Origin of the sequence: Roseovarius tolerans (assembly GCF_900109855.1) — a bacterium.
Classification (GTDB): Bacteria; Pseudomonadota; Alphaproteobacteria; order Rhodobacterales; family Rhodobacteraceae; genus Roseovarius; species Roseovarius tolerans.
Genome location: NZ_FOBO01000019.1, coordinates 1 through 57671, shown reverse-complemented (window position 1 = coordinate 57671; position 57671 = coordinate 1). Strand labels below are relative to the sequence as shown.

General features: G+C 64.2%; 51 protein-coding genes (1 of these 51 running past the window's edge). 30 read left to right on the top strand and 21 right to left on the bottom strand.

What is annotated here, in order from left to right; all coding sequences use genetic code 11:
- The 5 genes from BMX04_RS16095 to BMX04_RS16075 form a co-directional block, all read right to left on the bottom strand.
- A protein-coding gene (locus BMX04_RS16095) for an acetate/propionate family kinase (RefSeq protein WP_074787910.1) crosses the window boundary here: on the bottom strand, positions 1-589 show its 5' portion. Its footprint begins 587 nt before the window's first position; the window shows 589 of its 1176 coding nt (coding positions 1-589); its start codon is at positions 587-589; its stop codon lies beyond the left edge, outside the window.
- The gene (locus BMX04_RS16090) at positions 589-2007 is read right to left on the bottom strand and encodes a bifunctional enoyl-CoA hydratase/phosphate acetyltransferase (RefSeq protein ID WP_074787909.1); all 1419 of its coding nucleotides are present in this window, start codon (positions 2005-2007) and stop codon (positions 589-591) included. The genes BMX04_RS16095 and BMX04_RS16090 overlap by 1 nt, the downstream gene beginning before the upstream one ends.
- Entirely contained in the window at positions 1994-2752 is a 759-nt protein-coding gene (gene fabI, locus BMX04_RS16085) for an enoyl-ACP reductase FabI (protein ID WP_074787918.1), read from the bottom strand. The genes BMX04_RS16090 and fabI overlap by 14 nt, the downstream gene beginning before the upstream one ends.
- 12 nt (positions 2753-2764) lie before the next feature.
- Positions 2765-4480 carry a PHA/PHB synthase family protein gene (locus tag BMX04_RS16080; RefSeq protein ID WP_074787908.1) on the bottom strand — a complete coding sequence of 572 codons (1716 nt, stop codon included), beginning with the start codon at positions 4478-4480 and terminating at the stop codon, positions 2765-2767.
- A gap of 139 nt (positions 4481-4619) precedes the next feature.
- Positions 4620-5090 carry an Lrp/AsnC family transcriptional regulator gene (locus BMX04_RS16075; RefSeq protein ID WP_074787917.1) on the bottom strand — a complete coding sequence of 157 codons (471 nt, stop codon included), beginning with the start codon at positions 5088-5090 and terminating at the stop codon, positions 4620-4622.
- Positions 5091-5200: 110 nt separating this feature from the next.
- Between BMX04_RS16075 and BMX04_RS16070 the strand changes: the two genes are divergently transcribed.
- Positions 5201-7564, top strand: coding sequence for a 1-deoxy-D-xylulose-5-phosphate synthase N-terminal domain-containing protein (locus BMX04_RS16070; protein ID WP_074787907.1), 2364 nt, complete (start codon positions 5201-5203; stop codon positions 7562-7564).
- Between the two features lie 15 nt (positions 7565-7579).
- On the opposite strand, the gene BMX04_RS16065 is transcribed toward BMX04_RS16070, so the two are convergent.
- The gene (locus BMX04_RS16065; protein ID WP_074787906.1) at positions 7580-7993 is read right to left on the bottom strand and encodes an RrF2 family transcriptional regulator; all 414 of its coding nucleotides are present in this window, start codon (positions 7991-7993) and stop codon (positions 7580-7582) included.
- Between the two features lie 127 nt (positions 7994-8120).
- Between BMX04_RS16065 and BMX04_RS16060 the strand changes: the two genes are divergently transcribed.
- Genes BMX04_RS16060 through BMX04_RS16045 form a run of 4 tightly spaced genes read left to right on the top strand, consistent with a single transcriptional unit; the run spans position 8121 to position 11217 of the window.
- Complete coding sequence (locus BMX04_RS16060; RefSeq protein ID WP_074787905.1) at positions 8121-8801, top strand: 5-formyltetrahydrofolate cyclo-ligase; 681 nt, start codon at positions 8121-8123, stop codon at positions 8799-8801.
- Positions 8798-10006 (top strand): NnrS family protein, encoded by a 1209-nt coding sequence (locus tag BMX04_RS16055; RefSeq protein ID WP_074787904.1) that lies wholly within the window; start codon positions 8798-8800, stop codon positions 10004-10006. Before BMX04_RS16060 ends, BMX04_RS16055 begins: the two co-directional genes overlap by 4 nt.
- Positions 10007-10008: 2 nt before the next feature.
- Positions 10009-10677: an NnrU family protein gene (locus BMX04_RS16050; protein ID WP_175477389.1), complete on the top strand. Its 669-nt coding sequence runs from the start codon at positions 10009-10011 to the stop codon at positions 10675-10677.
- 54 nt (positions 10678-10731) lie between these two features.
- Positions 10732-11217: a flavodoxin family protein gene (locus BMX04_RS16045; protein WP_074787903.1), complete on the top strand. Its 486-nt coding sequence runs from the start codon at positions 10732-10734 to the stop codon at positions 11215-11217.
- A gap of 25 nt (positions 11218-11242) precedes the next feature.
- On the opposite strand, the gene BMX04_RS16040 is transcribed toward BMX04_RS16045, so the two are convergent.
- Together BMX04_RS16040 and BMX04_RS16035 are read right to left on the bottom strand one after the other, a co-directional pair.
- A complete protein-coding gene (locus tag BMX04_RS16040; protein ID WP_074787902.1) occupies positions 11243-12163 on the bottom strand; it encodes a response regulator transcription factor in 921 nt (306 codons plus the stop codon).
- Positions 12153-15497, bottom strand: a complete 3345-nt coding sequence (locus tag BMX04_RS16035; protein ID WP_074787901.1) for a hybrid sensor histidine kinase/response regulator — start codon at positions 15495-15497, stop codon at positions 12153-12155. The genes BMX04_RS16040 and BMX04_RS16035 overlap by 11 nt, the downstream gene beginning before the upstream one ends.
- A gap of 267 nt (positions 15498-15764) precedes the next feature.
- Between BMX04_RS16035 and urtA the strand changes: the two genes are divergently transcribed.
- From urtA to BMX04_RS16000, 7 genes are all read left to right on the top strand, one after another.
- Positions 15765-17036, top strand: coding sequence for an urea ABC transporter substrate-binding protein (urtA, locus tag BMX04_RS16030; protein WP_074787900.1), 1272 nt, complete (start codon positions 15765-15767; stop codon positions 17034-17036).
- Positions 17037-17162: 126 nt separating this feature from the next.
- Entirely contained in the window at positions 17163-18089 is a 927-nt protein-coding gene (gene urtB / locus BMX04_RS16025) for an urea ABC transporter permease subunit UrtB (protein ID WP_050663875.1), read from the top strand.
- Between the two features lie 22 nt (positions 18090-18111).
- Positions 18112-19245 carry an urea ABC transporter permease subunit UrtC gene (gene urtC / locus BMX04_RS16020; RefSeq protein WP_175477388.1) on the top strand — a complete coding sequence of 378 codons (1134 nt, stop codon included), beginning with the start codon at positions 18112-18114 and terminating at the stop codon, positions 19243-19245.
- An 8-nt stretch (positions 19246-19253) separates the two neighbouring features.
- On the top strand, positions 19254-20006 hold the full coding sequence (gene urtD, locus BMX04_RS16015) for an urea ABC transporter ATP-binding protein UrtD (RefSeq protein WP_074787898.1): 753 nt from the start codon (positions 19254-19256) through the stop codon (positions 20004-20006).
- A 13-nt stretch (positions 20007-20019) separates the two neighbouring features.
- The gene (gene urtE, locus BMX04_RS16010) at positions 20020-20709 is read left to right on the top strand and encodes an urea ABC transporter ATP-binding subunit UrtE (protein WP_083398213.1); all 690 of its coding nucleotides are present in this window, start codon (positions 20020-20022) and stop codon (positions 20707-20709) included.
- Positions 20710-20730: 21 nt separating this feature from the next.
- Positions 20731-21960, top strand: a complete 1230-nt coding sequence (gene fmdA, locus BMX04_RS16005; RefSeq protein WP_074787896.1) for a formamidase — start codon at positions 20731-20733, stop codon at positions 21958-21960.
- 57 nt (positions 21961-22017) lie between these two features.
- Complete coding sequence (locus tag BMX04_RS16000; RefSeq protein WP_074787895.1) at positions 22018-22353, top strand: FmdB family zinc ribbon protein; 336 nt, start codon at positions 22018-22020, stop codon at positions 22351-22353.
- Between the two features lie 43 nt (positions 22354-22396).
- Here the strand turns inward: BMX04_RS16000 and mdoH are convergent, their stop codons facing one another.
- From mdoH to BMX04_RS15965, 7 genes are all read right to left on the bottom strand, one after another.
- Positions 22397-24280, bottom strand: coding sequence for a glucans biosynthesis glucosyltransferase MdoH (gene mdoH, locus BMX04_RS15995; RefSeq protein WP_074787894.1), 1884 nt, complete (start codon positions 24278-24280; stop codon positions 22397-22399).
- Entirely contained in the window at positions 24268-25773 is a 1506-nt protein-coding gene (locus tag BMX04_RS15990) for an OpgD/OpgG family glucan biosynthesis protein (protein WP_074787893.1), read from the bottom strand. The genes mdoH and BMX04_RS15990 overlap by 13 nt, the downstream gene beginning before the upstream one ends.
- The gene (locus tag BMX04_RS15985; RefSeq protein WP_074787892.1) at positions 25770-26999 is read right to left on the bottom strand and encodes an OpgC family protein; all 1230 of its coding nucleotides are present in this window, start codon (positions 26997-26999) and stop codon (positions 25770-25772) included. Before BMX04_RS15985 ends, BMX04_RS15990 begins: the two co-directional genes overlap by 4 nt.
- 36 nt (positions 27000-27035) lie before the next feature.
- Positions 27036-28412 (bottom strand): tetratricopeptide repeat protein, encoded by a 1377-nt coding sequence (locus BMX04_RS15980; protein ID WP_074787891.1) that lies wholly within the window; start codon positions 28410-28412, stop codon positions 27036-27038.
- Positions 28413-28621: 209 nt separating this feature from the next.
- Positions 28622-29092 (bottom strand): DUF302 domain-containing protein, encoded by a 471-nt coding sequence (locus BMX04_RS15975; protein WP_074787890.1) that lies wholly within the window; start codon positions 29090-29092, stop codon positions 28622-28624.
- 78 nt (positions 29093-29170) lie between these two features.
- A complete protein-coding gene (locus BMX04_RS15970) occupies positions 29171-30346 on the bottom strand; it encodes a CaiB/BaiF CoA transferase family protein (protein WP_074787889.1) in 1176 nt (391 codons plus the stop codon).
- Positions 30347-30356: 10 nt separating this feature from the next.
- Complete coding sequence (locus BMX04_RS15965) at positions 30357-31985, bottom strand: thiamine pyrophosphate-binding protein (protein ID WP_074787888.1); 1629 nt, start codon at positions 31983-31985, stop codon at positions 30357-30359.
- Positions 31986-32195: 210 nt separating this feature from the next.
- On the opposite strand from BMX04_RS15965, the gene BMX04_RS15960 reads away from it, so the two are divergent.
- The 6 genes from BMX04_RS15960 to BMX04_RS15935 all read left to right on the top strand — a co-directional run bounded on the left by BMX04_RS15960 (position 32196) and on the right by BMX04_RS15935 (position 36004).
- Positions 32196-32807 carry a ribonuclease D gene (locus BMX04_RS15960; protein WP_050663886.1) on the top strand — a complete coding sequence of 204 codons (612 nt, stop codon included), beginning with the start codon at positions 32196-32198 and terminating at the stop codon, positions 32805-32807.
- 2 nt (positions 32808-32809) lie between these two features.
- Entirely contained in the window at positions 32810-33424 is a 615-nt protein-coding gene (gene lptC / locus BMX04_RS15955; protein WP_074787887.1) for an LPS export ABC transporter periplasmic protein LptC, read from the top strand.
- Positions 33425-33465: 41 nt separating this feature from the next.
- A complete protein-coding gene (gene lptA, locus BMX04_RS15950; protein WP_074787915.1) occupies positions 33466-33927 on the top strand; it encodes a lipopolysaccharide transport periplasmic protein LptA in 462 nt (153 codons plus the stop codon).
- Positions 33924-34688, top strand: coding sequence for an LPS export ABC transporter ATP-binding protein (lptB, locus tag BMX04_RS15945; RefSeq protein ID WP_074787886.1), 765 nt, complete (start codon positions 33924-33926; stop codon positions 34686-34688). Before lptA ends, lptB begins: the two co-directional genes overlap by 4 nt.
- A gap of 242 nt (positions 34689-34930) precedes the next feature.
- Positions 34931-35494 (top strand): ribosome hibernation-promoting factor, HPF/YfiA family, encoded by a 564-nt coding sequence (hpf, locus tag BMX04_RS15940; protein WP_050663889.1) that lies wholly within the window; start codon positions 34931-34933, stop codon positions 35492-35494.
- 45 nt (positions 35495-35539) lie between these two features.
- Complete coding sequence (locus BMX04_RS15935) at positions 35540-36004, top strand: PTS sugar transporter subunit IIA (RefSeq protein ID WP_050663890.1); 465 nt, start codon at positions 35540-35542, stop codon at positions 36002-36004.
- 258 nt (positions 36005-36262) lie between these two features.
- Here the strand turns inward: BMX04_RS15935 and BMX04_RS15930 are convergent, their stop codons facing one another.
- The 5 genes from BMX04_RS15930 to BMX04_RS15910 form a co-directional block, all read right to left on the bottom strand.
- Positions 36263-37690: a sulfotransferase family 2 domain-containing protein gene (locus tag BMX04_RS15930; RefSeq protein ID WP_074787885.1), complete on the bottom strand. Its 1428-nt coding sequence runs from the start codon at positions 37688-37690 to the stop codon at positions 36263-36265.
- 6 nt (positions 37691-37696) lie between these two features.
- Positions 37697-39397, bottom strand: coding sequence for a DUF5927 domain-containing protein (locus BMX04_RS15925; RefSeq protein WP_074787884.1), 1701 nt, complete (start codon positions 39395-39397; stop codon positions 37697-37699).
- A gap of 19 nt (positions 39398-39416) precedes the next feature.
- On the bottom strand, positions 39417-40403 hold the full coding sequence (locus BMX04_RS15920) for a glycosyltransferase family 2 protein (RefSeq protein WP_074787914.1): 987 nt from the start codon (positions 40401-40403) through the stop codon (positions 39417-39419).
- A gap of 140 nt (positions 40404-40543) precedes the next feature.
- Positions 40544-41095, bottom strand: a complete 552-nt coding sequence (locus BMX04_RS15915) for an ActR/PrrA/RegA family redox response regulator transcription factor (protein WP_074787883.1) — start codon at positions 41093-41095, stop codon at positions 40544-40546.
- 71 nt (positions 41096-41166) lie between these two features.
- Positions 41167-41793, bottom strand: a complete 627-nt coding sequence (locus BMX04_RS15910) for an SCO family protein (protein ID WP_074787882.1) — start codon at positions 41791-41793, stop codon at positions 41167-41169.
- A gap of 89 nt (positions 41794-41882) precedes the next feature.
- Between BMX04_RS15910 and regB the strand changes: the two genes are divergently transcribed.
- From regB to hslU, 11 genes are all read left to right on the top strand, one after another.
- Positions 41883-43268, top strand: a complete 1386-nt coding sequence (gene regB / locus BMX04_RS15905) for a sensor histidine kinase RegB (protein WP_074787881.1) — start codon at positions 41883-41885, stop codon at positions 43266-43268.
- Positions 43269-43338: 70 nt separating this feature from the next.
- Positions 43339-44859: a PAS-domain containing protein gene (locus BMX04_RS15900; RefSeq protein ID WP_074787880.1), complete on the top strand. Its 1521-nt coding sequence runs from the start codon at positions 43339-43341 to the stop codon at positions 44857-44859.
- Positions 44860-44899: 40 nt separating this feature from the next.
- Positions 44900-45376, top strand: coding sequence for a tRNA (adenosine(37)-N6)-threonylcarbamoyltransferase complex ATPase subunit type 1 TsaE (gene tsaE, locus BMX04_RS15895; protein WP_074787879.1), 477 nt, complete (start codon positions 44900-44902; stop codon positions 45374-45376).
- Complete coding sequence (locus BMX04_RS15890) at positions 45369-46379, top strand: aminoglycoside phosphotransferase family protein (protein WP_074787878.1); 1011 nt, start codon at positions 45369-45371, stop codon at positions 46377-46379. Before tsaE ends, BMX04_RS15890 begins: the two co-directional genes overlap by 8 nt.
- The gene (locus BMX04_RS15885) at positions 46376-47059 is read left to right on the top strand and encodes a nucleotidyltransferase family protein (protein WP_074787877.1); all 684 of its coding nucleotides are present in this window, start codon (positions 46376-46378) and stop codon (positions 47057-47059) included. The genes BMX04_RS15890 and BMX04_RS15885 overlap by 4 nt, the downstream gene beginning before the upstream one ends.
- Positions 47052-49991: a double-strand break repair protein AddB gene (addB, locus tag BMX04_RS15880; protein WP_074787876.1), complete on the top strand. Its 2940-nt coding sequence runs from the start codon at positions 47052-47054 to the stop codon at positions 49989-49991. The genes BMX04_RS15885 and addB overlap by 8 nt, the downstream gene beginning before the upstream one ends.
- Positions 49988-53344 (top strand): double-strand break repair helicase AddA, encoded by a 3357-nt coding sequence (addA, locus tag BMX04_RS15875; RefSeq protein ID WP_074787875.1) that lies wholly within the window; start codon positions 49988-49990, stop codon positions 53342-53344. The genes addB and addA overlap by 4 nt, the downstream gene beginning before the upstream one ends.
- 60 nt (positions 53345-53404) lie before the next feature.
- Positions 53405-53725, top strand: a complete 321-nt coding sequence (gene trxA, locus BMX04_RS15870) for a thioredoxin (RefSeq protein WP_050663646.1) — start codon at positions 53405-53407, stop codon at positions 53723-53725.
- 81 nt (positions 53726-53806) lie between these two features.
- Entirely contained in the window at positions 53807-54955 is a 1149-nt protein-coding gene (locus BMX04_RS15865) for an amidohydrolase (RefSeq protein ID WP_074787874.1), read from the top strand.
- A 63-nt stretch (positions 54956-55018) separates the two neighbouring features.
- The gene (gene hslV / locus BMX04_RS15860) at positions 55019-55573 is read left to right on the top strand and encodes an ATP-dependent protease subunit HslV (RefSeq protein WP_050663644.1); all 555 of its coding nucleotides are present in this window, start codon (positions 55019-55021) and stop codon (positions 55571-55573) included.
- Positions 55570-56877 (top strand): ATP-dependent protease ATPase subunit HslU, encoded by a 1308-nt coding sequence (gene hslU, locus BMX04_RS15855; protein WP_074787873.1) that lies wholly within the window; start codon positions 55570-55572, stop codon positions 56875-56877. The genes hslV and hslU overlap by 4 nt, the downstream gene beginning before the upstream one ends.
- 37 nt (positions 56878-56914) lie before the next feature.
- Here hslU and BMX04_RS15850 read toward each other — a convergent pair whose 3' ends face one another.
- Positions 56915-57286 carry a hypothetical protein gene (locus BMX04_RS15850; RefSeq protein WP_139194584.1) on the bottom strand — a complete coding sequence of 124 codons (372 nt, stop codon included), beginning with the start codon at positions 57284-57286 and terminating at the stop codon, positions 56915-56917.
- A 116-nt stretch (positions 57287-57402) separates the two neighbouring features.
- Here BMX04_RS15850 and BMX04_RS15845 point away from each other — a divergent pair.
- Positions 57403-57671 (top strand): transposase (locus tag BMX04_RS15845; protein ID WP_074787871.1); only part of this gene is annotated, 269 nt, incomplete at its 3' end.

Below are 57671 nucleotides of genomic sequence, written 5' to 3'. Positions count from 1 at the left end.
CCAGCCGCTCACCCAGCACATCGGGCAGGCGCCCGGCGATATAGGCATAGGACAACCCGTGAAAGCCGTAGCGCAGGATGCCCTCGTCGCTCAGCGCGCGCGGCAGCGCATAAAGCTGCGCCACGCGCGCGTGGCTCTGGTGAAAGGCGGTGTCGAAACAGGCGATCTGCCTCGTACCGGGCCAGTGCCGGGCCACCGCCTCGATCCCGGCGAGATTGAAGGGCTGATGCCCCGGGGCCAGCGGGCAGAGCCTGCGCAGCTTTGCCATCACCGCATCGGTGATCTGCGTCGGCGCCGCGAACTCGCGCCCGCCATGCACCACGCGATGCCCGGCGGCGACCACTTCCATCGGCCCCAAAGCGTCGCTCAGCACCGTCAGCAGCCAGTCGATCAGCGCCTCTGTCCCAGCATCCTCCGCAAAATCTGGATGCATCTCCTGCACCTCTCCTGCGCGATGCAGGATGAGACGCGGCGCGCGGCCGACGCCGTCGATCAGGCCATGCGCGATCCGGGCCTGCCCATCCTCGCCATGCAGGGCGAACTTGATCGTCGACGACCCAGTATTGAGGATCAGCAGGGCGCGCCGCATCAGCTGGCCTCGACCGGCTCCGCCGCGGCCGCCAGCAACCGCGCCAGTGCCGCCGAGGCGAGCCGTGCCGCCGCGCTGTCCGAGCGGCTGGTCAGCATGATCGGCACCCGCGCGCCAAGCGCCACGCCCGCCGCCTCGGCCCCCGCCAGATGGATCAACTGCTTGGCGATCATGTTGCCGCTTTCGAGGTTTGGCGCGACGAGGATATCAGCGCGCCCCGCCACCTCCGATTCGATTCCCTTGGCCGCCACCGCCTCGGGCGAGATGGCGTTGTCAAAGGCCAATGGCCCATCGACCAGCCCGCCGGTGATCTGGCCCCGGTCATGCATCTTGCAGATCGACGCCGCCAGCAGGGTCGAGGGCAGTTTCGCCGTCACTGTCTCGACCGCCGACAATAGCGCAGCGCGCGGCATCTCGATGCCGAGCGCGATGGCCAGATCAAGTGCGTTCTGCACGATATCGGCGAGCGCGGGCAGATCGGGGGCAATATTGATCGCCGCATCGGTGATGAACAGCATGCGCTCGTGATCCGGCACGTCGAGGGCAAAGACATGGCTGAGACGGCGCTCTGTCCGCAACCCCTGGGCATGGTCCAGGACCGCCTCCAGCAACTCGTCGGTATGCAGCTTGCCCTTCATCAACGCCTTGGCGCGGCCCTCATGCACCAGCGCCACGGCGGCACGGGCGGCGGCATGGCTGTGCGGCGCGTCGATGATCGTTTCGGCATCCAGCGTGACACCCGCCTCCGCAGCAGTGGCGAGGATCTTCGCACTCGGTCCAACCCAGAGCGGCGCGATCAGCCCCGCCGCCTCGGCCTGCAACGCGCCGGTCAGGCTCAGCGCATCGCAGGGATGCACCACCGCCGTGGGCAAAGGCGGCAGGGCGCGTGCCCGATCCACCAGCGCCCGGAACCGCGCACCGGGATTGTGCAGGCGCACCATCGGCAGGGCGGTGACCGCGCGGCTGACCTTTTGGCGGGGCGCAAGCACCTCGGCCTGCCCCTCGATCACCACCTGCCCATGCTGATTGCGGCACTGGCAATCGAGCGTCACATGCCCACTCCCAGGGTCGATCTGCGCCACGCTCACCCGCACGGTGATGCTGTCCCCGATGGCGACGGGCCGCCGGAAATGCAGCGATTGATCGGTATAGATCGTGCCCGGCCCCGGCAGGCGCGTGCCCAGCACCGCCGAGATCAGCGCACCGCCCCACATGCCATGCGCGATGACATGGTGAAACGGAGTGCCATCGGCATAGGCGGCATCGAGATGCGCGGGGTTCACATCGCCCGACATCACCGCGAAAAGCTCAATATCCTCCTGCGCCAAGACGCGCACCATCTCGGCGCTCTCACCGATGCGCAACTCGTCCAGCGTGCGGTTCTCGATCATCTCGGGCGTGGTGTCACATCCGGACATGGCGTCCTCCGTCGATATGGGTGATGGTGCCGGTGACACCCGATGCGCCCTCCGAGGCGAGAAAAGCCGCGACCGCGCCAACCTCGTCTATCGTGACCAGCCGCCGTTCGGGGGCACGGCTGCGGGCGTCTTCCATCAGCTCATCGAACTCCTCGATCCCCGAGGCGGCGCGGGTCGCAATCGGCCCGGGCGAGAGCACGTTGGCCCGGATCGCCTGCGGCCCCAGTTCCGCCGCGACATTGCAGGTCACGGCCTCCAGCGCGGCCTTGACCGGCCCCATGATGTTGTAATGATCGACCACTTTCTCGGCCCCGTAGTAACTGACGGTGAGCAGGCTACCACCGCCCCGCATCAAAGGCTCGGCCTTTCGCACCAGACGCAGGAAAGAGTGGCACGAAATGTCCATCGCCTGCCCGAAGCCTGCCGCCGAGCAATCCACCACCCGCCCGTGCAAATCATCCTTCGGGCAGAAGGCCACGGAATGCAGCAGGAAATCAAGCCGCCCCCAAAGCGCGGTGATCTGATCGAACACCGCATCAAGCTGCGCGGGCTGTGTGAGATCGAGCGGCATGAGCGCCTCGGCCCCGACCGCCTTTGCCACCGGCTCCACATGCGGCAGCGCGCGGTCGTTCATATAGGTCAGCGCCAGCCGCGCGCCCTCGCGCGCGAAGGCCGTGGCACAGCCCGCCGCGATGGAGTGATCATTGGCGACCCCGACCACGAGACCGACCTTGTCCTTGAGCATCATGGCCTGTCCTTACCTCTGAAACACATAGCTGCCGGGCGCATCGCAAATCGCCTCATACCCAGCCTTGGGCCGTCCCATCGGCGGCGGCGCGACAGGGTCGCCAGACCGCGCCCGAAGCCATTCGGCCCAGCCGTCCCACCATGACCCCTCTTGCGGGTCCACGGCGGCAACCCATGCCTCGGGGTCCTGATAACGCTCGCTATGCGGGTGGATGGCGATGCGGTAATGGCGGTGGCGGTGCCCCGGCTCCGAGATGATCCCGGCATTATGTCCGCCGCTGGTCAGGGCAAAGGTGACATCGGCATCGGTCAGATGATGGATCTTGTAGACCGATTTCCACGGCGCCACATGATCGGTCTCGGTACCCACGGCAAAGATCGGCAGGTCGAGATCGGTCAGCGACAGGGCCTTTCCGTCGATCCGGTACTTGCCATGCGACAGCCGGTTTTCCAGAAACAGCCCGCGCAGGTATTCCGAATGCATCCGGTAGGGCATGCGCGTGGAGTCGGCATTCCATGTCATCATGTCATTCGGCTCGGTCTGCTCGCCCATCAGCTTTTCATGGATCATCCGCGACCACACCAGATCGTTGGAGCGCAGCATGGTAAAGGCCCCTGCCATCTGATCCCCGGTCAGATAGCCCTGATGCCACATGAGATCCTCCAGCAGGGCCACCTGTGCCTCCGACACGAAAAGTGCCAGTTCTCCGGCCTCCGAGAAATCGACCTGCGCCGCCAGCAATGTCATTGAGGCCAGCCGGGTGTCGCCTGCACGCGCCATCGCCGCCGCCTGTATCGACAGCAGCGTGCCACCAAGGCAATAGCCCGCAGCGTGTATACGCTCCGCCCCGGTGATCGCGCCAATGGCTTCAAGCGCCATGCGCGGCCCCTGATCCAGATAATCCTGCATCCCCAGATCGCGATCCTCGGCCCCGGGATTGCGCCATGAGATCACGAAAACCGTATGCCCCTGCGCCACCAGCCAGCGCACCAGCGAATTATGCGCCGAGAGATCGAGAATGTAGTATTTCATGATCCATGCTGGCACGATCAGGATCGGCTCGGGATGCACCGTGTCGGTGGTCGGGCTGTATTGGATCAGTTCCGCCAGATGGCTGCGCGCCACCACCTTTCCGGGCGTCGCCGCAATCTCTTTGCCCAGCCTCAGATCGGACGGCGTCTCCTTGGGAGCCGCGACATCGGCAACCGTGTTCATCAGCCCCTGCATGACGCTGCCCCCCTGCGTGTCGCGCGCACGGGCCAGCACCTCGGGGTTGAGATGGAGAAAATTGCTCGGTGCAAGCGTATCGAGCGCCTGCCGCACGGCAAAACTCAGCGCCGCCTCGTTGGCGGGGGTCATGCCGCGCACATCGGTGGTCGCGGTCTGCCACCACTCCTCGGTCAGCAGGAACCCGTCGCGCAGCGTCGAAAACGGCGGGTTGTTCCAGTGATCGGAGGCGAACCGGCGATCCTGAGGCATTGAGTCCGCCGTCTCGGCTTTGAGCGCGCGCTTTGCCAGGATCGCGGGGGCTTGCATGGCCTTTTCCGCCAGCTTGGCCTGCTTTCCCGGTGCGGTGCCCAGATGCACCGACCAATCCGCCATCGCCTGCCACAGCGCCGACGGTGCCATGCCACCGGTCATCTGCGCGATCATCATGCGCGACATGCGGTCGGCGAAATCATGGTAATCGGTATGGTCATCCGGAGATGGTTGCCCTGCGGTCATGGTGGCCCTCACATTTCTTTCGGCGCCCTTGCCTCGCAGCTTTATGTAACAGGGACAATGCAGTCGCAGAAAAACGGGCCGGAACGGCGAAACAGGGCCATGCACCATGGCATCTGCACAAAAATCCACCGCTCTGCGGTCAAGGCGTTCGTGATCCGGTCTGCTTGACCCGGCGCAACGGGATCGAGCTTTCGATCTCGGCGACCCCCTTGACCCGTGTCAGGCTGCCGACAAGGAACTGTTCGAACTCGGACATCGACCGTGTGACCACGCGCAGCAGGTAATCGCGGCTGCCGGTCATCAGCCAGCAATCGACGACCTCGGGAAAGGCGAGGATCGCTTTCTCAAAGGCCTGCAACGCGTCGTCGATCTGCCGGTCGAGCTTGACCGAGACAAAGACCGACACGTCGAAGCCGAGCGCGCTCTCGTCGATCATGGCGCTGTAGCCGGTGACGATCTCGCGCTCTTCCAGACGCCTCAGGCGGCGCGCGACCGGTGTCGGGCTCAGCCCGACGGCATCGCCAAGTGCCTGAACCGATATCCGCCCATTTTTCGTGATGATGCGCAGGATTCGTTTATCAAATTCGTCTATATTAGGGGAGTCCACCATGTAAATCACAATATGCACTGGAATAACGCGCAACAAGTGCGTTTTGACAACGCATTCGCGGATTACCCGTCCCGACTTTCATGTAGGACAGACCCAACCGGAGGACCTGCATGACAACCACCCATCTCAAGACCGTCGAACAACGCCTGCTCTGGCTCTCGCACTGGATGATCCACCACGCCAACCACATCCGCCCCAAGGTGGACGGGATCAAGGTGGGCGGGCATCAAGCCAGTTCCGCCTCGATGGTGTCGATCATGACGGCGCTCTATTTCTCGGCCCTGCGCCCCGAAGACCGCGTCGCGGTCAAGCCGCATGCCTCGCCGATCTTTCACGCCATGCAATATTTGATGGGCAACCAGACCCGCGACAAGATGGAGAACTTTCGCGGCTATGGCGGGGTGCAAAGCTATCCCAGCCGGACCAAGGATGTGGATGACGTGGATTTCTCCACCGGGTCGGTGGGCCTTGGCGTGGGGATCACCGCGCTTGCCGCAATGGTGCAGGATTACATCACGGCCAAGGACTGGGGCACCGATGCCCCTGCCGGTCGCATGGTGGCCCTCGTCGGCGATGCCGAGATGGACGAGGGCAATGTCTACGAGGTGTTGCAGGAAGGCTGGAAGAACAACCTGCGCAACACCTGGTGGATCATCGACTACAATCGCCAATCGCTCGACGGGATCGTGCGCGAGGGGCTGTTCGGACGGATCGAAAAGATCTTCGACGCCTTCGGATGGGATGTGGTGCGGGTGAAATACGGCACTCTGCAACGCACCGCCTTTGCAGAGCCGGGCGGCGAGGCGCTGCGCGCATGGATCGACGCCTGCCCCAATGCCGAATATTCCGCGCTCACCTATATGGGCGGCGCGGTCTGGCGCGAACGGCTGATGAATGATCTGGGCGATCAGGGCGACGTGACCGCGCTGATCGAGCGGCGCAGCGACCGCGAACTGGCCGACCTCATGGAGAATCTCGGCGGCAACTGCGTGGAAACCATGGCCGAGACCTTTGCCGCCATCGACCACGACCGCCCGACCTGCTTTCTCGCCTACACGATCAAGGGCTGGGGCACCCCAATTGCCGGGCACAAGGACAATCACGGCGGACTGATGACCAAGGCCCAGATGGCCGACTGGCAGGCCCATATGAGCGTGCCCGAGGGGCAGGAATGGGAGCCGCTGGCGACCATCGAGGACGTGGACGGCTTCAAGACATTCCTCGCGCAGGTGCCGTTCTTTGCCCAGGGGCCGCGCCGCCATGCCGATGCGCGCCTGACCGTGCCCGCCATCGCGCTCGACAGCAGCCGGGACATCTCGACCCAGATGGCATTCGGCAAGATCCTCGACGATCTGGCACGCGGCGACAGCGATCTTGCCACCCGCATCCTCACCACTTCACCGGATGTCACCGGCACCACCGGCCTCGGGCCATGGGTGAACCGGCGCAATCTCTTCTCGCGGACCGAGCAGAAGGACGCGTTCATCGAGCATCGCATTCCCTCGACCGCGAAATGGAATTTCTCGCCCGAGGGCCAGCATATCGAACTGGGCATCGCCGAGATGAACCTGATGCTGCTTCTTGGGGCGGCAGGTCTGGCGCACAGTCTCTGGGGCAAGCGGCTCATCCCCATCGGCACCCTCTACGATCCCTTCGTCAGCCGTGGCCTCGATGCGCTCAACTACGCCTGTTATCAGAATGCACGCTTCCTGCTGGTGGGGACGCCCTCCGGCGTGACCCTCGCGCCAGAGGGCGGCGCGCATCAATCCCTGGCCACCCCCCTCATCGGGATGAGCCAGGACGGGCTTGCCGCGTTCGAGCCCGCCTTTGCCGACGAATTGGCGGTGATCATGGCATGGGCCTTCGACTACATGCAACGCGAGGGCGAGAGCGACCCGGACGAGCGCACATGGCTGCGCGATGAAACCGGCGGGTCGGTCTATCTGCGGCTGACCACCAAGCCGCTGGAACAACCCGGCAAGCGCGCCGATGACGCGTTTCGTCAGGGCGCCATCGACGGGGCTTATTGGCTGCGCCCACCGGGGCCGGGCTGCGAGGTGGTGATCGCCTATCAGGGGGCCGTCGCGGATGAGGCGATCGCCGCCGCCGGGATGATCGCCGGGCATCGCCGAGACGTGGCCGTGCTCGCCGTCACCTCCGCCGACCGGCTCAACGCCGGGTGGACCGCCGCACAGCGCCAGCGCACGCGCGGCAACGCCAAGGCCCAGAGCCATGTCGAGCAGCTATTTGCCACGCTGCCGCTGCATTGCACCCTTGTCACCGTGATCGACGGGCATCCGGCCACGCTCGGCTGGCTCGGCTCGGTCGCGGGACATCGGACCGTCCCACTCGGGGTAGAGCATTTCGGCCAGACCGGCACCATCGGGGATCTTTATCGCCATTACGGGATCGACGCGCGCGCCATCGCCGACCGGGTCGCCGCGCTCACGCCCGGGCGACGGATCATGGCGTGACCGGCACGCCGTGCCTCAGACGGTGTCGGGACGATAGGTGCAATCGGCCAACGTGCTCCGGTTGAGATCGGCGATGAACGCGGCCTCGGCATGGGCCAGCCGGGATTTGAGCCGACAACCCGGCATCAGGGTGCAGGCGTGCCCACCCGGCGCGAAACACTCGACAACGGCCTGATCCGCTTCAAGCAGGGCCACGACATCGCCGATACGGATCGTCTCGGGGGGCCGTGCCAGCATGGCGCCACCGCCGCCACCACGCCGGGTCTCCAGCAGTCCAGCGGCGGCCAGCACCGAGACGACCTTGGCCAGATGATGCCGCGACACCCCGAATTCCGCCGCAAGATCGGTGGTGGAAAAGGCGCGCTCCGGCGCGCCCGCAAGGCGCATCAGCACACGCAGCCCGTAATCGGTGAAAGAGGTGAGGCGCAAGGTCGCGTTCCCTGATTGTGTTTGCAAATCCTAGTATAGCAGTATAATCGGTATTTGAAATACTTATTCATGCAAAAGGCCTCGCCGCCATGACGACCCGCACCCCAACCCCTACGTGGCCCAGCGCATGAGCACGCATCGGACATATGTCTCGCCCCCCTGCCTCGCCGCCGAGATGGACCCCGCCTATTCCGACCCGAATGCGGATGCGCCGAAGGATGTGGCCCGCTGGCGGCGTGACACGCGGGGGCAGCTGCGCACGGCCCGCGACACCCTGCGCGTGGCCGAGCGGGATACCATATCCCACGCGCTGCAAACACATCTGCGCACCCTGCTGACCCAGCGTTTCGGCAGCGTTCGCGGCCGCATCATCTCGTTCTACTGGCCCATCAAGGCAGAGCCGGACCTGCGCCCGCTGATGGCCGCCCTGCACGAGGAGGGCGCGGTGATTGCGCTGCCGCTGGTCGAGCAAAAGGCCGCGCCACTGGTCTTTCGTCACTGGACACCCCAGACACGCATGCAGCGCGGCGACTGGAATATCCCGGTGCCGCCCCCCGAGGCCGACCGGCTGACGCCCGCGATCACGCTCGCCCCGCTGGTCGGTTGGGATGACGATGGCTATCGCCTCGGATATGGCGGCGGCTATTTCGACCGGACGCTGGCCGCAGTGTCGCCGCGTCCGTTCACCATCGGCATCGGGTATCAGGCGGCACGGCTGACCACGATCCATCCGCAACCCCATGACATCCCGCTCGATCTCATCCTGACCGAAGCCGGTATTGCAACAGAAAGGACAGCGCCGCAATGACCGCAACAACCTCCTCGCAGATGCGGGCCTGGACCGGTCCGGCCATCCTTACCTATGGGTTCCGTCCGTTCTTCTTCGGAGCGGCGGTCTGGGCGGCGCTGGCCATGGCCCTCTGGGTGCCGATGCTGTCGGGGCATCTGGTGCTGCCCACGGCGTTCGATCCGGTCAGCTGGCACGCCCATGAATTCCTGTTCGGCTATCTCGGCGCGGTAATCGCCGGATTTCTCCTGACCGCGGTGCCGAACTGGACCGGCCGTCTGCCAATCGTAGGCTGGCGCCTCGGGGCGCTGGCCCTGCTCTGGGGCGGCGGGCGACTGGCGGTCGCTCTCTCGGCCGAGGTGCCCCCGGCGCTCGTGGCCGGGATTGATCTGGCCTTTCCCGTCGTTCTGGGCCTCGCCATCCTGCGCGAGATCGTGGCAGGCAAGAACTGGCGCAACCTGCTGGTGCTGATGATGCTCGCGGGCTTTACCACGGGCAACGCACTCTTCCACTGGGAGGCCGCGCAGGGCACTTACGCGGCACAAGGCTACGGGCTGCGGCTGGGCCTTGGGGCCGCGATCCTGATGATCGCGGTGATCGGCGGGCGGATCGTGCCCTCCTTTACCCGCAACTGGCTGGTCAAACGCGGCGCAGGGCGGCTGCCTGCGCCACCGATGCAACGGTTTGACAAACTCGCCCTTCTGGCCCTGCTGGCCGCCCTTCTGCTTTGGGTCGCACTGCCGCTTGGTCTGCCGACCGGCATGGCCCTGCTGGCCGCCGGGGCGCTGCAACTCTGGCGGCTGGCGCGCTGGGCGGGCGACCGCACCGCGCGCGAACCGCTCGTGCTCGTGCTGCATGTCGCCTATGCCTTCCTGCCTTTCGGCGCGCTCGCGCTGGGGGTCGAGGCGATCTGGCCCGGCACTCTGGGCGGTACGGCGGCGCAGCATCTCTGGATGGCAGGCGCGCTTGGCCTGATGACGCTGGCGGTGATGACCCGCGCAACGCTGGGCCATACCGGACAGCCCCTGACCGCCGGGCCGGGCACGGTCGCGCTCTATATCGCCCTCGTTGCATCGGTTCTGCTGCGGCTCGCCGCCGGGCTCTGGCCTGCCTCGGCCCCGTTGCTCTACGCCGCCTCGGGGCTGGCATGGATCGCGGCCTTTGGTGGCTTTGCGCTGCTCTATGGCCCGGCCCTGCTGCGCGCCCCAGCGGCCAAGGCAGGCTGACCATGTTGACGGGCTGGCTTGAATTCGCGGCGGCGTTCCTCGTGTTCTTCCTGTCGCATTCGCTGCCGGTGCGCCCGCCGCTGAAGCCGTGGTTGCAGGCGCGGCTGGGGCGGGTCGGGTTCACGCTATTCTATTCATTCCTGTCGCTCGCCGTTCTGGTCTGGCTCATTGGCGCGGCGGGCCGTGCGCCGTTTGTGCCGCTCTGGGGATGGTTCCCCTGGCAGAACCACGTGACGCTGGCGCTCATGCTGCCGGTCTGTCTTTTGCTGGCCACGGCACTCGCACGGCCAAACCCGTTCTCCTTCGGCGGCGCGGGCAATGCGCGCTTCGATCCGGCCCGGCCCGGCATCGTTCGGCTGACACGCCACCCCCTGCTCGTGGCACTCGCGCTCTGGGCCGGGGCGCATCTCGTACCCAATGGCGATCTTGCCCATGCGCTTCTCTTCGGCACCTTCGCCACCTTCGCCACGCTCGGGGGCCGGATCATCGACCGGCGCAAGCGCCGTGACATGGGCGCAGATTGGGACCGGCTGATCGCGGCAATGCAGGCCGCGCCACCGCGCCCCGCATCATGGCTGGCGACTGCAATCCGCGCCGTGCTGGGGCTCCTGCTCTATGCCACGTTGATCTGGCTCCACCCGCATCTTTTCGGGGTCAGCCCGCTGCCGTAACCCAGCACGCCGAGGCCTGTGGTCAAGCGCCTGCATCGCCGTTACCTTGCGATTATGGCAAAGCTGCTCATCGTCTATCACTCGCGCACCGGCGGCAGCCAGCAGATGGCAGAGGCCGCGTATCACACCGCCAAGGCCGAGGCCGAGACCTCGCTCCTGCCCGCCGATCAGGCCGGGCCGGAGGATCTGCTGGCGGCGGATGGCTATCTCTTCTGCGCCCCGGAAAACCTCGCCGCGCTGTCTGGCGTGATGAAGGATTTCTTCGACAGGTGCTATTATCCGGTGCTGGGCCGCATCGAGGGGCGCGCCTATGCGCAGATGGTCTGCGCCGGGTCGGATGGCGAAAACGCCGCCCGCCAGACCGCCCGCATCGCCCAAGGCTGGCGGTTGCGCGCAGTTCAGGACCCGCTGATCATCTGCACCCATGCCCAGAGCCCCGAGGCGATCCTTGCCCCAAAGACGATCCCCGAGGCGGATCTGGCGCAGTGCCGCGACATCGGTCAGGCGCTCGCCGCCGGTCTTGAGATGGGCATGTTCTGAGAGAGCCTTCAAGCGTCCGACAGGCTTACATCCCGTGCAGCGCCCGGTCCGCCATCACGGCGGCAGAGGTGCGGTTATCGACCCCCATCTTGTGAAAGACCTGTTCGAGATGCTTGTTCACCGTGCGCGCGCTCAGCGACAGGATTTCGGCGATATCGCGATTGGTCTTGCCGTGCGACAGCCACAGCAGCACCTGCGCCTCGCGCGCTGTCAGGGCGAACACCTTGGCCAGACGCTCATCCTCGCTGATCTCCGGCTCGTCTTCCTTGAGGCGCACCACGATCTCACCCTGAAACTGGCCCAGATAAACGAGTTTCAGCCGCCCCTCGACATAGGGTATCGCGGTCGACATGGGCTGCGAGCCAAGCCGCTCCAGCCAGGCCTGAACCGGCCCGGACGCAACCCCGCCTGCCGCCAGTGGCGTCTCCGAGAGCCGCTCCACCGCCTTGGGCGTGCCCCAGCTGATCCGGCCATCCATGGCAAAGGTCACCACCGTCTGACCGGCATAATGCAACGCCGCGCGCGCCGATTGAATCGCGCGCGCGTTCAGAACATGCGTGGTGATCCGTGCCAGCAATTCCTCGACCACGACCGGCTTGGTGATATAGTCCACGCCCCCGGCCTGAAGCCCCTTCAGAATATGCTCTGACTCCGACATCCCGGTCATGAAGATCACCGGCGCCGCCATCGCGCCCGGCGCGATCTTGAGCCTGCGACAAGTCTCGAACCCGTCCAGACCGGGCATCATCGCATCCAGAAGGATGACATCGGGCTGCACCCTTTGGGCCAGATCAATGCCATCCTCGCCAGAGCGGGCGACCAGAACGGTCATGCCGTTCTCCTCCAGCGCGCGGGACACCAGCCCGAGCGTTTCCGGCGCATCGTCGATCACCAGCGCGATGAAACGGCTGGCCGAGACGGGATTGGACAGGGTGTCAGCGTGCATCTTGCATCATCTCCTTCAACAGGCGGGCCGCCCCCGGCAGATCGAACGCATCAAGATGGCGACGCAGCCGCGCGACCTGCCCGGTCTCGGCCTTGTGCCCGCCCGTCGCCGTATCGAGTTCCCGATTGAGTCCGGCGGCATGACCGATCTCGGCCAGCCGGATCATCCGCTCCAGCGCGTCCCCCGGAATGCCACTGGCCCTTGCGATCTCCTCTGCGTCGTCGGTGGTCAGGTCGACCTTCATCAGCCCGGCCATGCGGACCAGAAAATCGCTCAGCGAATAGGGTTTGACGATGAACGCATCATAAAGCTGGCTGCGGTCGATGGATTGCCGCGCCTCCAGCGCATGCCCCGTCACCATCATGATCGGCGTCGATAGATGCGCGCTCCGGTCGCGCAGGGCCTGCGCCAGATCCCAGCCGGTCATGCCCGGCATGTCAATATCCAGAATGAACAGGTCCGGCGTCACATCCTCCAGCGCGGCCAGCGCGGATTCGGCATCGGGCATCGCCTGCACGAGAAACCCCAGAGGCCGCAGCGTGGTTTCCAGCAGACGCAGGTGGTCGTGATCGTCATCCACCACCATCACCGTCTTGCGCGGCCCGACATAGCCCGCGGCCATGATCCGCTCTTTCATGGTCCAGGCCGCACTCGGAATCGCGCTCTCGCGCAGCGAGGGCAGCATCAGGCGCACCGAAAAGGTCGTGCCCGCGCCCGGCTCGCTTTTCACGGTGATTTCACCGCCCAGGATCTCGACCAGCAACCGCGTGATCGTCAGCCCCAGCCCCGACCCCGCCGAGGTCTTTTGCGCAAATCTCTCGAACGGCTTCCAGATCCGGTCGATATTCTCCTCCTCGATCCCGATGCCGGTATCGCTCACCTCGAGAAGCGCCACCTCGTTGCGATAATGCAGATGCAGCGTGACCGTGCCCGACGGCGTGTAGTTAATGGCGTTGGACAGCAGATTGATGATGATCTGGCGCAGCCGCTTTTCGTCGAACTCGATCCATTCCGGCGGGTTGCCGGAGGTCTGGATCGCGAAATCGAGCCCTTTTTCGCGGGCCTGTCGCTGAAACACCGCCGCGATCTGACGCAAGAGCGCGGGCAGGTTGATCCGGTCGCGGTAAATCTCCAGCCGGCCCGCCTCGATCTTGGAGATATCGAGCAGGTTCTCGATCAGCGCCGCCAGATGCTCTGATCCGCGCCGGATCGCCAGCACCGCCTCACGCCGACCGGCCGGAATGTCGCGGTCCTGCTCCATCAGCTGCGCATAGCCGTAAATCGCGTTCAGCGGCGTGCGCAACTCGTGACTGATCCCGGCCATGTAGCGGGTCTTGGCAAGGTTGGCCGCCTCGGCTTTTTCCTTGGCTGACTGCAACTCCGCGTCGGTGCGTTCATGCGCGCGGATTTCCTGCAACAGCCGCTGGGTCTGCACCTCGGCCTCGTCCCTCGCCTTGTTGTGGCTTTCGCGGATCAGGATGAAGGTCCAGACGATGATGCCGTTGACCACCAGCACGGTGCAGAAAATCACGGTCAGCACCGCATCAAGCTGCGCAGTCTCCGCCTTCGACCGGATCAGCAACAGCACCCCGGCAAAGACCGAACTCGGCACAGCGGTGGCGATGAAGAACACCGACAGCCGCGAGATCAGAACCGAAAAGACCCGGCGCGGCAGGATGCGCCGCAGGGTCGACACCCACATCACCGCGTAGGTCGCGTGCGGCTTGCAACTGTCCCGGCACGACGCATCGAGCGTGCAGCACAGCGAACAGATCGGCCCCGCGTAGAACGGACAGTCGGTCATGTCCTCCGGGTCGAAACGATATTCGCACACGCAACAGGTCTGGGTGCCTTCGGGCGTTGTCGGCCCGGGCGCGGTGACCGGGCGGGCGATATAGTACTTGCCCCCCGTCCCCCACGCGATGACCGGTGCCACGACAAATGCCGTGGCCAGCGCGATCAGTGACGAAAACGGCTGAAGCGTCTCGCCCGTGCCGCCCGCCAGAACAAGGATCGATACCAGCACCGCGATCAGCATCGCCCCGGTGCCGACCGGGTTGATGTCATAAAGATGCGCGCGACGGAACTCGATCCCCTTGGGACTGAGCCCGAGGGGCTTGTTCACCACCAGATCCGCAGTCAGCGCCCCGATCCACGCAAGCGCCACGTGAGAGTAAAGCCCGAGGATCGATTCGATCACATGAAACACCCCCAGTTCCATCAGCATCAGGGCGATGGACACGTTGAACACCAGCCAGATCACCCGCCCGGGATGCGAATGCGTCAGCCGCGAAAAGAAATTGGACCACGCGATAGAGCCTGCATAGGCATTGGTCACATTGATCTTGAGCTGCGACAGGATGACGAACGCCCCGGTCAGGACGAGGGCGAGAAACGGCACCGTGATCACCTGATCGAAGGCGGTGAAATACATCTTGGTCGGGTCGGTGGCATCGCGCGGCGGCACCGCCGCACCGATGGCCAATGTCAGCAGGAAAGACCCCAGAAGCATCTTGATCACGCCCAGAACGGTCCATCCCGGCCCCGCCGCCAATAGCGCGATCCACCAGCGCCGCCGCTCGGCTTTGGTCTTGGGTTCACGCAGAAAGCGCAGGAAATCCACCTGCTCGCCGATCTGTGCGATCAGCGACAGAACCACCCCCATCGCCGCCCCGATCATCATCAGGGTCGGCCCTTCGGCGCCGCGTTCACCGGTGAACCCGGTCCAGCTTTCAAGATCGACGCCGGAATAGGCCAAGAGCGCGAAGGGCAGGATATGCAGGATGATCCAGAACGGCTGCGTCACGGTCTGAAACGCCGAGATCTTGGAAAACCCGTTGATCACCAGCGGGATCACCACCACCGCCGACAGCAGATAGCCAAGCCCGAGCGGTACCCCGAAACAGAACTCGAGCGCAAAGGCGAGGATCGCGGCCTCGAGCGCGAAAAAGATGAAGGTGAAGGTGGCATAGATCAGCGAGGTGATCGTCGAGCCGATATAGCCAAACCCCGCACCACGCGTCAAAAGGTCGATATCCACCCCGTAGCGCGCACCGTAATAGCTGATCGGCAGGCAGGTCAGGAACAGGATCAGCCCCGCCAGCATGATCGCGAGAATCGCGGCATCGAAGCCGTAGATCAGTGTCAGCGCACCGCCGATCGCCTCGAGCGCCAGAAACGAGATCGAGCCGAGCGCGGTATTGGCCACGCGCGCGTAACTCCAGCGCCGCGCGCGCCGCGCGGTGTAACGGAGGGCGAAATCCTCCATGGTTTCATTGGCGACCCAACGATTGTATTTCCGTCGGCCGCCCGTGGCACTGAACGATATGGCCATGGGCCTCCAGGGTCCTGAAGAGCGGCCACGAGGCCGCGGAAATCTTGTGGCGCGAACCGCGCGGATCAAAAAGCACGAGCACGACGCAAACACGCACGACACCGCCGCATCGGCACAGCGCCGGAAACAGGGGCCATTGTGCAGGGTAAAAACGCCCAACCATATACGTCATTCAACGTATACTGCATTGCAGCATTTCCTGCCAGCTTGCTTGTCAGAGGCACAATCGTGCCGTCTCAACGACAGTTGCACTGATAAGGAGGCACTATGACCGATACGAAAAAATCACCCGAAATCAGCAACCTGAGCCGTCGCACCGTGTTGGCGGGCGGGGCGGCTCTTTCGGCATCGCTGTTCACACCCAAGATGCTGCGTGCGCAAGATTTTCCCACCGATGTGGTCAACACCACCGGGCTTGCGGTCACCGACACGACCGTGACCTGCGGTATCCTGCACTCGATCACCGGCACCATGGCGATCTCTGAAACCGGCTCTGTTCAGGCCGAAAAGCTGGCCATCGAGCAGATCAACGCCCAGGGCGGCATCCTCGGACGCAAGATCGAGTTCATCCAGGAAGACGGCGCATCCGACTGGCCGACCTTCGCCGAGAAGGCCAAGAAACTCCTGGTGCAGGACAAGGTCGCATCGGTCATGGGCTGCTGGACCTCGGCCAGCCGCAAGGCGGTTCTGCCGGTATTCGAGCAGTATAACGGCTTTCTCTACTATCCCACCTTCTACGAGGGTCTCGAGCAGAGCCCCAACGTCATCTATACTGGGCAGGAAGCCACCCAGCAGATCATCGCCGGTCTCGACTGGGTCAACCAGACCAAGGGGGCCAAGACCTTCTACCTGCTGGGCTCGGATTACATCTGGCCGCGCACCTCGAACAAGATCGCCCGCAAGCACATCGAGAACTTCATGGACGGCTGCAAGGTCGTGGGCGAAGAGTATTACCCGCTCGGCCACACGCAGTTCAACTCGGTGATCAACAAGATCCGCCTGCGCAAGCCCGACGTGATCTACGCCATCGTCGTGGGTGGCTCGAACGTGGCCTTCTACAAGCAGCTGACCGCAGCGGGCATCGACCCGACCGAGGAAAGCCCGATTGTCCTGACCATTTCCGTGACCGAGGACGAAATCCGCGGCATCGGTGGCGAGAATATCGACGGGGCCTATGCCTGCATGAAGTATTTCCAGAGCCTCGAAAACGAGAACAACCAGGCGTTCGTCAAGGCATTCAAGGACATGTGGGGCGACGAGATCGTCATCGGTGACGTCACGCAGGCGGCCTATCTCGGGCCCTGGCTGTGGAAGGCCGCCGTGGAACAGGCAGGCTCCTTCGACGTCGACAAGGTCCGCGAGGCCAGCCCCGGCATCGAGCTCACTTCCGCGCCCGAGGGTTACGTCAAGGTGCATGAGAACCATCACCTGTGGTCCAAGACACGGGTCGGCCGCGCCAAGGCGGATGGTCAATACGAGGTCGTGTTCGAGACCGCCGATCTGGTCGAGCCCGATCCGTTCCCCGAAGGCTACCAGTAAGGGCTGTCCGCTATCCGCCCGCACCAGACCTGGGCCGGATAGCGCGCCCCTCCTGCGCCGCGTTGGTCCCACGCGGCGCAGCCCCCTGACCCTTCTCCCGCTGCCATCAGAAACGGAAGACATGCCATGTTTGCAGACTATTCCACCAGCGACCTGATCGCGATCTTTGCCATGCAGGGCTTTGCCGGTCTCATCCTGTTCTCGGTCTTCGTGCTGATGGCGCTCGGTCTCGCGATCATCTTTGGCCAGATGGGCGTCATCAACATGGCGCATGGCGAATTCATGATTCTCGGTGCCTATGTCACCTACCTGATGTCGAACCTCTTCTCCGCTTACATGCCCGCCCTCTTCAGCATGTATTTCTTCGTCGCGATGGCGGTCGCCTTTGTCGCGGCGGGCGCGCTCGGGATGCTGGTGGAATGGGCCCTGATCCGGCATCTCTACAAACGCCCGCTCGACACGCTGCTGGCCACATGGGGGCTCAGCCTGATCCTGCAACAGACCTACCGCACAGTCTTCGGCGCGCGCGAGGTGGGGGTGTCGATCCCCGACTGGATGATGGGCTCGCTGCCGATCACCGACCTGATCGAGGTGCCGATCAACGGCATTTTCGTGATGGTGCTCGCCATCAGCATTTCCGTCGGCGTCTACGTGATGATGTATCGCTCGGGCTGGGGCAAGCAGGTGCGCGCAATCAACAACAACCGCCAGATGGCCGATGCCGTGGGCATCAACACCGCCTGGACGGACCGGATGACCTTCGCCATCGGATGCGGCGTGGCGGGCGTGGCGGGTTCAGCCTTCACGATGATCGGCTCCACCGGGCCGACTTCCGGCCAGCTTTACATCGTCGACACCTTCCTCGTGGTGGTCTTCGGCGGCGCGGGCAGCCTTCTGGGCACCATCGCCAGCGCATTCTCGATCAGCCAGGCCCAGTCGATCATGGAATTCTTCCTGTCCGGCTCGATGGCCAAGGTTCTCACCCTGCTGACCGTGGTCGGCATCCTTATGCTGCGCCCGCAGGGCCTCTTCTCCCTGAAACTGCGCAAGTAAGCCGGAGGCAACGATGCACCCCATGCCGATCAAACACTCCTTCATGACCCGGCGCGATCTTGTCGGCTATGCGATCCTCGCGGCAATCATCTTCATCGTGTTTCCCGCACTGCTCGAACCCTTCCGCCTGAACCTCTTCGGCAAGTATCTGACCTACGCCTTCGTCGCCATCGGCCTCGTGCTGTGCTGGGGCGTGGGCGGCATTCTCAGCCTTGGTCAGGGCGTCTTCTTCGGGCTTGGCGGCTACTGTATGGCGATGTTCCTCAAGCTCGAGGCCTCCTCGCCCGAAAACACCGCGATCCAGTCCACCCCCGGCATTCCGGATTTCATGGACTGGAACCAGATCACCGCCCTGCCCTGGTGGTGGGAGCCGTTCAACTCGCTGGCCTTCACACTCGTGGCGGTGATCGTGGTGCCGGTCGTGTTTTCCTTCATCATCGGTGTCGCGATGTTCCGCCGCCGGGTCGGCGGGGTCTATTTCGCGATCATCACCCAGGCTATCGCGGCGATCCTGACGATCCTGATCATCGGGCAGCAGGGCTTTACCGGCGGCGTCAACGGCATCACCGACCTGCGCACCCTCAACGGCTGGGACATCCGCACCGACGAGGCCAAGACCCTGCTCTACTTCGTCAATGGCGGGTTGCTGTTCGTGGTTCTGCTGATCGCGCAATTCGTCCGCAAATCCAAGCTGGGCCGCCTCCTGATCGCAATGCGCGATCAAGAGGACCGGGTGCGGTTCTCGGGCTATGACGTGGCCAATTTCAAGATCTTCATCTTCTGCCTCGGCGGGGCCTTCGCCGCCATCGGCGGGGCGATGTTCACGCTTCAGGTGGGTTTCATGTCGCCCAGCTTCGTGGGCATCGTGCCCTCGATCGAGATGGTGATCTATGCGGCCGTCGGCGGGCGGCTGTCGATCCTCGGGGCGGTCTACGGCACGCTTCTGGTGAACTACGCCAAGACCAGCTTTTCCGAGAGCTTTCCGGAATTGTGGCTGTTCGGCCTGGGCGCGCTCTTCATCGCCGTGGTCATGGCCTTTCCCAACGGTCTGGCCGGCCTCTGGTCCGAGCATGTCGAGCCGCGCCTGATGCGCCTCTGGCCCGGTGCGGCGAATGACACCGCCGCATCCACGGCCGAAAAAACCCCCGCGGAATGAGGTGAGCCATGCTGGACTACAACAACAAGAACTTCGTTCTGATGGTCGAAGACCTCACCGTGTCCTTCGACGGGTTCAAGGCGGTCAACGACCTCAGCTTCTATGTCGAACCCAATGAATGCCGGGTCATCATCGGGCCCAACGGCGCGGGCAAGACCACGGTGCTCGACCTGATCTGCGGGCGCACCCGCGCCACCTCGGGCTCGATCACATTCAAGGGCCAGAACCTCTTGAAAATGCGCGAGGACCAGATCGTGCATGCCGGGGTGGGCCGCAAGTTCCAGACCCCCTCGGTCTACGAAGACCTGAGCGTCTTCGCCAATCTCGAAATCAGCTATCCAAAGGGGCACGGGGTCTTCGGTGCCCTGTTCTTCCGGCGCGACGCCGCCGTGCGCGAGCGGATCACGGAAATCGCCGAGATGGTCTTTCTTACCGAACATCTCGGCCAGAAGGCGGCCTTCCTCAGCCACGGCCAGAAACAATGGCTCGAAATCGGCATGCTGCTGATCCAGGACCCCGAACTCCTGATGCTCGACGAGCCGGTCGCAGGCATGTCCGTGGCCGAGCGCCGCAAGACGGCCGATCTGCTCAACCGCATCATCGCCGACCGGTCGGTGATCGTGATCGAGCACGACATGGGCTTTGTCGCCGATATCGCCACCCGCGTGACCGTCCTGCACCAGGGGCAGGTCCTGTCGGAAGGGTCGATGGAGCATGTGCAAAACGACCCCAAGGTCGTCGAAGTCTACCTCGGACACTGAAAAGGAGAGCACCATGTTAAACGTCAAGGAACTCCGCTCGGCCTACGGCGAGAGCGAGGTGCTGCACGGGCTCGATCTCGACGTCGCCCCGGGCGAGATCATCGCGATCATGGGGCGCAACGGCATGGGCAAGACCACGCTGATGAAGACACTCATGGGGATCATGCCGACCAGATCCGGCACCGTGACCGTCGAGGGCAAGACCGTCACCGACCTCAAGCCGCATCAGCGCGTGGCCAACGGCATCGCCTATGTGCCGCAGGGCCGGATGATCTTTTCCTCGATGACGGTGCAGGAAAATGTCGAAACCGGGCTGACCGTGACCGGCGAGAGCACCGTGCCCCCGGATATCTACGAACTCTTCCCCGTGCTGCTCGACATGAAATCGCGGCGCGGCGGCAACCTGTCGGGTGGCCAGCAACAGCAGCTGGCCATCGCCCGCGCGCTCGCCTCGCGTCCCAAGGTGCTGCTTCTGGATGAACCGACCGAGGGCATCCAGCCGTCGATCATCCGCGAGATGGCGCGCACCCTGCGCCAGATCCGCGATGAAAAGGGCCTGTCCATCGTGGTCTCCGAACAGGTCCTGACCTTCGCGCTCGACGTCGCTGACCGGGTGGTCGTGCTGGAAAACGGCACCTTCGTCCATGACAGCCCGCGCGAGGGCATCGACGAGGCGAAAGTCTCGAAATTCCTATCCGTTTGACCAAAGCAAAGAGAGGACAACATGGCAGATACGCTTATCTCGGTCGATCTTTCCGAAAGCCCGCACACCAACGAGGCGGTGCACAACCGCTGGCATCCCGACATTCCCATCGCCGTCTGGGTCGAGCCGGGGGACGATTTCAAGATCGAAACCTATGACTGGACCGGCGGCCAGATCAAGAATGACGACGATGCCGCCGACGTGCGCGATGTTGAGTTGGAACAGGTGCATTACCTCTCTGGCCCGATCGGCGTGAAAGGGGCCGAACCGGGCGATCTGCTCAAGGTCCACATCCTCGATATCGGCGCCAAGGAAGAGATGAACTGGGGCTTCAACGGCTTTTTCTCCAAGCAGAACGGCGGCGGCTTCCTGACCGATCACTTCCCCGAGGCGCAGAAATCCATCTGGGATTTTCATGGCATGTTCACCTCGTCGCGCCACGTGCCGGGGGTGAAATACGCAGGGCTCATTCACCCGGGCCTGATCGGCTGCCTGCCGGACCGCAAGATGCTGGACATGTGGAACAGCCGCGAAAAGGCACTGGTCGACACCGATCCCGGGCGCGTGCCCCCCTTGGCCGCCCTGCCCGACACGCAGTCCGCGCATATGGGAAAACTCACCGGCGATGAAAAGATGAAAGCCGCGTCCGAGGCCGCGCGCACCGTGCCGCCCCGCGAGCATGGCGGCAATTGCGACATCAAGGATCTGTCGCGCGGGGCGACCTGCTTTTTCCCGGTTTACGTAGACGGGGCGGGGCTTTCGATGGGCGACCTGCACTTCAGTCAGGGCGACGGCGAAATCACCTTCTGCGGTGCCATCGAGATGGCCGGCTGGCTGCATATCCAGGTCGAACTGATCAAGGGCGGGATGGAGAAATACGGCATCAAGAACCCGATCTTCAAACCCTCCCCGATCACGCCGAAATACGACGATTACCTGATCTTCGAGGGTATCTCCGTCGATGAGAGCGGGCATCAGCACTATCTCGACGTGCATGTCGCCTATCGCCAGGCCTGTCTCAACGCGATCGAGTATCTCAAGAAGTTCGGCTATACCGGCGCGCAGGCCTACGCCATCCTCGGCACCGCCCCGGTGCAGGGCCATATCTCGGGCGTGGTGGATATTCCCAACGCCTGCGCGACGCTCTGGCTTCCGAACGAGATTTTCGAGTTCGACATCATGCCGGGCTCTGACGGGCCGACCAAACATCTCGACGGCTCGGTCGATATCCCGCTCGCCCCGGATCTCTGATCACGCGTTCGGGCGGGTCGCACACGATCCGCCCGGCCCCCAAACCCGGAGACAGACATGCCCTATTACGACTATAACTGCCCCGATTGCGGTCCGTTCAACGGCTTTGCCGCCATGGCGGATTTTGATCGACCCTGCGCCTGCCCGACCTGCGCCGCATCCTCACCCCGCGTGCTGTTGCGCGCCCCGGCCTTCGCCAACATGGACGGCGCACGGCGCACGGCCATCGCCACCAATGAACGTGCGCAACATGCCCCGAAATCAACGAAATCCCACGGTCCCGGCTGCTCGTGCTGCGGGTCGGCGTCAAAGAAATTGCCCAGTCGCACACTGCACCGCCCCGATGGCTCCAAGAGCTTCCCGGCGGCACGGCCCTGGATGATCTCGCACTAACCCGACAGGCCACACCGCCCGCCGTCGGACGATGAAACAGTCCCTATTCCGCCGCAATCGGCGTCGTGTCCGCTGCGCGGAACAGCGCCCGGTGGGCGCGGGCATCCTGAAGGATCGGCGGCGTGTCGATCATCTCGGGCGTGGCCATGACATGACGCAGCCCGCGCCACTCGCCCAGACTCAGCCCCGACAGCATCGACAGCGGCACGGCGGCAATCAGGCTGATCGCGATCGGCAACAGCCAGAGCGATACCGTGCCCGCCGCCATGCCGATGACAAGCAGCGCGCCGCTCACCGTCTCCAGCAGGTGGAATTTCAGGACCGTGCCGGGGCTGTAATCCCCACCCTTGCGCGCTTGCGGTGACCAGATCGGACGCATGCCGATAACCGAGCGCAGCACCGCCACAAGCTGTTGCACCATCATGATCGGCGCGAACAGGATCGACAGCAGGATTTCCACCACCAGCGACACGGTGAACCGCAGCGCCCCGCCAAAGCTGCGGATCGGCACATCCGCCAGCCCAAGCGCCACCGCGCCCATCAGCTTCGGCGCCAGCAACATGCCATACATGAACAGCAGGATCAGAACCGAACTGACCCGGCTCATTTCCGGCCAGACCGGGTAGAGCGGGTTCTCCAGCGAGAAATAGGTGATCACGCTGTTATGCCCGTTGCCAAGTAGCGCCCAGATCACCAGCAATCCGAACCACGCAGGCGACAGAAGATAGCTCATCGCGCCGTGAAAGAGGTGAAAGCGCGACACGGCGTGAAAGCCGCGCGTCGCCAGCAGGCTCAGATGTTGCAGATTGCCATGGCACCAGCGCCGGTCGCGCAGCGCATAGTCGATCAGGGTCGCGGGTGGCTCCTCGTAACTGCCCTTGACCGAGGGCATGAAGCGCACGGCCCACCCGGCCCGGCGCAACAGTCCCGCCTCGACGAAATCATGGCTCAGGATCAGACCGCCCTGCCCGGTCAGCGACGGCATCTCCGGCAGCCCTGCACAATCGGCAAAGGCGCGGGTGCGCAGGATGGCATTATGACCCCAGTAATTGCCCTCGGACCCGGTCCAGCCCGCCAGCCCCTCGGACAGCAGCGTGCCGTAAACGGCGGCAGAAAACTGCTGCATCCGCCCAAAGAGCGTGTCCGACCCCACCACCATCGGGGCCGATTGAATCAGCCCCGCCGTGGGATCGGCCGACATCTCGTCCGACAGCGCGACAATCGCCTCGGCGCTCATCAGGCTATCGGCATCGAGCACCAGCATCGCGTCATGCGCCGCGCCCCAGTTTTCCAGCCATTGCCCGATATTGCCCACCTTACGCCCGGTATTCTGCACCCGGCGGCGATACCAGACCGCGCAATCGGGCGGCAGCGCCGCCCGCAGCGTGGCAAAGGCGCGCTGTTCGGCCATGGCGACGGCGGCATCCTGCGTGTCCGACAGGATGAACAGCTCAAAGCGGTGCGCGGCCCCCGCCGCGTGCAGCGCCGACATCATGGCACAGGCATTGCCGAACACCTCTGACGTGTCTTCGTTATAAATCGGCACCAACAGCGCCACGTTCAGCGGCGCAGGCGTGGCACGCGCCTGAGCGCGCTTTTGCATCAGGTGACAGGCCAGCCCCAGCGTCGCCGTGCCCACCGCCAGCGCGATCCAGAAGAACGTGACCATCACTAGCGCCAGCAGCACCCATTCCAGCCACCACATGCCCCCGACCGACAGCCAGTCACCAAAGGCAAGGCCCAGCGCGCCAGTGGTCAGCGTGGCAGGCAGAAAGGTGGCCGCCCGCCGCCACCAGTAATTCAGATTGGGTCGCCAGGCGGGCGCGTTGGGGTCGTGATGCACCCGGTTCAGGCTCTGGATCGGGTGATCCAGAGCGGCAGGCGGCGGCATATGTGCCGCACCGGGAAAGGGGGTCAGGCGGTCCATCGGTAGAGCCACACTTCCGACACGCCGCGCCCCTCGTGGAACAGCTGCGCCCGGATTTCAGCCGCCGTCACCTCGCCGGGGTCAAACGAAAAGGCAAGGCGCGGACCGCCGGTTTCGGGGTTGCGCTGTACCTGCCCTTCCGAGGTTTCCAGCCGGTTGGAATAGACGTAGAGCACGAGATCGTCATACGCCTCGGGCAGCGCGTCATGCGGGGCAAAATCGACCGTCACCACCTGACGCATGTCATTGGGAAAGCCGCGCCCGACCCGGGTCTCGATCACCCGCGCCACCGGCTTTTTCTCCTCAATGCCGCCGGTCCATGTCATGCCGTAGCTGAAACTGTGCTCGGCCCCCTCGGCCAGCGGCTCGCGCGGACGCCAATAGGCGACGATATTGTCGTAGATCTCCTTGTCAGTCGGGATCTCCACCAGCGTGACCGCGCCGCGCCCCCACCCCTCGCCCGGGGTGATCCACAGGCTCGGGCGCTCATGGTAATGCGCCTCAAGATCGTGGAAATCCGAATAGGCGCGCGACCGCTGCGACAGGCCAAAGCCCTGCGGGTTGCTGTCCACGAAGCTCGAAATTTGCAGATCGCGCGGATTGCCCAGGGGCCGCCAGAGCATTTCACCATTGCCGTTGAGAATACTCAGCCCGTCGCTGTCATGCACAGCCGCACGGAAATCGTCGAACCGGTGCCGGTTCGTCGCGTCGAAATAGAACATCGAGGTCAGCGGCGCGATGCCCACATTCTCCAGCGCCACGCGCGGCAGCAGCGTGCAGCGCACCTCCACCTCGGTCTCCGCCCCCTCGGGGCGCATCGTGAAATGGTAAATCCCGGTCACCGACGGGCTCTCCATCAGCGCATGCACCGTGTGCGTGCTGACACCGGGGGCGGGTTTTTCGATCCAGAACCGGGTGAAATCGGGAAACTCCTCACCCTCCGGCCCGCCGGTATCTACCGCAAGGCCTCGCGCCGACAGGCCATAAACCAGATCGCGCGCGATCACGCGGAAATAGCTGGCCCCCTGAAACACCGCGTATTCCTGAAAAATCCCCGGCTTTTCCAGTTCCGCCCGCAGGCGCAGGCCGGAATAGCCCAGATGCCCGTCAAGCGGCAGATCGGGGGCCTTGTCGGTCTTGTCGAACAGCGAAAAATCGAACGGCAAGGTGCGCGTCATGCCATCTTCGACAAGGTTCACCTCGACCGTGTGTGGGAAATAGAGCCCCGGCAGAAAAAGATCGAGTTCAAGCGTGCTATCGGCCTCGGACCAGATCGCATCCTTGCTGCGAAACCAGATCGAGCGGTATTCGTCATAGCTCATGTCCTGCCACGCCTGCGGCACGGTCGGACGCTTGGCATAGGGCTTTGCTGCCACTTCGCGCGCGAGATCAAGCAGCATCGCTTCGGAAAACGGCTGCGCCGCCTGCGCGCTGGCTAGGCGAGGTAAGAGCGCAAAGGCGCTCAGCGATTTCAGAACGTCACGCCGGATCATTTTGCGCCTCGCCAGGGATGTGATTTGAACCACGCCACCGAATAGGCCACGAGGATCAACGATGCGAACCCAACGCAGTTGGCCAGCACCATGTTCCATGTCGTGCGCCCGATCTGATCCATCACGAACCCCGAGAGCCGCGCAAAGACCATCGAAAACACGAAAACCGCCAGCGATTGCTGCCCGACCTTGAGGATCATCTTGAGCAGCCCACCCCAGGCGCGCGACAAAAGCCCCGTGCCGACGGTTTTCAGCCGCGCACCACCATCGCCCGCCGCCACCCAGCACAGATAGGCGAGGCTCAGGAAATGCACGTAGCGCAGAATGCCGAAATCGGACTTGTTGAACAGGCCGGTGTTGTCGATGCGCCAGCCGCGCGCCCAGTCAAAGCCGAACTCCCGCATGCCGATATGCGACAGCGGCACATTGGCGATCACGATCACCAGCGCCAGCCCGATCAAGACCTTGTTCACCGGCGGTTTCGGAATCCAGCCGCGCATCAGGGCAAAGCCGCTGAAAAACACCAACTGCCAGCCGAACGGGTTGAAGTACCATTTGCGGTCCGACCAAGGCTCTGCCGGGAAACCGAGATGCAGGTGCGTAAGGCCCAGCGTATCGAGCACCGCGCGTTGCGCGAAGAGCCAGATCAGCGCCATCGCCGCGAACGTCGCCCAGACACTGATCCGGCTCAGCGCCATCATCAGCGGCATCATCACGAGGATGACCATATACATCGGCAGGATGTCGAAATAGTTGGGCACATAGGTCAGGCTGAACAGCCCCACCAGTTGCGGCCCCGGATCGGCAAAGAACTTCCACAGGTTCAGCGTGCCGATATAGGTCTTGTCGAAGGTGCCGAAATGATCGAACGCCGCCAGCAGCGTGGCGATGGCAAAGAACATGCCGATATGCGCCCAGTAAACCTGCCAGACGCGATAGCCGACGCGCCCGGTGCCCAGCGCCCATCCCGCCCGGTCAAACGTGCGGCCAAACGCGATGGCCGAGGCCATGCCGGAGCAGAACACGAAGATCTCGGTCGCATCCGAAAAGCCCCAGCGTGCCGGAATCCAGCTGGTAAAGAAATTGCTCGGGGTATGGGCGCAGAGGATGATGAACATCGCCAGCCCGCGAAAAAAATCCAGCCGGATATCGCGGGTCGTGGCAGCCGGGGCCGCCGTCTCTTTGGCGCGGCTCTGTAGCATGGCCGGATCGGCAACACTCGTCATCGCGGTGTCGGCTCCTTTTGAAATGTCGTACCGGAGTTACTCGGCGGGCAGGCGATCGGCCTCGTCCCAATTCCCGCGCGAAGCGTTGATCAGGTCGAGGCGCGTGCTTGCATAGCTGTCGAGACGCCCGGCGCGCTGCGTTGCGCGTTCCTGAAGGATGGTTTCGGCCTCGTCGAGAAAGCCAGCCCGGATCGCGCAATCAATGGTGAGCCGCTCAAAGACATCACGTTGGGCATGGCTGCCCCCGGCCAGTTGCATGGAACGTCTCGCCCTTCCAAGGTTGAGGAACGCGGTCTTGTAATCGCCTTCCCCAAAGGCCTCAAGCCCCGTCGCGGCCGACAGCCCCGGATTGGCCATGCGCGCCATCAGGTCACCTGCATTGGTCTTCTTCGCGTCACGATGCATGCGCGCCATCATCTGCTTGATCGCCGTCTCGCGATTGTCGCCCACCAGCGCCAGCATGTAATGCAGATCGGCGAAAATGAGGCAGGCATCCTCAGAGCGCCGCTCTGAGATATCAGCCAGTTCCTCCCAGCGGTCGCCCACGTCATGGCCTTCCAGCTCCAGCCGCATCAGCAGCGAGGTGCCGTTGGAGATATCGCGGAAATCGTCGGTCTTGTCTTGGCGAATCTCGTGGTCATAAAGGGCAAAAACAGAGTCTATCTCGCCCTGATCGAGATGCATCAGCGCCTTGTGCCACCAGACGTGGTAGCGAAAGTTGTTGCAATGCGCCCAGGCCCCTTCGCGCCCCTCCAGCCAGTCGAGCCCGGCGCGCGCATTACAGGTCATGTCAAAGACATGCGCCACCGCGTGCAGCCCCCAGGCATCATCGGGCGAAACGCTCAGCCCCATGCGCCCGGCGGTTTCCGCGCGGGCGTAATCGCCGGTTTCTTCAAGCGAAAAGGCGTGGCAGCCGAACAGGTAACCGCGCGCCGGGTTCTGCGCGTCATAGGCTGGCAAAAGCGCCTCGAGCGAGGCGCGCATGCCATGCCGGTCGCCAAGGATGAACCGGGTGGCATGGCCGATCTTCATCGCCAGCGCATCCTCGGGCCAACGCGCCAGCACCGCTTCCATCTCGCGCACCATCTCGGACGGACGCCCGTCGAGCCATGCACCAAGGCCGCGCACATAGCCCATCTCGCGCGCCGTCGGATTGCCCTCGCGCGCACAGGCAAGCGCCGCCTGATAGGCCTGCTGCGCGGTCTCGGTCATCTCGGACTTGCCCAGCATCAGGCAAAACAGCCCCTTGGTGGCATGCGCCATCGCGAATTCCGGCGCCTCGCTCAGCACCGTGCCAAGATGATCGGGCGTTGTCGCGGCATGGGCAAGAAACGCCAGCACCATCTGGTCCCATGCCGCAAGGGCCACAGGCGATGATACGGAAGTCTCGTACCCGAATTGATCATTACGCATAGCCCGGCATCCTTTTCGGCAATCATTCAGACTCCAGCTAGCCCGCTATGTATGACACCCGCAACAAAAGCGGGACGGACCTCACCAACACGTTATCTCGAGTTTAACTCATATGATGGGAACAGGGCAGGGTTGCTGCCGCATAAGGCGAACGATATCGGCGTCTTTCTGCCCAAAGGCGGAACGGGCCGCCGCCCGTCGCCCAAGGATCACTCGGCTATGGCCGATTTCGCGACAGTTTCGAAAATCCCATCCAGTTCCGACGCAAGATCACGCAATTTTTCGCCGCCCTCGTCGAAATAGGGCGAGAAAACCGCCGTCGGCGTCTTGTAGCTCAGGCTCGCAGTGCCGTCGGCGTCTTCGGTCACATACATCCGAATCGGGGCCTCGATCCCGGCGGCGATGCTCGCCTCCAGCATGCGGCGGGCATAGTCGTTGCGGTAGAGGCCAAAGACCCGATTGCCCGCGATGCTGTGCCCCTGCATCTTCGCCCCATCAGACGCACTCGCCTGCGTCACGATGGCAACGGGGGCATCGCTCACCGCGTCACGTACCGCCTGCACAAGGTCGGCAAAGCTCTTGGCCGTGTCGTGGATCACCCAGCCCTCACGCGGTTCCAACGCCTGCGCGGGCGCGGCAAGGATAGTGAGAACTGCGAGAAGTTTCAGAAATCGTTGCATGAATACACCTCCGGGTTGATACCCCGAGGGCTACGCGGAACCACACGCCGCAGCAAATCACGTGCCCGCGATTCGAGGTTACAGATCGTCCCTTAGCCGCTTCAGAACGGCGTCGGTATCCGCACCCGTCGCAGGCGGCGCAGACCGATAGCTGACCGGCGTGCGCGAGAATTTGAGCGGATTGCCAATCAGCCGCACCTCGCCCGTCGCGGTCTGTGGCGCGGGCAGGGTGATGGTCATCCCCCGCGCCTGCGCCTGATCGCTTTCCAGCGCCTGCTCGATCGTGTTGACCGGCCCCACAGGCACCTTGCGCGCCTCCAGCCCGTGGATCACGTCCTGCATCGTGCGCTCCGCCAGTGCCTCCGAGATCATCGGCACAAGCGTGTCGCGATGCGCCAATCGCGCCGTGTTAGTGACGAAACGCGGGTCGATGGCCCAGTCAGGCTGCCCCAGATAGTCACAAAACCGCGCATATTGGCTGTCATTGCCCACCGCGACGATCACATACCCATCCGAGGTGGCAAAGACCTGATAGGGCACGATATTGGGATGCGCGTTGCCCGCACGGGTGGGCGCGGTGCCCGAGGTCAGGTAGTTCAGCCCCTGATTGACCAGCCAGGACATCGTCGTATCCACCAGCGCAAGGTCGATATGCTGCCCCTCTCCGGTCGCATCGCGGTGCCGCAACGCCGCCAGAATGCCGGTCGCGGCATAGAGCCCGCAAACCACATCAGCCACGCCGACGCCCACCTTCATCGGCTCTTCGCCCGCCTCGCCGGTGATCGACATGATGCCGCCAAATCCCTGCGCCATCAGGTCATACCCCGGCTTGTCGCGGTTCGGCCCGGTCTGACCAAAGCCCGAGATCGAGCAATAGACAAGGCCCGGATAGGCGGCACAAAGCGTCTCGTGATCGAGGCCATACTTACGCAGGCCTGAGGGTTTGAAATTCTCGATCACCACATCGGCGCGCCCCGCCAGATCGTGCAGCATGCGCTGCACTTGCCGGTCAGTCAGGTCCACCGCCACCGATTGCTTGTTGCGATTGGAGGACATGAAATAGGCCGACAGGTCCGTCGCCTGCCCCTCGGCATCCACCGCAAAGGGCGGCCCCCATTGCCGCGTATCATCCCCGCCAAGGCTCTCGATCTTGATCACCTCGGCCCCCAGATCGCCCAAGAGCTGCGTGCAGGTCGGCCCCGCCAGAATACGGCTGAGGTCGAGAACAACGAGACCATCGAGCGGGCCGGGCATGGGCATCTCCTCAGATACGGTTGTCATAAGAGCCGCGGTCGATTTCCGCGGCGATGACGGTAAATGTGTCGGCCTGTTGCGCCGCCTCCAATGCCGCGCGCAACTCGGCCCGGTTCGTCACCCGCACGCCATTGCCACCAAAGGCCCGGCCGATGGCTGCGAAATCGTGATGGCCAAAATCGACCGCCAAATTAACCATCTGCCGCTCGCGCTGCTTCTTCTCGATCAGCGCAAGGCTCGCATCGACAAAGACGACGAAAATCACCGGCAGGTTCAGCTCCGCCACGGTCGACAACTCTCCCGCCACCATCAGGAACCCGGCATCGCCCGAGAAACTGACAACGGTGGCCTCGGGCGTGGCGATCTTGGCCCCCATCGCCAGCGGCACGGCGCAACCCATGGTGCAAAGGGCCGTGGATTGCAGCACCGAGCGGGGGTGATGCGTCACCCACATCTGCGACAGCATGATGCGATGCGCGCCACTATCGACGGTCGCGATAGTATCCTCGGGCAGCACCACGCGCGCCTCGGCGATGACGGCCGCAGCGCCCCAGTCATCATCCGTCGGAAAGGCCCGCGCCAGCGCGTCACGCGCCGCCGTCACCTCACCGCCGGGCCATGTGGTGCGGGGCGTCACCCCCTCGGCAATCGCCGCCAGCGACGGCCCGCAGGCCCCCACGATATTCATCGTCGCCTGATGCATATATTGATCATTGGGCACGGCGGCGATGTCGATCACCCTGACCTGCGCCGGGTCCCAGATCTCGCGCCAGCCGGGCCGCATCTCGATCGGGTCATAGCCGACGCAAAGGATCAGGTCGGCCCGCTCCACGAGCGGCACAAGGAGGCCATCGGCCAAAGGCGACAGGCCCGCCCCGCCAAGACAAAGCGGATGCGTCTCGGGCACGATCCCCTTGGCCTTGTAGCTGGTGATCACCGGTATGTTCAGGCGTTCCGCGACCTCCAGTATCACCGCCCCCGCCTCCTCGTTGACGGCATCGAGCCCCACGATCATCACAGGCCGCTCTGCACCAGCCAGCCAATCGCGCGCCTTCTCCGGCGCCGCAGGCACCATCGGCACCGCATCCGGGCGGCGGCGCAGTCGTGGCAGCGTCACGCGCATGTCAGCGACGGAAATCGGCACGTCGATATGCACCGGCCCGGGCCGCCCCTCGGTGGCGATGCCCACCGCCTTGTCGGCGATGACGTCGGCCCCCTGAGCCGTCAGCCGAAACGTCGCCTTGGTGATCGGCGCCAGCACCGCCTCGTGATCAAGGATCTGATGGCTATAGGTCAGCGCCTCATCGGCATCGACACAACCCGAGATGACGATCAGCGGCACCCGATCCTGATGCGCGTTGGCGACGGCGTTGACGCCGTTCAAAACCCCCGGCCCCAGCGTGGCAATCAGAATGCCCGGCGCGCCGGTGCGGTGCCAGACCCCCTCGGCCATGAAGGCAGCGGCGTTTTCGTGCCGCGCCAGCGTAACCTCGATCCCAGCCCGCGCCAGCGCATCCATCACCGTCAGAACCTCACCGCCGGGCATGCCAAACGCATGGCGACAGCCCGCCTCATAGAGCCTGCGGGCAAGGTAATCGGCGGCGCGATTTTCGGTCTGGTCGGGGGTGGTCACGGGCATGGGTTCTGTCTCCTCTTGCGGCACTTTGTGGCCGAGCACCGGGCCAACCGCAAGCCGCTTTGCCCCTCTCGCGGTCGGCCTGGGCTGGAATTCCCCCCATGGGCGGCTTAAATCCGGGTTGAGGCAAGCGTCGAAACGGCCTAAGCAAATCGGGATTTCGATCCCGTATGACAGTCAGCCCGCGCACCGCCCGGGACACAAGGATATCCGATGGCGAACCACCTTTATCAGAACGACCTGCCCGACGGGCTGGAACTTGGCCCCGTCGTGGCGATCGACTGCGAGACGATGGGCCTCAACCCGCATCGTGACCGGCTGTGTGTTGTGCAATTGTCGGACGGGGATGGCAACGCACATCTGGTGCAGGTGGCCCAGGGGCAGACCAGCGCGCCCAACCTCGAGAGGCTGCTGCGCAACCCCGATGTGCTCAAGCTCTTTCACTTCGGGCGGTTCGACATCGCGGCGATGTACAATGCCTTCGGCGCGCTGGCCGAACCGGTCTATTGCACCAAAATCGCCTCAAAACTCATCCGCACCTATACCGACCGGCACGGGCTGAAATACCTGCTTCAGGAACTGCTGGGCGTCGATATCTCCAAGCAGCAGCAGACCTCCGATTGGGGGGCAGAGGCGCTCACCGAGGCGCAGCTCGAGTACGCCGCCTCGGATGTGCTCTACCTGCACCGCCTGCGCAAGGAACTCGACAAGCGGCTGGCCCGCGAGGGGCGCACCGACATGGCGCAGGCCTGTTTCGAGTTCCTGCCGATGCGCGCGCGGCTCGATCTGGCCGGCTGGCCCGAAATCGACATATTCGCCCATTGAGCATGGCGCGCGCGGACAACACCTATTCGCGGGTCGTGGCGGGGATGAAGGTCCTGCTGCCGCTGATCGCGCTGGGCTTGTTATCGACGCTGTTCCTGATCTCGCGCACCGTCGATCCCTCGAAATCGGTGCCGGTGGCACAGGCCGACGTGGAAAAACGCGCGCAGGACATGGGGGCCTCCAACCCGAGCTTTGCCGGGGTCACCGATACCGGCGACGAAATCCTCTTCAGCGCCGGTATCGCGCGGCCTGGCCGCGATGTCGACGGCCCGATCACGGCAGATGCCGTCACCGCGCAAATCCGGCTCGCGGCGGGCACCACTGTCGACATCACCGCCCGCGCCGCCGAATTCGATCAGCGCGCGATGCAGACGCAACTGCGCGGCGATGTGCAGATCACTACCTCGACAGGCTACGTGATCGACACCGACCGCCTCGACATGAACCTCGACGCGCTGAACGCGACGACCCCCGACACCGTCACCGCGACCGGACCGCTGGGCGATCTGACGGCGGGGCAGATGGTGCTGCGAAACGCGAACGGGAACGGGGCGGCGGAATTGCTTTTCACCGAGGGGGTGAAGCTGATATACCAACCGCCAGATGTGGGGGACTGAGGCCAGTGGGTAAGATCAAACTTTTCGCCGCGGCGGTCGTGATGGCCTGCCTTCCGGGTCTGGCTCTGGCGCAGGGCGCGCAGGTGGCCTTCGGCAACACCCAGCAGGATCGCAGCCTTCCGGTCGAGGTGACGTCGGACAACCTGAACGTCAACCAGAACGACAGCACCGCGATTTTCACCGGCAACGTGGTCATCGCACAGGGCGCAATGCGTCTCGCGGCCCCCCGGGTCCTTGTGGTCTACCTCGCGGATCAGACCGGGATCGAACGGCTCGAGGCCACCGGCGGTGTCACGCTGGTCAGCGGCGAGGATGCCGCCGAGGCCGCCCGTGCGGATTACAACATCTCCACCGGGATGATCGAGTTGCGCGGCGATGTCCTGCTCGTGCAGGGCCAGAGCGCGATCACCGGCGAGACGATGCTGGTCGATACCGGGGCCGGCACTGCGCGGGTCCAGGGCCGGGTCAAGACCGTGCTGCAACCGGGCAATGACGATCAATGACCAAGCCCGACCTTGTCCTTGCGCATGAAAGCGATGGTGGCGGCCTGCGGGTCGAACATCTGCGCAAGAGCTACAAGAAACGGGTGGTGATTCGCGATGTGTCGCTCTCGCTTGGCCAGGGCGAAGTGGTGGCGCTGCTGGGCCCCAACGGCTCGGGCAAGACCACCACCTTCTACGCCATTGCCGGGCTGATCTATCCCGAGGGCGGCCATATCTATATCGACGGGCGCGATGTCAGCGCGTTGCCGATGTATCGCCGCGCCAAGCTGGGCATCGGCTATCTACCACAGGAAATGTCGATCTTTCGGGGCCTCTCGGTCGAGGACAACATCATGGCGATCCTCGACATCGCCGAGAATAAACGACAGCGGCGGCGCGAGCGGCTGGAACAGCTGCTCTCGGAATTCTCGATCGAACATCTGCGCCGTGCCCCAGCAATGGCCCTGTCCGGCGGCGAGCGGCGGCGCGTGGAAATCGCCCGCTGCCTTGCGGCGAATCCGAAATACCTGCTTCTCGACGAACCCTTTGCCGGGGTCGATCCGATTTCGGTGGGCGATATCCGGCATCTTGTGACCGATCTCAAGAAACGCGGCATCGGCGTGCTGATCACCGACCACAACGTGCGCGAGACGCTCGAAATCGTCGACCGTGCCTATATCCTGCATGACGGCAAGGTTCTGATGTCGGGCAGTCCTCGGGACGTGGTCGAGAACGAGAATGTCCGCCGCGTCTATCTCGGTGACAGCTTCCGCATTTCGTGATCGGCCCCGCGTCGGCAAATCCGCTCTGCCCTGTCGCAAATGCGATTGACAAGACGCCGGGAAAGCGCGTCAATTGGGGGATGACATGTTGTATTATCGCGCTGTTCCCCGAATGGCCCCGGCGTCGCGGGCCTGTCTCGGGACAATCGAAACACATGTCGTTTATCAGCATCCGAGGCTAGGAAAGTTCGCGGCGCAGGCGCGCCGTGCCCGGACCGGGTCTGTCAAGTGAAGGAGAGAAGATGCGTTATCAAATCAGTGGAAAGCAGATCGATATCGGCGAGGCACTTCAAACGCATGTCAAGGACGAGCTGGGCGCGGCGGTGGCCAAATACGCCGAACGTCCGACCGACGCGCATGTCATCTTTTCCAAGAACGCGAGCGAATTCGCCTGCGAGGCGATCGTGCATCTTTCCACCGGATTGACCGCGCAGGCCAGCGCCAAGGCGCATGAAATATACGGTGCCTTCGACGCCTGCTGCGAGAAAATGGAAAAACAACTCCGACGTTACAAGCGCCGCCTGAAAGACCACCATCGCGAGCGTGCAGAGCCGGTTGAACTCTTCGGGGCTTCCTCTTATATCCTCGCGGCGAACGGCGAGGAGGTAGAATCGGAACCTGAAAGCCTGCAACCGATCATCGTGGCCGAGATGGAGACGCAAATCCCCTCTCTTTCGGTCGGCGAGGCGGTCATGCAGATGGAGCTTGCAGGGGCACCGGTTCTTGTCTTCCGCAAAGAGGGAAAAGAGACGGTCAATGTCGTATACCGCCGCGAAGACGGCAATATCGGCTGGATTGACCCGTAATATAAGGTGACGGGCGGCAGTGCGCCTGTCAGTGCGGCTCGACAAATGGACTTACCTATGATCCTCAAGCCAGAGGCCGTGCGCTTCCTGTCCGGTGCCACCAGCAAGAAACGCCTGATGCAAGAGCTTGGGTTCATTGTCGAATCGGCCTACGGCGTGCCGCATGGCACCGCTGTCGAGGCGCTCTTGGAACGCGAGAGCCTGGGGCCCACCGGGGTGGGAAATGGCGTCGCCCTGCCCCATGCCCGAATCGACGGCCTCGATCACGTCGTTGGCGTGCTGACACTGCTGGAAAAGCCGATTGATTTCGACGCGGTGGATCGCCAGCCGGTTGACCTCGCCTTTGCGCTCTTCGCGCCCATCGACGCGGGGGTCGAGCATCTCAAGGCGCTTGCCCTCGTCTCGCGCACCCTGCGCGACACTTCGCTCTGCGCCAAGCTGCGGGCCAACACCGATCCGATGACGCTCTATACCATCGTCACCGAGGCGCAGGCGGCACAGGCCGCGTGAGCACCGCCGGGTCAAAGTAGATCGTTTGACTTAGAGCGGATATCGCACCCTGTCAGAGGTGCTGCTTGATCGCAGGGCGGGGACTGGCGATGCAACCGTTGTTGCCCGCACTTTATCCCAGCCAAGTCATCCTGAACTCAACACGTTGCGCTCCCTATCATATCGCCAGGCCGCGGGACGGCCCGGCGATCGCGCGGCACCTTCGGTGCGTTTCGCGCGGGAGGCGGCAACGACAGCAAAAGACCAATCCCGACCCCCCTACCGCCAGGCCCCGAACCCGAACAGCACATAATCCCGCTGATACACGGTCCGCGCCAACTCCTCGAGTCCATCGTCATAGATATCGGCAAGGGCAAACGGCGCTTGTGGTGCCCCCTCTGGCGGCGCGGGCGGTTTCGCATAGCCCACCTGCCGCGCGAGCGCGGCAAGATAGCCCGGCATCTCGTCCTCACGCAAAATCATGTCGGGCGCACCGAATTGCGCCATCCCTTCGACGGCTGCGGCTTGCGTGCACCAATGGGCATCGACCCGGATCGCCGTCTGACCCGCCAGATTGGCCTTGAGAAACTCCAGGAACGCCAAAAACGCCGTCTTGTGCGCCGCAAGATCATAACCCTCGTCGGGCAGGTTGCCGGGGATCGGCAGCTTGTGGAAATTGCGCAGGGTGCGGCGGATATCGCGGTAACATCCCGGCCCCTTGATCAGGATCTTGTCGCAGAATGCCGCGTGCGCGCGCTCCACCGGATGACGCAGCACGGTGAACCGCCGATGCCCCGGCTTGCGCCGCATCCACTGGCGCAGCGCCTTTTGATTGAGCTTGGTGGGCAGCGTCTCCTCACTAACCTGATCGAGCGCGGCAAGCCACGCGCGCACCTCATGCTCCGGCCCCGACCGGATCGGCATATAGATCAGCGGTGCACGCACGGCGCTGACGAAACCGGGCACGGCGGTCCCCCGTCGCGGCTCGAAATTCGGGGTGCGGGTCAGGTTGTAGGGGTCGCGCCCGGCCAGCGCGTGCTCCATCTCCTTGAAGTTCGACACCTTGTTTTCCAGCGGTTCCGGGTTCTGCGGCTTGAGCGAGGCGTCGAGCGCCTCCAGCCGCGCCTCACAGCCCAGATACCGCGCCAGACCGTTCATAACCTCAAGGCTCTGCAAATCCTCGTAGGCCACATAGAACGCCGTCTGCCCGGTTGCCTGTAGCCGGTTCAGCAGGAACACCTGAAACGCCTGCAACGTCGCCACATGCGTCTCGAACTCGCCTGGATCAAAGGCAATCGGCGCATCGCGGCGGCGTTTCACATTGGTCAGCTTCCACTGCCCGGTGGCCTGCGCGATCTTCCACGACACGTAGCTGTCGACTGGGTTGCGCGTCAGGATGATCTTGGCGCAGCGCGGATCGTCTAGCGCATGATCCAGAACGCGCGGATCATGGTCGTGAAAGAACCGAAAGCCGCCGATGCCCTGCGACTGCCCCTTGATCGCACCAATGAGACGCGTCGGTTCCTCGTCTCGCTCGGCCTGTGTCAGCCCCAGCAACTCGGTCTTGTTGGGATAGCCAATGAAATGCGGGTTGAACGCCTCGCCATGGCATTCGATCCCGTCAAACGCGTTCAGATTGCTTTCCAGAAAATTGGAGCCGGTGCGCATTTCCGCGAACACGACGAAATAGTCAAACGGGCCTGTCATTCACTCTTACCGCACCAGATAGGGTTTGCGCGCATCCTGCTGCGGACTGTGGGTGCCCTGCTCAACCGGGAAATCGCCCATCAGATAGGGATGCATCCCCTGATTCTTGAGGTTCTGCAGGAACTGCCCGAACCCGGTCAGATCGGACATCCGCGGCACCTCGGCCAGACCGCGCAGGTTCTGTTGCCCGATCTCGTCGATGATGGTCTGCAAAGGCTCCATCGGGGCCTCGATGAATTCCGCCATGGTCCAGATCCGCACACGCGCCTTGATCCAGGATGACCGCAACACCTTGAGATGCTGGCTCTCGACCTGCTGCAAAAGCGCCGCCTCGCGCCGGATATCGGCAAAATTGCCGTTCGACTTGAAGAGCGGCACTGCCCAGGCCCCCGAAATCACCGAGACCTGCGCATTCGGGTCCTTGGCGATATACCACTCTATATCCTCGATCATGTCGCGCGGCCCGAACTGGAAACACTGCCGCTCGCCGCGGGTATTCCAGATCAGGCTGGCCAGAAAGGCGCGCGGATTGTAATCGCGCAGCGCCGCACTGTCCGAAAGCGCCCCGTTCATCACCGTCTGACCATCCGAGAACTCGGCCCGCTCCGGCGCAAAAAGATGGCCATGCACCCGCATCCCGGTCATCCGCGCCAGCCACGGCTCGAAATTCTCAAAGAGATCGCTGAACCCCTGAAACACCGAATAGGGCGCGCAGGTCAGCCCGTTTTCGCGGGTCTCCACCGGAAAGCGGCTCTGCATGTATAGACCGGGCCGCCCGCGCGTACGCCGCTCCACCGCCTTGGCGAAAATACGGTCGATCTTGCCGGGGTTGGGCTCGGTGCGCTTCATCGCCCCCGCCGGATCGGTCAGAAACGCCTCGTAGAGACGGTCGGCAAAGGGCCAGATCTTGCGCGCCAAAAAACAATCCGAGCGCCGCAAAAGCTGCAGGTGATCGTCGTAAAAGATATGCGGCTTGCCCTGGTAGTCGAATTTCGACAGCGTCAGCGACCGGCTCTCAATCTGGCGCGAATATTGCCGGGCGAGGGTCTGGAAATAGCTCTCGTCCGGAATCCACACCTTGGAGAAATAGCGGTCATAGACCCGCCGGTAGGGATCATCCAGAATGGCCGACAGCGTCTGCCGCGTCAGACACCACCACTGGCTGCCCATATGCGGCACGATGCCGTTGGGAATGTGCCGCTTGAACCCGACAAGGCGTTGCAGTGCCACGTATTTGTCAAAGAGATAGCGATGGTTCCGCCATGAGAACGGAAACCGCAGGGTAAAGCGTTCCTGATCCAGCCCCCCGATGGTCCAGGGCACATCCGCCGTCGTCGCGCTCTCGATGAAATCGGTATTCGGGCGCACAGCAAGATAGTCGATCAACTCCTGCACCGGGCGCAGCGGCAGGCAGGACCCCGAGGCCAGATAGACATGGCGCACGGTCTGGAACTCGCGCAGCATGATCTCTGCGGCACCCTGCGTGGCCGCGACCAGCCCCCAGGTGCCCCATTCACAGCGATGCCGGGGCGCAAAGCGGACATCCTCGATATCCGACAGGGCTTTTACAAAGGCATTATAGGTCTTGCGCGGCACCGCCTTGTCGACATGGATCACCAGCGGACAGCCCGACGCCGCCCAATGCCGCGCCACCTGTTCGGCCCGGCCAAAGGCGGTGTGGACCAGCATGATAATCCCGACGCTCATGCGTGTACTGCCCTGTTGCTCATGCCCAGTTCCCCTTGGACATCAGCCCGAGGATTTCTAGTTGCCGCCAGTTTATATATTTTTCCGACCATTTGCACCAAAGTTCGGGATTGTGCTGCACGATCTCGGCATAGGCCTTGTATTCGACGCTGGCGGAATAGTGCTGGCGGCGGGTCAGTTCCTCGGCGGCCTTGGCGGTAAAGGTATCCAGAAACTTGGCATGGAGCAGGATGCCGCTCGCCTTTTCGCCACCCCATTCATCATAGGTCAGGTTCAAACCACGCGGCAGCACCATATGGGTCGAGCTTTCATAGGCATAGCGCCGATGCCACTTGATCAGCGGCGTCTTGTTGAGCGCAGGCGCCTTTTTCGGATTGTCGGGAAAGAACACGCGCGCACGCGGCCCGCCCTGAATCCACAGATTGCCGAATTTCTTGTTCTTTTCGATCATGTAGTTGCCGGGATCGAACCAAGCGGCGATCTCCAGCGGGTTCTGGCCGGCGCGGTAGGGCACGACGTCGATCCGCCCCTTGGGATACATGTCCAGCAGCATCGCGCCAAAGGATTTGACCTGCGAGGTATCCAGCCAATCGGTCAGCGCGCGAATGGGTCGGGTGTCACAGAACGGGTAGACAAAGAACTCATCGGGATCGACCACCAGCGTCCAGTGCCCGTGCCCGTATTTCGATTGCAGCCAGTTGAGCCAGTCGATGCCGAAGCGCGCGCGCTTGTAGCTCGCCTTGGTGGACCACAGCGATACATCATCCTGCTGCGCCAGATAATCCGCACCGCCATCGGTGCTGTCATTATCCACGATCAGGAAATGCGAAATCCCCAGATCGCGGTAATAGCGCAGGAAATAAGGCAGGCGGACATGCTCGTCCCGCATGGTCGAAAAGAGCAGCACATCGCCGGGACGAATACGGTCGGTGCGGTCGACAACGGACCGCATCGAGAAATGCTTGCGAAAGGCACGCACCTTGGCCCGTTTGCGCCGAAGCCGCATCCGGTATGATTGCCACGCCCCCACGAGATTGGACCTCCGTTCGTCTTTTTAGATCGCCACAGACTATCTAACGGCTGTTAATACAACCTTTTTTAGGGACAATAGCGATTAAATTCCGAAATCGTTGCCGGAATCAACGGTCAGCGCGGCGAGCGTTTCGCCAGGATCCGTTGCAGTGTGCGCCGGTGCATGTTCAGCCGCCGCGCCGTCTCGCTGACATTGCGGTCACACAGCTCATAGACCCGCTGAATATGCTCCCAGCGCACCCGGTCGGCGCTCATCGGGTTTTCCGGCGGCGGCGGCAAATCGGCCCCGTTGGCCAGAAGCGCGTTGGTGATATCCGTGGCATCGGCGGGTTTCGACAGGTAATCCGTCGCCCCGATCTTGACTGCGGCGACAGCGGTGGCAATCGCGCCGTATCCGGTCAGCACCACGATCCGGCTGTCGGGCCGCTTTTCGCGGATCACCTCGACCACGTCGAGCCCGTTGCCATCCTCAAGTCGCAGATCGCACACCGCATAGGCAGGGGGCCGGTTCGTGGCGATGGCGCGCCCGGCGGCCACTGATCCAGCGGTCTCGACCTCGAAGCCGCGTTTTTCCATGGCTTTGGCCAGACGGCGCAGAAACGCCTCGTCATCGTCCACGAGAAGCAGCGTCTTGTCGTCACCGATGTCCTGCATGTCCTCGGCCATGCCGCTCCTCCTGTTTACGCGCCGTTGCCAGATGTTCTAGCCCGCGCCCGGCCCCCCGTCAAAACAAACACTTAGCTGGCCTCGATAAAACACTGCACACGGTCGGCCATCTGCTCCGGGGTGGTATCGCGGCGAAAGAACTCGACAAAGCCGTGTTCGGGCAGCGACAAGTAGGTCATCGTCGAATGATCGACGAGGTAAAACTCGTCGTCACCCTCGTCACGCGCCTGAAAGAACGTGCGGTACACCTTGGACGCCTCGCGCACCTGCTCTTCGCTCCCCGTGAGGCCCAGCATGCGCGGATGCAGATAATCGGTGAACTCCGCCATCACCTCCGGCGTGTCGCGCTTGGGGTCGATGGAAATGAACACCGGCTTCACCATGTCGCCGCGCTCTTCGAGGATATCCACTGCTTCGGCATTGCGCGCGGCATCCATTGGGCAGACATCCGGGCAGAACGTATAGCCGAAATAGATCAGCGTCGGCTGGTCGATCACATCTTCGTCAGTGACCGTCTCGCCGGTCTCGCTCACCAATTCGAACGGCCCGCCGATCTGCGCCGCCCCGCCCGCGACGTTCGACGCCCGGCATTGCGCGAACTGATCCGCGTCACCACCCCGGGCGGTCACCATGTAATAGGTCCCGCCCAAACCAAGGACAACAACAACGGCGGCGGCAATGGCAATCAAGCGGGTCATGTGGATTTCCTTGCGTTTCGGTGGACGGGGTGCAACCCTCCCTCTATCTAGCATCCCTGACCCCGCACGCAATGGACATGCCCCCGGATATGACCGATCACTCCTCCGGTCTTTTCAAACTACGCAACAGGGGCAACTGGATTCGCCTGCGCACGCTCGTACTGTTGCGCTGGTGGGCGATCATCGGGCAGGCCAGCGCCCTGATCATCGCCGACCGGGTCTATCATCTCGATCTCGAAATGGGGCTGTGCTTTCTGGTCATCGGGGTCTCGGTCGCCTCGAACCTCGTCGCCGCCTTCGTCTTTGCCGAGAACAAGCGCCTGTCGGAGCAGGACACCTTCCTCGTCGTACTCTTCGACATGCTCCAGCTTGGGCTGCTGCTCTACCTCACGGGCGGCATGCACAATCCCTTCACCATCCTGATCGTCGGCCCCGTCACCGTCTCCGCTTCGGCGCTGTCGGGGCGCTCGACCGCGTTTCTCGGCATGATGGCCATCGTGATCGTGACGCTCCTGATGCAATTCTACCTGCCGCTGCGCACCGAGGACGGGTTCGTGCTGCGCGTGCCCGACGTGTTCCGCTTCGGCAGTTGGGTGGCCATCGTGATCGCGGTGCTGTTCCTCGGGGTCTATTCCCGCTGGATCGTGCAGGAAATGCGCGCCATGTCCGACGCGCTCCAGGCCACGCAGATGGCCCTGTCCCGCGAGCAGAAGCTGACCGATCTGGGGGGCGTGGTGGCCGCCGCCGCGCATGAGCTGGGCACGCCGCTGGCGACGATCAAGCTGACCAGCGCGGAACTGGCCGAAGAGCTGGAAGACCGTCCCGAGCTGCGCGACGATGCCCTCCTGATCCGCGAACAGGCCGACCGCTGCCGCGATATCCTGCGCTCCATGGGGCGGGCGGGCAAGGACGATCTGCACCTGCGCCGCACCCCCCTCACCGCCCTCGTCGAAGAGGCCGCGGAGCCGCATGTCGACCGCGGCAAGCATATTCATTTCGATCATGCCGCGGGCGGCGCGGATATCATGACCCAGCCCACCGTGCTGCGCCGCCCCGAAGTGATCCACGGGCTGCGCAACCTCATCCAGAACGCGGTGGATTTCGCCCGCGCCAATGTCTGGGTCGAAACCCGCTGGGGAGACGACACAATCACCCTGCGCATCATGGATGACGGGCGCGGCTATCCCGCTGACATGCTGGGCCGCATCGGCGATCCGTTCATCCGCCGCCGCGCCCCCGCAACCGAGCCGCGCCGCCCGGAATACGAAGGCATGGGCCTCGGCCTTTTCATCGCCAAGACCCTGCTGGAACGCTCCGGCGCCGACCTGACCTTCGCCAACGGGGCCGATGCGACGGGGGCAGAGGCGCTCGATGCCGCCCGCAGCGGCGCACTGGTCGAGGTGACATGGCCGCGCAAGGCCTTCGAGGTGCCCGATACGCCCGCGCTGGGCGAAAACCAGCCCATTCGCGGCTGACGGATCGACGTTAAGACGGTCTTAACCAGTTTGCGCCACCCTTGTCGGAAACGGCTCGACGAGGTGCCTGATGGCGACGATGACGATCACGGAAATCGCGGCCCTCCTCGCTGGGGCGACACTGTTATCGCTCGCTGTGATCTGGCTCGCGGGGCTGCTGCCCAACCCGGTCCGGCCCCGGCCCGACCGGCCCGCCGCGCCGCAATGCCATTTCCTGTTTCGCGGCGCGACCCTCATCGACCATGACGCCGGTGCCCTCTGGCCCGACGAAAGCGATGCCGCCGATGATGATTGGTCGCGCTTTCGAAACTGGCTGGCCTTTCGCTTCGGCACCCTGCCCACCGATCCGCACAGCATCACAGCGGGCAAATCGCTGACATTCGACAGCACCCTGCCGGATGATCCCGCGCGGCTCGAACTGCAGGCCAGCGCCCGTAGCCTGCGCGCCACTTTGCACGAGGGCGGGCCGTCCTGCCCCGCACATCTGCATGAGGGACGACGCCGCCTGATGGTGCTGGATGTGCCCAAGGCGGCGCTGCATGCGGCACCGCAACCGGTGTGGATTCTGGGCCGGGATGGCCACCTGATCTGGCAGAACGACGCCGCCGGCGCGTTCCCCTCCGACAGCATCACCCGGATGAGCGCCGCGCTCGGCCCCCTGCCCGAACCGACGGACACCCGAACCCAGCGCATCAGCCTCCCCGATGCGGACGGCAACGCACCCGATCGCTGGTTCGATCTCACCGTCACCCACATGCAGGCGGGACACGCGTTTTACGCCTGCGACATCACCGCCCTCGTCAGCGCCGAAACCGCACAGCGCGATTTCGTGCAGACCCTGGGGCGCACCTTCGCCGATCTGCCGACCGGGCTGGCGGTGTTCGATCGCGCAAAATCGCTGGCGTTGTTCAATCCGGCCCTGATTGACCTCACCGGGCTGCCGGCCGGTTTTCTCAGCGCCCGTCCCAATGTCATGAGCTTTTTCGACATGCTGCGCGACGCACAGGTCATGCCGGAGCCCAAGAATTACGCCAACTGGCGCAGCCAGATCAACGATATGGTCAGCGCCGCGCGCGGCGGCCTCTATCAAGACTGCTGGAGCCTTGCGACCGGGCAGACCTATCGCATCACCGGGCGGCCGCATCCCAACGGGGCCGTGGCCTTTCTGTTCGAGGATATCAGCCTTGAAGTCTCGGAGGCGCGCAATCACCGCAGCGAGATGGACCTGAGACAGGCCGTGATCGACAATCTCGATGCGGCGATTGCCGTGCTGTCCCCGGATCACCGCCTGATGTTTTGCAATGCGGGCTTCGGTACGCTACTGGGCATCGACCCCGACAGCAGCCTTGCCGACACGCGATTGCGCGACATCGTCAGCGCCTGTCAGGCCCGCTTTCCGCAAAGCACGCTCTGGCCAATTCTGGAGCGTCAGATCGCAACCGGCGCGCCGGTGTCAGAACGCATTACACTGGCGCAGGGGGCCGGGCAACTCGATCTGCGGCACATACCGGTGGGCCGAGGAAACACCATGCTGTCGCTCTGCCATCACGCAGCAAAAGACGCCGCCCTGACGCAAGAACGCACCGGCTGATCCGGCTTGCGGGCAGGCGTGGCGCGTGTAGTGTCGGGCCATGTCCGGACCCTGCCGCAGCCTCACCCTTGCCAGCCCCGATGCGACCTGCGCCTTCGCGCAGGCGCTCGGCCACAGGCTGTCCGCCGGGGATGTCCTGCTCCTCTCGGGCGGGGTCGGCGCGGGCAAGACCCATTTCGCCCGCTGCCTGATCCGCGCGCTCCTGCGCGAACCCGAAGACGTGCCCTCGCCCACCTACACGCTGGTGCAGACCTATCCCGGCAGCAATTGCGAGATCTGGCATGCCGATCTCTATAGGCTCAGTGACCCCACCGAGGTGATCGAACTCGGCCTCACCGAGGCGTTTGAGAGCGCCATCGCCCTCGTGGAATGGCCCGACCGGCTCGGCGATCTGGCCCCTCCCGGTGCCCTCACCCTCGATTTCACACCCGCTGAGGCCGAGGACACGCGCCACCTCACGCTCACATGGTCCGATCCACGCTGGACGACGACGCTGAAGGGGCTGACCGATGACTGACCGCACCGCCGCGATGGCCGATTTCCTCGCCTCGACCGACTGGCACGCCGCCGAGGCGCGCCCCCTTGCCGGTGACGCCTCGAACCGTCGCTACCTGCGCCTGCACCGCCCCGATGGCGCGCGCGCAGTGCTGATGGACGCCCCCCCGGAAAAGGGCGAGGATGTGCGTCCCTTCACCCGCATCGCCCGCTATCTCACAGGGATCGGCCTCTCCGCCCCCGACATTCTGGCCGAGGACACGGCACGCGGCTTTCTCATCCTCGAAGACCTCGGCGATGCGCTCTTCGCCCGCGTGCTGAACCGCGCGCCAGACGATGAAATGCGGCTCTATACCGCCGCAACTGACGTCCTCGCCGCGCTGCACCACCACGCCCCACCCGCCGACCTGCCGCCCTATTCCCCGCAGGTCATGGCCGACATGTCATCCCTCAGCTTCGACTGGTACCTCAAGGGCGCCACCGACGAGGACAGCCCCGCGCGCACCGAGTTCCACACCACGGTCCACGATCTGCTCCAACTCCACGCCCCGGAAACAGACGTGCTCATTCAGCGCGACTATCACGCCGAAAACCTGCTCTGGCTGACGGAGCGGACAGGCACCGCCCGCGTCGGCCTGCTCGATTTTCAGGACGCGATGCGCGGCCACCGCGCCTATGATCTGGTCTCGGTCCTGCAGGACGCCCGCCGCGACGTCGCCCCCCCCACCGAATCCGCGATGGTCGCCCATTACATCGCCGCCGCTGAAGTCGATCCCAACAGGTTCACCACCGCCTATCACACGCTTGGCGCACAGCGAAATCTGCGCATCCTCGGGGTCTTCGCCCGGCTCTGCCTGCGCGATGGCAAGGCGCATTACATCGACCTCATCCCCCGCGTCTGGGGCCTTTTGCAGCGCGACCTCGCGCATCCGGCACTCGCCCCGCTTGCCACGCTCGTGCACAACACACTCCCCGCCCCGACCCCCGCAATCCTGACCCGCCTCAAGGAGAAGCGTGCGACATGAGTCTGCCGGTCATGCTCTTTGCCGCCGGGTTCGGCACACGGATGGGGGCTTTGACCCAAGATCGTCCCAAACCCCTGATCCAGGTGGCGGGCAAACCGCTCATCGACCACGCGCTCGATCTGGTCACCGCCTACGGCCCGCCGCGCACGGTGGTCAACCTGCACTACCTGCCCGATCAGATCACCGCGCATCTGGCGGGGCGTGACATCCGCTTTTCCCACGAGACGCCCGAGATCCTCGAAACCGGCGGCGGCTTGCGCGCCGCCCAGCCCCTCCTTGGCCCCGGGCCGGTCTTTACCATGAACACCGATGCGGTCTGGCAGGGTCCAAACCCGCTTTCGCTACTGGCCGACGCATGGCAGCCCGGCAACATGGACGCGCTGCTTCTCTGCATCCCCAAGGCGCAAGCCATCGGCCATTCCGGCACCGGCGATTTCCGGATTGCCGAGGACCGGCGCGCCACGCGCGGCCCCGGCCTCATTTATTCCGGCGTGCAGATCATCAAACCCGACCTGCTGGACGAGATCGACGACCCGGCCTTTTCACTCAACCTTCTCTGGGATCGGATGCTGGCAGACAACCGCCTCAGCGCCCTGCCCTATCCCGGCCAATGGTGCGATGTGGGCCATCCCGAGGGCATCGCGCAGGCCGAGGCGATGCTGGGCCACCGAAATGTTTGAGCCCTCCTACACCCCCCGCGTCTTCGGCCTCGCCCCCGGCGTCGATTTCCCCCGCGCGCTGGTCGAAGGCCTGCGCGCCCGCCATGCCGGTCAACCGCCCGAGACGCTCGCCCGCGTTACCCTCATCGTCAACACCCGCCGTATGGCCCGCCGCATCCGCGACCTCTTCGATCAGGGGTCGTCCTGCCTGCTGCCGCGCATCAGCCTGGTCACCGATCTGGGCGAGATGTGGGATCTCGCGCATATCCCAGACCCGGTGCCGCGCCTGCGCCGACGGCTCGAACTGGTGCAACTGATCTCGACCCTGCTCGACACTCAGCCCGACCTCGCTCCGCGCAGCGCGATCTTCGACCTCTCCGACAGCCTTGCCGGTCTGATGGACGAGATGCACGGCGAAGGCGTGCCACCACAGGTGATCGAGGATCTCGACGTCACCGATCAATCCGGCCACTGGGCGCGGATAAAGTCGTTTTTGGGCATTGTTCGTCACTATTTCGAGGCTGATCCCGAAAACCCCGACGTGGAAACCCGGCAGCGTCTGGTGATCGAACGACTGGCCGATCTCTGGGCGCAAAACCTGCCGCAATCGCCGATCATCGTCGCAGGCTCCACCGGCTCGCGCGGGGCCACGCAACTCCTGATGCAGGCGGTGGCCCGCCTGCCGCAAGGCGCGGTGGTGCTGCCTGGGTTTGACTTTGACGCGCCCGCCCATGTCTGGGACGCGCTCGCCGACCCGATGACCTCAGAGGACCACCCGCAATACCGCTTTGTCCGGTTTGCCCAAGGCGCGGGCATCGCCCCGCAGGACATCGCACCATGGTCCGACGACACTCCCCCGCACCCCGCGCGCAATGCGCTTGTCTCGCTCGCCCTGCGCCCCGCCCCGGTCACCGATCAATGGCTGCGCGACGGGCCAAACCTGCGCGATCTCGCCCCCGCCATGGCCGATGTCACCCTGATCGAGGCGCAATCGACCCGCACCGAGGCGCTCGCCATCGCGATGCGCCTGCGGCTGGCCGCCGAGGACGGCCAGACCGCCGCCCTCATCACGCCAGACCGCACGCTCAGCCGTCAGGTGACCGCCGCGCTCGACCGCTGGCACATCCTGCCCGACGACAGCGCCGGTCAGCCGCTGCACCTTTCCCCACCCGGGCGGCTCCTGCGGCATGTGGCCGACCTCTTCCGCCACCCGCTCAGCGCCGAGGCGCTTCTGACCCTGCTCAAGCATCCGCTCACCCATCAGGGGGCCGCGCGCAACGACCATTTGCGCCTGACCCGCGATCTGGAACTGCACCTGCGCCGCAACGGGCCGCCCTACCCGACCCGCGATAGCCTGACGGAATGGACAGCAGGCAAGTCCGACCCGTTCCTGGCCGATTGGGTGAATTGGCTCTGCGAGTGCTTCACCGACCGCGCGCAGCCCGACGATGCGCCGCTCGACACCCGCGTCGAGGCGCATGTCACGCTCGCCGAACGCATCGCGCATGGCTGTGTTGGGGACGGCACCGGCACGCTCTGGCAAAAGGAGGCGGGGCAGGACGCGCTCAAACTCATCAATTCCCTGCGCGACGAGGCAGGCGTCGCGGGCGCGCTCAACGCCACGGATTACGCCAGCCTCTTTCACAGCATCCTCTCCGGCGAAGAGGTCCGCGACCCGACCGATCCGCGCCCCCATATCCTGATCTGGGGCACGCTCGAGGCGCGGGTGCAGGGCGCCGATCTGCTGATTCTCGCCGGTCTCAACGAAGGCAGCTGGCCCGAGGCCCCCAAGCCCGACCCATGGCTCAACCGCGCGCTGCGCCATCAGGCGGGGCTCTTGCTGCCCGAGCGCCGCATCGGCCTCTCGGCGCATGATTTCCAACAGGCCATCGCCGCGAAAGAGGTCTGGCTCACCCGCTCCGTGCGTTCCGACGATGCCGAAACCGTGGTGTCGCGCTGGCTCAACCGCGTGCAGAACCTGCTCTCCGGCCTGCCCGGTCAGGGCGGCGCCGAGGCGCTCGCCGCCATGCGCGCCCGCGGGCAGGCGTGGCTCGATCAGGTCACCGCGCTGGAAACCCCCGGCGAGGTGCCGCGCGCCCCGCGCCCGGCCCCGGCGCCCCCCATCGCCGCGCGCCCCGATCGGCTGAGCGTGACGGAAATCAAACGCCTGATTCGTGATCCCTACGCGATCTATGCGCGCCACGTCCTGCGCCTGCGCCCGCTCGATCCCTTGATGAAGCTGCCCGACGCGCTCCTGCGCGGCACCGTCCTGCACGAGATTCTGGAGTTGTTCGTCAAACACGCCCTCGACCACCCAGACCAGAACACGCGCGAGGCTTTGCTCGCAATTGCAGAGACTGTTCTGGCCCAAAACGTGCCCTGGGGCGAGGCGCGCGCGCTCTGGCTCGCACGGCTGGAACGCGTCGCCGACTGGTTCATCGAGACCGAGGCAGAACGCCGCGCACAAGCCACGCCCGCGCGGTTCGAGGAAAAGGGCCGCGCCGAGATCTCTGAGCTCGGCTTCGCCCTCTCGGCCAAGGCCGACCGGCTTGATCTCGACGCACATGGCCGGATGTATATCTATGACTACAAGACCGGCACGCCACCCACCGCCAAGGAGCAAAAGAGCTTTGACAAGCAATTGCTGCTCGAGGCTGCGATGGCCGAACGCGGCGGCTTTGGCGAGATTGGCCCGGTCAAGGTCATGCGCGCCGCCTTCATCGGCTTGGGCAGCACCCCGAAAGAGGTCGCGGCCCCGCTTGATGAGGAGCCACCCGATCAGATTTGGTCAGAGTTCAAGGAGCTGATTTCGGCCTATTCAGTGCCGCATAAGGGCTATGTCGCCCGCCGCGCCATGCACAGCTCCGAGGATCGCGGCGATTACGATCAACTCGCCCGCTTCGGCGAATGGGACGTGACCGATCCCCCGGATGAAAGCGGGGTGGGCCAATGACCGCGCGCGACGCCGCCACGCAGGCGCAGGTCGATGCCGCACGGCCTGACCTCTCCACATGGCTCTCGGCCAATGCCGGTTCGGGCAAGACCCGCGTGCTGACCGACCGTGTCGCGCGGCTCCTGCTCGACGGGATCAATCCGCAGCATATCCTCTGCCTCACCTATACCAAGGCCGCCGCCAGCGAGATGCAGAACCGCCTGTTCCAGCGGCTTGGCGCATGGGCGATGCTGGGCAATCGCGATCTCTCGGACGCGCTGCGCGAGTTGGGCCACGAAGCCACGATCGACGACGACACCCTGCGCCACGCCCGCCGTCTCTTTGCCCAGGCGATCGAGACCCCTGGCGGGTTGCGCATCCAGACCATCCACTCCTTCTGCGCCGCGCTTCTGCGCCGCTTCCCCCTCGAAGCCGGGGTCTCACCCCAGTTCACCGAGATGGAAGACCGCACCGCGCGCCTGCTCCGCGCCGAGATCGTCGAGGATCTGGCCGCTGGCCCGCAGGCCGACACGCTCTACGCCATTGCACGGCACTATTCCGGCGAAACACTCGATGATCTGACCGCAGAGATCACCCGCCACCGCAGCGGTTTCGCCCGCCCGGTCCGCGAGGCCGATCTCGCAGAGAGTTTCGATCTGCCCGAAGGGCTGAGCATGGCCGATGTCGAGGCGCGCGTTTTCCTTGGCAATGAATCCACCCTGCTCGATCACCTCATCCCGGCGCTTCAGGCAGGCTCCGCCAACGACACCAAGGCCGCGGCCAAGCTCTCACGGATCACCGCGCTCGATCACCGCGCCCTGCCGATCCTCGAGGATGTATTCCTCACCGGCCCCGGCGCTAAATCGCCGTTTTCCGCCAAGATGGGCTCTTTTCCGACCAAGGCCACGCGCGAATCCCTAAGTCCCGTGATTGACCAGATCGAGCAATGGATGCTGCGCGTCGAGGACGCCCGCCAGACCCGTCTCGCCGTCCTCGCGCTCCAGAAAACCCGCGCATTGCATGCCTTTGCCCGTGCCTTTCTGCCCGCCTATGAACACGCCAAGCAACTGCGCGGCTGGCTCGATTTCGACGACCTCATCCTTCGCGCCCGCGATCTGCTCACCGATCCCGCCGTCGCCGCCTGGGTGCTCTACCGGCTCGATGGCGGCATCGACCATATCCTTGTCGACGAGGCGCAGGATACCAGCCCGGTGCAATGGCAGGTGATCGAACGGCTGGCGCAGGAATTCACCAGCGGGCAGGGTGCCCGCCCCGACACCCGCCGCACGATCTTTGTCGTCGGCGACAAGAAACAGTCGATCTATTCCTTCCAGGGGGCCGACCCCCGCGAATTCGACCGCATGCAACGCGACTTCGGCGCGCGGCTGGAAAACACCGGCACACCGCTGCAATCGCGGGTGCTGGCCTATTCGTTCCGCTCGTCCCGCGCGATCCTGACCACCGTCGATTGCTGCTTCGATCAAAGCGAAAATAGCGGTTTTACGCCCCAAGAGGGTCACAAGGCATTCTTCGAGGCCCTTCCCGGCCGCGTCGATCTCTGGCCCCTGATTGAGAAGCCCGAGCTCGAAGATCCCCCCGCCTGGCACATGCCGGTGGACGTGCAGGCCACCAACCATCCCGCGATCATCCTAGCCCGGCAGGTCGCCGCCGAAATGCGCGCCATGCTCGACCGGGGCGAGACGATCCCCGACAAGGACGGCTTTCGCCGCGTCCGCCCCGGCGATTTCCTGATCCTCGTGCGCCGCCGCTCGACGCTCTTTCACGAGATCATCCGCGAATGCAAGGCGCAGGGCCTGCCCATCGCCGGAGCCGATCGCCTCAAGGTCGGTGCGGAACTCGCAGTCCGCGATCTCGCCGCGCTTCTCTCCTTTCTCTCGACGCCCGAGGATGATCTCTCGCTCGCCACCGCACTGAAATCGCCACTTTTCGGTTGGACAGAGACGCAGTTATACGACCTCGCCCAAGGCCGCACCCAGCGCTATCTCTGGCAGGCCCTGCGCGACCGCCGTGCGGAATTTCCTGCCGTGCTGGAGGTCATCGACGACCTGCTCAACCACGTCGACTTCCTCCGCCCCTACGAGTTGATCGAGCGCATTCTCACCCGCCATGATGGGCGGCGCAAACTTCTCGCCCGCCTCGGGGCCGAGGCCGAGGACGGGATCGACGCGCTCCTGTCGCAGGCCATGGCCTATGAACAGCGCGCCGTCGACAGCCTCACCGGCTTCCTCGTCTGGATGGAAACCGACGATCTGGAGATCAAGCGCCAGATGGACAGCGCCAGCGACCGGATTCGCGTGATGACCGTGCACGGCGCCAAGGGGCTGGAGGCGCCGGTGGTCATCCTGCCCGAAACCGGCGCCTGGCGCGCCTCGCCCACGCCACAGATCGTCGCACCCTATGACGTGCCGCTCTGGACCGGCCTTGCCCCCGACATGCCCGGCGAGATCCGCGACGCCGTCGATCAGCGCCGCGCCGCGCAAGAGGCCGAGCGCGACCGCCTGCTCTATGTCGCGATGACCCGGGCCGAGAAATGGCTGATCGTCGCGGCTCATGGTGATCTCGGATCAAGCGGCAACACCTGGTATGAAAAGGTCGCGCGCGGAATGGAGACGGCAGGGGCCACCGCCCACAGCTTTGCGCAAGGGCCCGGCCTGCGCCTGCAACACGGGGTTTGGGCTGAAACAGAGACACAATCAAGTAACGATCAAACGCACAGCATCCCACCCCTCGCACCTGTTTTCGAGCGGACAGCGCCGCCCGCGCCCGACCGCGTCAAGACGCTCAGCCCCTCCGATCTCGGCGGCGACAAGGCCCTGCCCGGTGAACGCGGCCTCGATGAGGACGCCGCCAAGCGCCGGGGTCGTCAGGTCCACCGCCTGCTCGAATTCCTGCCGCAAGTGCCCGCCCCCGACTGGCCAGCGACAGCGGCCCGCCTCCTTTCCAACGGCCCCGATGCGGCAATGGGCGAAGAGCTTGCGCTCTTGCTGGCCGAGGCCGAAAAGGTCCTGACCCGGCCCGGCCTTGCCCCGCTTTTCGCCGCCGATGCCCTGACCGAGGTGACGATCACCGCCGACCTTCGCACCACCCGCCTGCATGGCGTCATCGACCGGCTGATCCTCGCCCCCGATCATGTCCTGGCCGTGGATTTCAAGACCAACGCCATGGTTCCCGACACCGTGGCCGACTGTCCCGACGGCCTCTTGCGGCAGATGGGCGCCTATGCCCACGCCCTGGGTCAACTCTACCCCAACCGGCGCATCGAGACGGCGATCCTCTGGACCCGTACCGCCACCCTCATGCGCCTGCCGCACGAGAGCGTGAGCGCGGCCCTCGATTCCGCCGGGATCGCTTGACGCGACCCGTCCGGCTCCATAGGTTCAGCGTCGAAACCCTGACCGCTAGGAGACATGCACATGGCCACCGTTGCCGTAACCGACGACACCTTCGATGCCGAGGTGAAGAATTCCGATATCCCCGTCGTGGTGGATTTCTGGGCCGAATGGTGCGGCCCCTGCAAGCAGATCGGCCCGGCCCTCGAAGAGCTGGCGGCCGAGATGGAAGGCAAGATCAAGGTCGCCAAGGTCGATGTCGACAGCAACCCGAATTCCGCCGTCGCCATGGGCGTGCGCGGCATTCCGGCGCTCTTCATCTTCAAGAATGGCGAAGTGATCTCGAACCGCGCCGGCGCCGCCCCCAAGGCCGCGCTGCAAAGCTGGATCGAAGACAGCATCTGACCCCTTCAGAACACCTCGTGGATTGGGGTCGCGCAGCGCGCGGCCCCTTTTCTTTGCCCGCAAAACACGCATGATCGCCGCATGACCCTGACCAATTCCGATATCGCCGAGCTGATCGCGCTGCGGCATGATCTGCACCGCCACCCCGAGATCTCGGGCGAGGAGCGCGAGACCGCGCGCCGCATCACCACGGCGCTAGAGGCCGCGCCGCCCGATACCCTGCTGACCGGTCTCGGCGGTCACGGTGTGGCCGCGGTCTATGCCGGGGCCGAGAGCGGCCCGACGGTGCTATTCCGCTGCGAACTCGACGCGCTGCCCATCGAAGAGCAGGGCGATCTGCCACACTGCTCGACCCGTCCCGGCAAGGGCCATCTTTGCGGCCATGACGGGCATATGACCGTGCTGATGGGGCTTGCCCGGCTCCTGTCGCGACAGCGCCCGGCACGCGGCCGCGCAGTGCTGCTCTTTCAACCTGCCGAGGAAACCGGGGCAGGGGCCGCCGCCGTGCTGGCCGATCCGCAATTCGAGACTATTACACCCGATTACGCCTTTTCCCTGCATAACATGCCGGGCCTACCTCTGGGGCATATCGGCCTCATCCCCGGCCCGGTCAACTGCGCCTCGCGCGGCATGGCCGTCACCCTCACCGGCAAATCCGCCCACGCGTCAGAGCCCGAAAACGGCACCTCGCCGATGGCCGCCCTCAGCAGCCTCATGCCGCAACTGACCGCGCTCAGCCACGGCACGCCGCAGGATACGGATTTCACCCTCGCCACTGTGACTCATGCCCAAATGGGCGCGCCCGCCTTCGGCATCGCCCCGGGCGAGGCCACGCTCTACGTCACGCTGCGCACGTTGACCGATGATCGCATGGCCGCGCTGTGTGAGGCCGCCGAAACGCTGGTAGAGGAGATGGTCGAGGTGCATGGCCTGACCCACACGACTACCTATCACGACATTTTCGCCCATTGCGAAAACCATCCGGATTCGACCCAAATCCTGCGCAACGCGTTCGACACACTCAACATCGCGCATGACGACAGCGGCCTGCCGATGCGCGCCTCCGAGGATTTCGGCCGCTTCGGCCAGCACGCAAAATCCGCCATGCTGTTCCTTGGCGCAGGCACCAATCACGCCGCACTCCACAATCCCGATTACGACTTCCCCGACGATCTCATCCCTATCGGCGCGCAGATCTTTCACCGCGTGGCGCGCGACCTGCTGGGGTAAGCCCGCCCTTGCACCCATCTCTGCCGCCTTCCATATAGGGCGGACCAGAACGGAGGCCTTAACATGAGCGATTTTCCCGGTTGGCACGGCACCACCATCATCGGTGTGCGCAGGGGCGGTGAGGTCGTCGTCGCGGGCGACGGGCAGGTCAGCCTCGGCCAGACCGTGATCAAGGGCAGCGCCCGCAAAGTGCGCCGCCTCTCGCCCGGCGGCTATGACGTGGTCGCGGGCTTTGCCGGCTCCACGGCGGATGCCTTCACCCTCCTGGAACGGCTCGAAAGCAAGCTCGAGGCCACCCCCGGCCAGCTCCAACGCGCCTGTGTCGATCTCGCCAAGGACTGGCGCACCGACAAATACCTGCAAAAGCTCGAGGCGATGCTCATCGTCACCGATGGCGATCAGCTTTACGTCATCACCGGCGCAGGCGACGTGCTCGAGCCCGAGCACGACATCGCCGCCATCGGCTCCGGTGGCAATTTCGCCCTCGCAGCGGCCCGCGGCCTCGCGGAGAAAACCGACCTCTCCGCCGAAGACATCGCCCGCCAGGCCATGTCCATCGCCGCCGATATCTGCGTCTACACCAATGGCAACCTGACGGTGGAGAAAATCACAAAATGACCGACCTGACCCCGCGCGAGATCGTCTCGGAGCTTGACCGTTTCATCATCGGCCAGAAGGACGCCAAGCGCGCCACCGCCGTCGCCCTGCGCAACCGTTGGCGCCGCAAGCAGCTGACGGATGACCTGCGCGACGAGGTCTACCCCAAGAACATCCTGATGATCGGACCCACCGGCGTCGGCAAGACCGAGATCTCCCGCCGCCTCGCCAAACTCGCCCGCGCCCCCTTCATCAAGGTCGAGGCCACCAAGTTCACCGAGGTCGGCTATGTCGGCCGCGACGTCGAACAGATCATCCGCGATCTCGTCGACAGCGCCATCGTCCAGACCCGCGACTACATGCGCGAAGACGTCAAGGCCCGCGCCCAGCACGCCGCCGAGGAACGCGTCATCACCGCCATCGCCGGGGAAGACGCCCGCGAGGGCACCCGCGAGATGTTCCGCAAGAAACTCCGCGATGGCCTGCTCGACGACACCGAGATCGAGATCGAGGTCTCCGACAGCTCCAACCCCCTCGGCATGATGGACATTCCCGGCCAGCCCGGCAGCCAGATGGGGATGATGAACCTCGGCGATATCTTCGGCAAGGCCTTGGGCAACCGCACCACCACCAAGCGCATCACCGTCGCCGACAGCCACGATCTGCTGGTCAGCGAGGAGGCCGACAAGCTCCTGGATGATGAGGCCGTCACCCGCACCGCCCTCGAATCCGTCGAACAGAACGGCATCGTCTTTCTCGACGAGATCGACAAGGTCTGCGCCAAATCCGACGCGCGCGGCGGCGATGTCTCGCGCGAGGGCGTGCAGCGCGACCTGCTGCCGCTCATCGAGGGCACCACCGTCTCCACCAAGCACGGCGCGGTCAAGACCGACCATATCCTCTTCATCGCGTCCGGCGCCTTCCACATCGCCAAACCGTCAGATCTGCTGCCCGAACTGCAAGGCCGCCTGCCCATCCGGGTCGAACTGCGCGCCCTCACCGAGGCCGATTTCGTCCGCATCCTGACCGAGACCGACAACGCCCTCACCCGCCAATACACCGCCCTCATGGGCACCGAGGAGGTGACGGTCGACTTCACCCAAGACGGCATCGCGGCGCTCGCCCGCATCGCGGCGGAGGTCAACCAATCGGTCGAGAACATCGGCGCGCGGCGGCTCTACACGGTGATGGAACGGGTGTTCGAAGAACTCTCCTTCACCGCCCCCGACCGCGCGGGCGAGTCCGTGACCGTCGATGCGGCCTTTGTCGAAGAGAACCTCGGCGAGCTGATGCGCTCGGCGGATTTGTCGAGGTATGTGTTGTGAGGGGGCACAAAAGACAACGTGAAGTAGCGGGCGACGATTAATTGTGGCCGTGCCCCGAACCATAACTAATGTCGCTCGCATCGACATCTTTGCCAGGTGAGTTAGTTAAAAACTCTTCGTAATTAGCCTTCTTCTTGGCGGCGATGTCAACGCAGTATAGCCCACCTAAGATTGCGGCGGCCCATGGCATTAGCGTTATCAATTCGAAAGACATTTTTCCGCACAGTATTGGCAAAAGTTCAAACCAAAAATGTGAGAACAAAATCACCGCTCCGATTGAAATCCCTAGCATTTTCTGAATTTTTAGGTGAGAGATCATTTTATTATCTGGACGATGCTTACCAAAGTAATAATGAATTTCCCTTAGATCGCTTTGATCCAGAAACTGTCTTTCGATGTTCGCTATCATGACCAAATTACGATTGTACCAATAGCTCGCATCAATAACTGGTCTGCCCCTGGAGCGCCCCCACTGAAGTGGTCCACCAACTGGGATAGTATTATCCCATTTCAGGAGGAGCAGAGATGGCTGGAAAGAGAGACAAACCCGAAGAGATCGTGCTGAAGCTGCGGCAGGTTGAAGTGTTGCAGGGGCAAGGCAGCTCGATTGCCGATGCCGTGCGCCAGATTGGCGTGACGCAGCAGACCTATTATCGATGGCGCAAAGAATATGGTGGCATGAGCCGGGATCAGCTCAAACGTTTGAAGCAGTTGGAGACCGAGAATACCCGGCTCAGGCGTGCGGTTTCAGATCTGACGCTGGATAAGATGATCCTGGCCGAGGCTGCACGGGG

Bases quoted from the DNA above. Each gene is read 5' to 3' on its own strand.
- BMX04_RS16090 (WP_074787909.1), bottom strand. From the start codon at position 2,007: ATGTCCGGATGTGACACCACGCCCGAGATGATCGAGAACCGCACGCTG.
- fabI (WP_074787918.1), bottom strand. From the start codon at position 2,752: ATGCTCAAGGACAAGGTCGGTCTCGTGGTCGGGGTCGCCAATGATCAC.
- BMX04_RS16080 (WP_074787908.1), bottom strand. From the start codon at position 4,480: ATGACCGCAGGGCAACCATCTCCGGATGACCATACCGATTACCATGAT.
- BMX04_RS16075 (WP_074787917.1), bottom strand. From the start codon at position 5,090: ATGGTGGACTCCCCTAATATAGACGAATTTGATAAACGAATCCTGCGC.
- BMX04_RS16070 (WP_074787907.1), top strand. From the start codon at position 5,201: ATGACAACCACCCATCTCAAGACCGTCGAACAACGCCTGCTCTGGCTC.
- BMX04_RS16060 (WP_074787905.1), top strand. From the start codon at position 8,121: ATGAGCACGCATCGGACATATGTCTCGCCCCCCTGCCTCGCCGCCGAG.
- BMX04_RS16055 (WP_074787904.1), top strand. From the start codon at position 8,798: ATGACCGCAACAACCTCCTCGCAGATGCGGGCCTGGACCGGTCCGGCC.
- BMX04_RS16050 (WP_175477389.1), top strand. From the start codon at position 10,009: ATGTTGACGGGCTGGCTTGAATTCGCGGCGGCGTTCCTCGTGTTCTTC.
- BMX04_RS16045 (WP_074787903.1), top strand. From the start codon at position 10,732: ATGGCAAAGCTGCTCATCGTCTATCACTCGCGCACCGGCGGCAGCCAG.
- BMX04_RS16040 (WP_074787902.1), bottom strand. From the start codon at position 12,163: ATGCACGCTGACACCCTGTCCAATCCCGTCTCGGCCAGCCGTTTCATC.
- BMX04_RS16035 (WP_074787901.1), bottom strand. From the start codon at position 15,497: ATGGCCATATCGTTCAGTGCCACGGGCGGCCGACGGAAATACAATCGT.
- urtA (WP_074787900.1), top strand. From the start codon at position 15,765: ATGACCGATACGAAAAAATCACCCGAAATCAGCAACCTGAGCCGTCGC.
- urtB (WP_050663875.1), top strand. From the start codon at position 17,163: ATGTTTGCAGACTATTCCACCAGCGACCTGATCGCGATCTTTGCCATG.
- urtC (WP_175477388.1), top strand. From the start codon at position 18,112: ATGCCGATCAAACACTCCTTCATGACCCGGCGCGATCTTGTCGGCTAT.
- urtD (WP_074787898.1), top strand. From the start codon at position 19,254: ATGCTGGACTACAACAACAAGAACTTCGTTCTGATGGTCGAAGACCTC.
- urtE (WP_083398213.1), top strand. From the start codon at position 20,020: ATGTTAAACGTCAAGGAACTCCGCTCGGCCTACGGCGAGAGCGAGGTG.
- fmdA (WP_074787896.1), top strand. From the start codon at position 20,731: ATGGCAGATACGCTTATCTCGGTCGATCTTTCCGAAAGCCCGCACACC.
- BMX04_RS16000 (WP_074787895.1), top strand. From the start codon at position 22,018: ATGCCCTATTACGACTATAACTGCCCCGATTGCGGTCCGTTCAACGGC.
- mdoH (WP_074787894.1), bottom strand. From the start codon at position 24,280: ATGGACCGCCTGACCCCCTTTCCCGGTGCGGCACATATGCCGCCGCCT.
- BMX04_RS15990 (WP_074787893.1), bottom strand. From the start codon at position 25,773: ATGATCCGGCGTGACGTTCTGAAATCGCTGAGCGCCTTTGCGCTCTTA.
- BMX04_RS15985 (WP_074787892.1), bottom strand. From the start codon at position 26,999: ATGACGAGTGTTGCCGATCCGGCCATGCTACAGAGCCGCGCCAAAGAG.
- BMX04_RS15980 (WP_074787891.1), bottom strand. From the start codon at position 28,412: ATGCGTAATGATCAATTCGGGTACGAGACTTCCGTATCATCGCCTGTG.
- BMX04_RS15975 (WP_074787890.1), bottom strand. From the start codon at position 29,092: ATGCAACGATTTCTGAAACTTCTCGCAGTTCTCACTATCCTTGCCGCG.
- BMX04_RS15970 (WP_074787889.1), bottom strand. From the start codon at position 30,346: ATGCCCGGCCCGCTCGATGGTCTCGTTGTTCTCGACCTCAGCCGTATT.
- BMX04_RS15965 (WP_074787888.1), bottom strand. From the start codon at position 31,985: ATGCCCGTGACCACCCCCGACCAGACCGAAAATCGCGCCGCCGATTAC.
- BMX04_RS15960 (WP_050663886.1), top strand. From the start codon at position 32,196: ATGGCGAACCACCTTTATCAGAACGACCTGCCCGACGGGCTGGAACTT.
- lptC (WP_074787887.1), top strand. From the start codon at position 32,810: ATGGCGCGCGCGGACAACACCTATTCGCGGGTCGTGGCGGGGATGAAG.
- lptA (WP_074787915.1), top strand. From the start codon at position 33,466: ATGGCCTGCCTTCCGGGTCTGGCTCTGGCGCAGGGCGCGCAGGTGGCC.
- lptB (WP_074787886.1), top strand. From the start codon at position 33,924: ATGACCAAGCCCGACCTTGTCCTTGCGCATGAAAGCGATGGTGGCGGC.
- hpf (WP_050663889.1), top strand. From the start codon at position 34,931: ATGCGTTATCAAATCAGTGGAAAGCAGATCGATATCGGCGAGGCACTT.
- BMX04_RS15935 (WP_050663890.1), top strand. From the start codon at position 35,540: ATGGACTTACCTATGATCCTCAAGCCAGAGGCCGTGCGCTTCCTGTCC.
- BMX04_RS15930 (WP_074787885.1), bottom strand. From the start codon at position 37,690: ATGACAGGCCCGTTTGACTATTTCGTCGTGTTCGCGGAAATGCGCACC.
- BMX04_RS15925 (WP_074787884.1), bottom strand. From the start codon at position 39,397: ATGAGCGTCGGGATTATCATGCTGGTCCACACCGCCTTTGGCCGGGCC.
- BMX04_RS15920 (WP_074787914.1), bottom strand. From the start codon at position 40,403: ATGCGGCTTCGGCGCAAACGGGCCAAGGTGCGTGCCTTTCGCAAGCAT.
- BMX04_RS15915 (WP_074787883.1), bottom strand. From the start codon at position 41,095: ATGGCCGAGGACATGCAGGACATCGGTGACGACAAGACGCTGCTTCTC.
- BMX04_RS15910 (WP_074787882.1), bottom strand. From the start codon at position 41,793: ATGACCCGCTTGATTGCCATTGCCGCCGCCGTTGTTGTTGTCCTTGGT.
- regB (WP_074787881.1), top strand. From the start codon at position 41,883: ATGACCGATCACTCCTCCGGTCTTTTCAAACTACGCAACAGGGGCAAC.
- BMX04_RS15900 (WP_074787880.1), top strand. From the start codon at position 43,339: ATGGCGACGATGACGATCACGGAAATCGCGGCCCTCCTCGCTGGGGCG.
- tsaE (WP_074787879.1), top strand. From the start codon at position 44,900: ATGTCCGGACCCTGCCGCAGCCTCACCCTTGCCAGCCCCGATGCGACC.
- BMX04_RS15890 (WP_074787878.1), top strand. From the start codon at position 45,369: ATGACTGACCGCACCGCCGCGATGGCCGATTTCCTCGCCTCGACCGAC.
- BMX04_RS15885 (WP_074787877.1), top strand. From the start codon at position 46,376: ATGAGTCTGCCGGTCATGCTCTTTGCCGCCGGGTTCGGCACACGGATG.
- addB (WP_074787876.1), top strand. From the start codon at position 47,052: ATGTTTGAGCCCTCCTACACCCCCCGCGTCTTCGGCCTCGCCCCCGGC.
- addA (WP_074787875.1), top strand. From the start codon at position 49,988: ATGACCGCGCGCGACGCCGCCACGCAGGCGCAGGTCGATGCCGCACGG.
- trxA (WP_050663646.1), top strand. From the start codon at position 53,405: ATGGCCACCGTTGCCGTAACCGACGACACCTTCGATGCCGAGGTGAAG.
- BMX04_RS15865 (WP_074787874.1), top strand. From the start codon at position 53,807: ATGACCCTGACCAATTCCGATATCGCCGAGCTGATCGCGCTGCGGCAT.
- hslV (WP_050663644.1), top strand. From the start codon at position 55,019: ATGAGCGATTTTCCCGGTTGGCACGGCACCACCATCATCGGTGTGCGC.
- hslU (WP_074787873.1), top strand. From the start codon at position 55,570: ATGACCGACCTGACCCCGCGCGAGATCGTCTCGGAGCTTGACCGTTTC.
- BMX04_RS15850 (WP_139194584.1), bottom strand. From the start codon at position 57,286: ATGATAGCGAACATCGAAAGACAGTTTCTGGATCAAAGCGATCTAAGG.